General features: G+C 55.6%; 54 protein-coding genes (1 of these 54 running past the window's edge). 37 read left to right on the top strand and 17 right to left on the bottom strand.

Translation table 11 applies throughout. The annotated features are described in order from the left end of the window. Positions 1-137: 137 nt before the first annotated feature. Complete coding sequence (locus ACMWLG_RS05210; protein WP_023312270.1) at positions 138-641, bottom strand: non-heme ferritin-like protein; 504 nt, start codon at positions 639-641, stop codon at positions 138-140. A gap of 787 nt (positions 642-1,428) precedes the next feature. Between ACMWLG_RS05210 and araF the strand changes: the two genes are divergently transcribed. From araF to otsA, 5 genes are all read left to right on the top strand, one after another. Then, on the top strand, positions 1,429-2,418 hold the full coding sequence (araF, locus tag ACMWLG_RS05215; RefSeq protein ID WP_003859687.1) for an arabinose ABC transporter substrate-binding protein AraF: 990 nt from the start codon (positions 1,429-1,431) through the stop codon (positions 2,416-2,418). A gap of 71 nt (positions 2,419-2,489) precedes the next feature. Further along, a complete protein-coding gene (gene araG, locus ACMWLG_RS05220; protein WP_045619926.1) occupies positions 2,490-4,004 on the top strand; it encodes an L-arabinose ABC transporter ATP-binding protein AraG in 1,515 nt (504 codons plus the stop codon). Between the two features lie 14 nt (positions 4,005-4,018). Then, positions 4,019-5,005 carry an L-arabinose ABC transporter permease AraH gene (araH, locus tag ACMWLG_RS05225; protein ID WP_023312268.1) on the top strand — a complete coding sequence of 329 codons (987 nt, stop codon included), beginning with the start codon at positions 4,019-4,021 and terminating at the stop codon, positions 5,003-5,005. Between the two features lie 176 nt (positions 5,006-5,181). Then, on the top strand, positions 5,182-5,985 hold the full coding sequence (gene otsB / locus ACMWLG_RS05230; protein WP_023312267.1) for a trehalose-phosphatase: 804 nt from the start codon (positions 5,182-5,184) through the stop codon (positions 5,983-5,985). Continuing rightward, a complete protein-coding gene (gene otsA, locus ACMWLG_RS05235; RefSeq protein ID WP_029741334.1) occupies positions 5,960-7,384 on the top strand; it encodes an alpha,alpha-trehalose-phosphate synthase in 1,425 nt (474 codons plus the stop codon). The genes otsB and otsA overlap by 26 nt, the downstream gene beginning before the upstream one ends. Positions 7,385-7,399: 15 nt before the next feature. Here the strand turns inward: otsA and uspC are convergent, their stop codons facing one another. Then, the gene (gene uspC / locus ACMWLG_RS05240) at positions 7,400-7,828 is read right to left on the bottom strand and encodes a universal stress protein UspC (RefSeq protein ID WP_023312265.1); all 429 of its coding nucleotides are present in this window, start codon (positions 7,826-7,828) and stop codon (positions 7,400-7,402) included. Positions 7,829-8,623: 795 nt separating this feature from the next. Here uspC and flhD point away from each other — a divergent pair. From flhD to cheW, 6 genes are all read left to right on the top strand, one after another. Next, on the top strand, positions 8,624-8,974 hold the full coding sequence (flhD, locus tag ACMWLG_RS05245; protein ID WP_023312264.1) for a flagellar transcriptional regulator FlhD: 351 nt from the start codon (positions 8,624-8,626) through the stop codon (positions 8,972-8,974). 2 nt (positions 8,975-8,976) lie between these two features. Next, entirely contained in the window at positions 8,977-9,555 is a 579-nt protein-coding gene (flhC, locus tag ACMWLG_RS05250) for a flagellar transcriptional regulator FlhC (protein WP_013096051.1), read from the top strand. A 123-nt stretch (positions 9,556-9,678) separates the two neighbouring features. Next, positions 9,679-10,566: a flagellar motor stator protein MotA gene (gene motA, locus ACMWLG_RS05255; protein WP_008500417.1), complete on the top strand. Its 888-nt coding sequence runs from the start codon at positions 9,679-9,681 to the stop codon at positions 10,564-10,566. Continuing rightward, positions 10,563-11,492 (top strand): flagellar motor protein MotB, encoded by a 930-nt coding sequence (gene motB, locus ACMWLG_RS05260; RefSeq protein WP_008500418.1) that lies wholly within the window; start codon positions 10,563-10,565, stop codon positions 11,490-11,492. The genes motA and motB overlap by 4 nt, the downstream gene beginning before the upstream one ends. A gap of 4 nt (positions 11,493-11,496) precedes the next feature. Further along, positions 11,497-13,533: a chemotaxis protein CheA gene (gene cheA / locus ACMWLG_RS05265; protein ID WP_023312263.1), complete on the top strand. Its 2,037-nt coding sequence runs from the start codon at positions 11,497-11,499 to the stop codon at positions 13,531-13,533. Positions 13,534-13,552: 19 nt separating this feature from the next. Further along, positions 13,553-14,056, top strand: coding sequence for a chemotaxis protein CheW (gene cheW, locus ACMWLG_RS05270; RefSeq protein ID WP_023312262.1), 504 nt, complete (start codon positions 13,553-13,555; stop codon positions 14,054-14,056). A 104-nt stretch (positions 14,057-14,160) separates the two neighbouring features. Here cheW and ACMWLG_RS05275 read toward each other — a convergent pair whose 3' ends face one another. Then, positions 14,161-15,426: a dicarboxylate/amino acid:cation symporter gene (locus ACMWLG_RS05275; protein WP_033145875.1), complete on the bottom strand. Its 1,266-nt coding sequence runs from the start codon at positions 15,424-15,426 to the stop codon at positions 14,161-14,163. Positions 15,427-15,854: 428 nt separating this feature from the next. Here ACMWLG_RS05275 and ACMWLG_RS05280 point away from each other — a divergent pair, with 428 nt between their 5' ends. The 11 genes from ACMWLG_RS05280 (at position 15,855) to cheZ (ending at position 27,471) form a co-directional block, all read left to right on the top strand. Further along, the gene (locus ACMWLG_RS05280; RefSeq protein WP_045404424.1) at positions 15,855-16,427 is read left to right on the top strand and encodes a spore coat U domain-containing protein; all 573 of its coding nucleotides are present in this window, start codon (positions 15,855-15,857) and stop codon (positions 16,425-16,427) included. A 12-nt stretch (positions 16,428-16,439) separates the two neighbouring features. After that, positions 16,440-16,988: a spore coat U domain-containing protein gene (locus tag ACMWLG_RS05285; protein ID WP_045356795.1), complete on the top strand. Its 549-nt coding sequence runs from the start codon at positions 16,440-16,442 to the stop codon at positions 16,986-16,988. A 16-nt stretch (positions 16,989-17,004) separates the two neighbouring features. After that, a complete protein-coding gene (locus ACMWLG_RS05290) occupies positions 17,005-17,760 on the top strand; it encodes a molecular chaperone (protein WP_045404427.1) in 756 nt (251 codons plus the stop codon). Beyond that, positions 17,736-20,120 (top strand): fimbria/pilus outer membrane usher protein, encoded by a 2,385-nt coding sequence (locus ACMWLG_RS05295; RefSeq protein ID WP_045404429.1) that lies wholly within the window; start codon positions 17,736-17,738, stop codon positions 20,118-20,120. The genes ACMWLG_RS05290 and ACMWLG_RS05295 overlap by 25 nt, the downstream gene beginning before the upstream one ends. Further along, a complete protein-coding gene (locus ACMWLG_RS05300) occupies positions 20,117-21,079 on the top strand; it encodes a spore coat U domain-containing protein (protein ID WP_414762955.1) in 963 nt (320 codons plus the stop codon). The genes ACMWLG_RS05295 and ACMWLG_RS05300 overlap by 4 nt, the downstream gene beginning before the upstream one ends. A gap of 84 nt (positions 21,080-21,163) precedes the next feature. Continuing rightward, a complete protein-coding gene (gene tar, locus ACMWLG_RS05305; RefSeq protein ID WP_045404436.1) occupies positions 21,164-22,831 on the top strand; it encodes a methyl-accepting chemotaxis protein II in 1,668 nt (555 codons plus the stop codon). 44 nt (positions 22,832-22,875) lie between these two features. Continuing rightward, positions 22,876-24,477: a methyl-accepting chemotaxis protein IV gene (gene tap / locus ACMWLG_RS05310; RefSeq protein WP_045356785.1), complete on the top strand. Its 1,602-nt coding sequence runs from the start codon at positions 22,876-22,878 to the stop codon at positions 24,475-24,477. A 19-nt stretch (positions 24,478-24,496) separates the two neighbouring features. Beyond that, entirely contained in the window at positions 24,497-25,363 is an 867-nt protein-coding gene (gene cheR, locus ACMWLG_RS05315; protein WP_008500429.1) for a protein-glutamate O-methyltransferase CheR, read from the top strand. After that, a complete protein-coding gene (locus ACMWLG_RS05320) occupies positions 25,360-26,409 on the top strand; it encodes a protein-glutamate methylesterase/protein-glutamine glutaminase (protein ID WP_023312252.1) in 1,050 nt (349 codons plus the stop codon). The genes cheR and ACMWLG_RS05320 overlap by 4 nt, the downstream gene beginning before the upstream one ends. A 17-nt stretch (positions 26,410-26,426) precedes the next feature. Beyond that, positions 26,427-26,816: a chemotaxis response regulator CheY gene (gene cheY, locus ACMWLG_RS05325; RefSeq protein ID WP_008500431.1), complete on the top strand. Its 390-nt coding sequence runs from the start codon at positions 26,427-26,429 to the stop codon at positions 26,814-26,816. 10 nt (positions 26,817-26,826) lie between these two features. Beyond that, positions 26,827-27,471 carry a protein phosphatase CheZ gene (cheZ, locus tag ACMWLG_RS05330; protein ID WP_023312251.1) on the top strand — a complete coding sequence of 215 codons (645 nt, stop codon included), beginning with the start codon at positions 26,827-26,829 and terminating at the stop codon, positions 27,469-27,471. Positions 27,472-27,519: 48 nt separating this feature from the next. Here cheZ and ACMWLG_RS05335 read toward each other — a convergent pair whose 3' ends face one another. The 4 genes from ACMWLG_RS05335 to ACMWLG_RS05350 form a co-directional block, all read right to left on the bottom strand. Beyond that, entirely contained in the window at positions 27,520-28,686 is a 1,167-nt protein-coding gene (locus ACMWLG_RS05335; RefSeq protein WP_047634886.1) for a fimbrial protein, read from the bottom strand. Between the two features lie 4 nt (positions 28,687-28,690). After that, positions 28,691-31,147 carry a fimbria/pilus outer membrane usher protein gene (locus ACMWLG_RS05340; RefSeq protein ID WP_226855182.1) on the bottom strand — a complete coding sequence of 819 codons (2,457 nt, stop codon included), beginning with the start codon at positions 31,145-31,147 and terminating at the stop codon, positions 28,691-28,693. Between the two features lie 93 nt (positions 31,148-31,240). Then, positions 31,241-31,933 (bottom strand): molecular chaperone, encoded by a 693-nt coding sequence (locus ACMWLG_RS05345; RefSeq protein ID WP_045404442.1) that lies wholly within the window; start codon positions 31,931-31,933, stop codon positions 31,241-31,243. Positions 31,934-32,067: 134 nt separating this feature from the next. Continuing rightward, the gene (locus tag ACMWLG_RS05350; RefSeq protein ID WP_045404445.1) at positions 32,068-32,643 is read right to left on the bottom strand and encodes a fimbrial protein; all 576 of its coding nucleotides are present in this window, start codon (positions 32,641-32,643) and stop codon (positions 32,068-32,070) included. A gap of 499 nt (positions 32,644-33,142) precedes the next feature. Between ACMWLG_RS05350 and flhB the strand changes: the two genes are divergently transcribed. From flhB to flhE, 3 genes are read left to right on the top strand one after another with little or no spacing between them, the layout of a single operon-like run. Next, positions 33,143-34,291: a flagellar biosynthesis protein FlhB gene (gene flhB, locus ACMWLG_RS05355; RefSeq protein WP_045404447.1), complete on the top strand. Its 1,149-nt coding sequence runs from the start codon at positions 33,143-33,145 to the stop codon at positions 34,289-34,291. Next, positions 34,284-36,362 (top strand): flagellar biosynthesis protein FlhA, encoded by a 2,079-nt coding sequence (gene flhA, locus ACMWLG_RS05360; RefSeq protein ID WP_023312249.1) that lies wholly within the window; start codon positions 34,284-34,286, stop codon positions 36,360-36,362. Before flhB ends, flhA begins: the two co-directional genes overlap by 8 nt. Beyond that, on the top strand, positions 36,362-36,754 hold the full coding sequence (flhE, locus tag ACMWLG_RS05365; protein WP_045404450.1) for a flagellar protein FlhE: 393 nt from the start codon (positions 36,362-36,364) through the stop codon (positions 36,752-36,754). Before flhA ends, flhE begins: the two co-directional genes overlap by 1 nt. Positions 36,755-36,811: 57 nt before the next feature. Here flhE and argS read toward each other — a convergent pair whose 3' ends face one another. Further along, positions 36,812-38,545 (bottom strand): arginine--tRNA ligase, encoded by a 1,734-nt coding sequence (gene argS, locus ACMWLG_RS05370; protein ID WP_045404452.1) that lies wholly within the window; start codon positions 38,543-38,545, stop codon positions 36,812-36,814. A 239-nt stretch (positions 38,546-38,784) separates the two neighbouring features. Between argS and ACMWLG_RS05375 the strand changes: the two genes are divergently transcribed. Beyond that, positions 38,785-39,345, top strand: a complete 561-nt coding sequence (locus tag ACMWLG_RS05375) for a VOC family protein (RefSeq protein WP_045404453.1) — start codon at positions 38,785-38,787, stop codon at positions 39,343-39,345. 78 nt (positions 39,346-39,423) lie between these two features. Then, positions 39,424-40,167 (top strand): copper homeostasis protein CutC, encoded by a 744-nt coding sequence (cutC, locus tag ACMWLG_RS05380; RefSeq protein WP_045355966.1) that lies wholly within the window; start codon positions 39,424-39,426, stop codon positions 40,165-40,167. 261 nt (positions 40,168-40,428) lie between these two features. On the opposite strand, the gene cmoB is transcribed toward cutC, so the two are convergent. The 5 genes from cmoB to ACMWLG_RS05405 are packed head-to-tail and all read right to left on the bottom strand — an operon-like array spanning position 40,429 to position 44,009. Then, positions 40,429-41,400, bottom strand: a complete 972-nt coding sequence (gene cmoB / locus ACMWLG_RS05385) for a tRNA 5-methoxyuridine(34)/uridine 5-oxyacetic acid(34) synthase CmoB (RefSeq protein WP_045404454.1) — start codon at positions 41,398-41,400, stop codon at positions 40,429-40,431. Further along, positions 41,397-42,140: a carboxy-S-adenosyl-L-methionine synthase CmoA gene (gene cmoA, locus ACMWLG_RS05390; RefSeq protein ID WP_045355967.1), complete on the bottom strand. Its 744-nt coding sequence runs from the start codon at positions 42,138-42,140 to the stop codon at positions 41,397-41,399. Before cmoA ends, cmoB begins: the two co-directional genes overlap by 4 nt. A gap of 40 nt (positions 42,141-42,180) precedes the next feature. Continuing rightward, positions 42,181-42,576 carry an MAPEG family protein gene (locus ACMWLG_RS05395; protein WP_021240443.1) on the bottom strand — a complete coding sequence of 132 codons (396 nt, stop codon included), beginning with the start codon at positions 42,574-42,576 and terminating at the stop codon, positions 42,181-42,183. A 51-nt stretch (positions 42,577-42,627) separates the two neighbouring features. Beyond that, entirely contained in the window at positions 42,628-43,446 is an 819-nt protein-coding gene (locus tag ACMWLG_RS05400) for a DUF72 domain-containing protein (protein WP_045404455.1), read from the bottom strand. After that, complete coding sequence (locus ACMWLG_RS05405) at positions 43,443-44,009, bottom strand: hydrolase (protein ID WP_045404456.1); 567 nt, start codon at positions 44,007-44,009, stop codon at positions 43,443-43,445. The genes ACMWLG_RS05400 and ACMWLG_RS05405 overlap by 4 nt, the downstream gene beginning before the upstream one ends. Positions 44,010-44,272: 263 nt before the next feature. On the opposite strand from ACMWLG_RS05405, the gene aspS reads away from it, so the two are divergent. The 6 genes from aspS to ruvB all read left to right on the top strand — a co-directional run bounded on the left by aspS (position 44,273) and on the right by ruvB (position 49,528). Beyond that, positions 44,273-46,045 carry an aspartate--tRNA ligase gene (aspS, locus tag ACMWLG_RS05410; RefSeq protein WP_045355970.1) on the top strand — a complete coding sequence of 591 codons (1,773 nt, stop codon included), beginning with the start codon at positions 44,273-44,275 and terminating at the stop codon, positions 46,043-46,045. Between the two features lies 1 nt (position 46,046). Continuing rightward, on the top strand, positions 46,047-46,490 hold the full coding sequence (nudB, locus tag ACMWLG_RS05415) for a dihydroneopterin triphosphate diphosphatase (RefSeq protein WP_008500446.1): 444 nt from the start codon (positions 46,047-46,049) through the stop codon (positions 46,488-46,490). A gap of 27 nt (positions 46,491-46,517) precedes the next feature. After that, complete coding sequence (locus tag ACMWLG_RS05420) at positions 46,518-47,258, top strand: YebC/PmpR family DNA-binding transcriptional regulator (protein WP_008500447.1); 741 nt, start codon at positions 46,518-46,520, stop codon at positions 47,256-47,258. Between the two features lie 34 nt (positions 47,259-47,292). Further along, complete coding sequence (gene ruvC / locus ACMWLG_RS05425) at positions 47,293-47,814, top strand: crossover junction endodeoxyribonuclease RuvC (RefSeq protein ID WP_003859749.1); 522 nt, start codon at positions 47,293-47,295, stop codon at positions 47,812-47,814. An 80-nt stretch (positions 47,815-47,894) separates the two neighbouring features. After that, positions 47,895-48,509 (top strand): Holliday junction branch migration protein RuvA, encoded by a 615-nt coding sequence (gene ruvA, locus ACMWLG_RS05430; protein ID WP_045355971.1) that lies wholly within the window; start codon positions 47,895-47,897, stop codon positions 48,507-48,509. An 8-nt stretch (positions 48,510-48,517) separates the two neighbouring features. Beyond that, complete coding sequence (gene ruvB / locus ACMWLG_RS05435; RefSeq protein ID WP_023312235.1) at positions 48,518-49,528, top strand: Holliday junction branch migration DNA helicase RuvB; 1,011 nt, start codon at positions 48,518-48,520, stop codon at positions 49,526-49,528. Between the two features lie 57 nt (positions 49,529-49,585). Here the strand turns inward: ruvB and znuB are convergent, their stop codons facing one another. Both znuB and znuC read right to left on the bottom strand, forming a co-directional pair. Next, positions 49,586-50,371, bottom strand: a complete 786-nt coding sequence (znuB, locus tag ACMWLG_RS05440; protein WP_045404458.1) for a zinc ABC transporter permease subunit ZnuB — start codon at positions 50,369-50,371, stop codon at positions 49,586-49,588. Then, complete coding sequence (gene znuC, locus ACMWLG_RS05445) at positions 50,368-51,123, bottom strand: zinc ABC transporter ATP-binding protein ZnuC (protein ID WP_023312233.1); 756 nt, start codon at positions 51,121-51,123, stop codon at positions 50,368-50,370. Before znuC ends, znuB begins: the two co-directional genes overlap by 4 nt. Before the next feature lie 77 nt (positions 51,124-51,200). Here znuC and znuA point away from each other — a divergent pair, with 77 nt between their 5' ends. From znuA to lpxM, 3 genes are all read left to right on the top strand, one after another. Next, on the top strand, positions 51,201-52,145 hold the full coding sequence (gene znuA, locus ACMWLG_RS05450; protein ID WP_045404493.1) for a zinc ABC transporter substrate-binding protein ZnuA: 945 nt from the start codon (positions 51,201-51,203) through the stop codon (positions 52,143-52,145). A gap of 15 nt (positions 52,146-52,160) precedes the next feature. After that, positions 52,161-53,480 (top strand): murein DD-endopeptidase MepM, encoded by a 1,320-nt coding sequence (mepM, locus tag ACMWLG_RS05455; RefSeq protein ID WP_023312231.1) that lies wholly within the window; start codon positions 52,161-52,163, stop codon positions 53,478-53,480. Positions 53,481-53,601: 121 nt separating this feature from the next. Beyond that, the gene (gene lpxM / locus ACMWLG_RS05460; protein WP_023312230.1) at positions 53,602-54,573 is read left to right on the top strand and encodes a lauroyl-Kdo(2)-lipid IV(A) myristoyltransferase; all 972 of its coding nucleotides are present in this window, start codon (positions 53,602-53,604) and stop codon (positions 54,571-54,573) included. 45 nt (positions 54,574-54,618) lie between these two features. Here lpxM and pyk read toward each other — a convergent pair whose 3' ends face one another. Together pyk and ACMWLG_RS05470 are read right to left on the bottom strand one after the other, a co-directional pair. Continuing rightward, positions 54,619-56,061, bottom strand: coding sequence for a pyruvate kinase (pyk, locus tag ACMWLG_RS05465; protein WP_008500455.1), 1,443 nt, complete (start codon positions 56,059-56,061; stop codon positions 54,619-54,621). Positions 56,062-56,201: 140 nt separating this feature from the next. Further along, entirely contained in the window at positions 56,202-57,071 is an 870-nt protein-coding gene (locus ACMWLG_RS05470; RefSeq protein ID WP_023312229.1) for a MurR/RpiR family transcriptional regulator, read from the bottom strand. A 356-nt stretch (positions 57,072-57,427) separates the two neighbouring features. Between ACMWLG_RS05470 and zwf the strand changes: the two genes are divergently transcribed. After that, positions 57,428-57,671, top strand: the 5' portion of a protein-coding gene (zwf, locus tag ACMWLG_RS05475; RefSeq protein ID WP_023312228.1) for a glucose-6-phosphate dehydrogenase. Its footprint extends 1,232 nt past the window's final position; the window shows 244 of its 1,476 coding nt (coding positions 1-244); it begins with the start codon at positions 57,428-57,430; the stop codon falls past the right edge of the window.

The raw sequence follows: 57,671 nt of genomic DNA on the forward strand, positions 1-57,671 counted from the left end.
GTAAATCGCCGCTTCGGCGATTTACAGCCGGACCAGGACATCGCTGTAAGTTATTCACTTGCCTGATACAAAATTCATCGCTTCAGGTTAATAAATTTCTGGGAAACCCTCAGCCCGGTTGGAGCAGATTAAAAAACTCAGTGGTGCTGTACCGCCACAATGTCGAGCAGATGACGGTCGGTTTGCTCAGGACATAAACCCGCCTGCTGCGCATTATGGATCTCATCCGCCAGCGTCTTCAGCAGCATGCCATCCTGCTGCTGCTCTTTGTCCATATCACGTAAGAATTTGAGCGTCGTAATGTCCTGCTGCGCTTTGGCTTCATCGGCCAGTTTGCTGAGCGTGCTGCAACGTTGCTCGTACTCTTCAAGCGTTTTCTGAAACAGTTCTTCCAGGCAGGAGTAGTTTTCGTTGATCCCATCAAGGGCTTTAACGACAGGATTTGCCCCTGCGGCTTTCAGAAAATTGAAGACACGCATCATATGGGTGACGTTACTTTGCGCCTGCGAGCGAAAGAATGTAGCAGACCCCGTAAGACTATTCTCGGCACACCACGCACTTAAGTGAAGGTGCAGGTTCGAGGCGTAGAACTCAAGGTTCATCTGCGCGTTAAGTTTTTGCATCATCGTTTGGGTAGCCATACTCATATCCTTATTGACTGTGGGACGTGATGTCCGTTGCTTAACCTGAGCGCCAGGCAAATACGAAGAAAAGAGCAGAAATAGACATTCTGCCGTGACCGAAGTCGACCGAAATTCACTTCCTGTGTTCGATATAAATAAGCATACCCTTGTCTTGAGTCTAAGAAAACTCTTAATCAGGCTGTATTTACCATACATTACAAAGTTTAATATAGTACATAAATACAATTAGCTCGCCATGAATTGAATGTGACTTAATAAGCTAATAATTAAGGATTTTTATCATTAAGGCACACTGTTACTCTTTCGGGGATATTAAGTTGGAATATTACTCCGAGAAAAAGAGAAATACGGTTTAATCGTTTCGAATATATGATGTGCCAAAAAAATTGCGCTAAATCAATTTCTGCGAAATAACGTTTTTACAGGTGCGTTGTACATCCTTGATGAAAAACATGTTGAACCCCTTTAACGCCAGCTGCGTTTTGCCCGCTGAGGGGCATCAGGGATATCTTGGCTAATCTTATGGATAATTCTGCTTAACCCCTTTCTATTTGTCTGACAAATCCCGCATTTTTTATGTCATTTTTCGCTGAATTTATGTACGCAATTACTGTAATTCTGCGGTGTGATGGGGCTCTCTTATGGATGATTAATTTCCCGCTAAAACTATCACCAGCAATAACGCTTATGACGAGGTAAGCGCTAATGCCTTGTTTTAAGTCCGATTAAATAAGAAGCACGCACTTATTCCCTACAGAAAAGAATGCTAAAGCTGGAGTTTACCATGCACAAATTTACTAAAGCGCTGGCGGCCATCGGTCTGGCTGCCGTTATGTCACAATCCGCTATCGCTGAGAATTTAAAACTCGGTTTTTTGGTAAAACAGCCCGAAGAGCCCTGGTTCCAGACTGAATGGAAATTCGCAGATAAAGCCGGGAAAGATTTAGGTTTTGAAGTCATTAAAATCGCCGTGCCTGACGGCGAAAAAACCCTGAACGCCATCGACAGCCTTGCGGCCAGCGGTGCAAAAGGTTTCGTTATCTGTACCCCTGATCCAAAGCTGGGATCGGCGATTGCGGCGAAGGCGCGCGGTTACGACATGAAGGTCATCGCGGTTGACGATCAGTTCGTCAACGCTAAAGGCAAGCCGATGGATACCGTCCCGCTGGTCATGATGGCGGCGACAAAAATTGGCGAACGCCAGGGCCAGGAGCTCTATAAAGAGATGCAAAAGCGCGGCTGGGATGTCAAAGAGACCGCGGTAATGGCTATCACGGCTGACGAGCTGGACACCGCCCGTCGTCGTACTACCGGTTCAATGGATGCGCTGAAAGCAGCCGGCTTCCCGGAAAAACAGATCTATAAAGTCCCAACCAAATCCAACGATATCCCGGGCGCTTTCGACGCCGCGAACTCTATGCTGGTCCAGCATCCGGAGGTCAAACACTGGCTGGTGGTCGGCATGAACGACAACACCGTGCTGGGCGGGGTACGCGCGACGGAAGGCCAGGGCTTCAAGGCGCCTGACGTGATCGGGATTGGCATCAACGGCGTTGACGCCGTCAGCGAGCTGTCCAAAGCGCAGGCTACCGGCTTCTACGGTTCTCTGCTGCCGAGCCCGGACGTTCACGGCTACAAATCCAGTGAGATGCTCTACAACTGGGTAACCAAAGGGGCCGAACCGCCGAAATTTACCGAAGTGACCGACGTGGTGCTGATTACCCGCGACAACTTCAAAGAGGAGCTGGCGAAAAAAGGGCTGGGCGGTAAGTAATACGCTGTGATTGTGCCCCTCATGCTTCGTGAGGGGCCAGACGTACACACTACAGGAATCACGGAGACGTTATGCGACAGTCTGATCCGTATCTCTCTTTTCGCGGCATCGGGAAAACTTTCCCCGGTGTTAACGCGCTGACCGATATCAGCTTCGACTGCTATGCCGGCCAGGTTCACGCCCTGGTGGGGGAAAACGGCGCGGGGAAATCCACGCTGTTGAAGATCCTCAGCGGCAACTATGCACCTACGACCGGCACGCTGGCCATTCGCGGCGAAGAGGTGGCGTTTGCCGATACCACGGCGGCGCTCAATGCCGGGGTTGCGATCATCTATCAGGAGCTGCACCTCATTCCTGAGATGACCGTGGCGGAAAACATCTATTTAGGACAGCTCCCGCATAAAGGCGGAGTGGTAAATCGTTCGCTACTTAATTATGAAGCGGGGCTGCAGCTTAAACACCTGGGTCTGAACGTCGATCCCCAGACGCCGCTGAAATATCTCTCCATCGGCCAGTGGCAGATGGTTGAAATTGCCAAGGCGCTGGCGCGTAACGCCAGAATTATCGCCTTCGATGAGCCCACCAGTTCGCTCTCTGCGCGTGAAATAGAAAATCTGTTCCGCGTGATCCGCGAATTGCGTCAGGAAGGCCGTACGATTTTGTATGTCTCGCACCGCATGGAAGAGATATTTGCCCTGAGCGACGCCATCACCGTCTTTAAAGATGGGCGCTATGTGCGCACCTTTACCGACATGCAGCAGGTTAACCATGACCAGCTTGTTCAGGCGATGGTCGGACGCGAGCTGGGTGATATTTATCACTGGCAGCCGCGTCAGTATGGCCCTGAACGCCTGCGCCTGGACAGCGTCAAAGCGCCGGGCGTGCGCACGCCTATTTCGTTATCCGTTCGCAGCGGCGAAATTGTCGGCCTGTTTGGTCTGGTGGGGGCGGGGCGCAGTGAATTAATGAAAGGCCTGTTCGGTGGAACCCGTATTACCGAAGGGCAGGTTTCTATTGACGGTGAACGGGTCGATATCCAGAAACCGGCCCACGCGATCGGGGCGGGCATGATGCTCTGCCCGGAAGACCGTAAAGCAGAGGGCATTATTCCGGTGCATTCGGTACGCGACAACATCAATATTTCCGCCCGCCGCAAGTTTATTCGCGCAGGCTGCCTGATAAACGATGGCTGGGAGTCGAGCAATGCCGACCACCATATTCGCTCGCTGAATATTAAAACGCCGGGTCCGGAACAGCTGATCATGAATCTGTCAGGCGGAAACCAGCAGAAGGCGATTTTAGGCCGCTGGCTGTCCGAAGATATGAAGGTCATTTTGCTGGATGAGCCGACGCGCGGTATCGATGTGGGGGCAAAACACGAGATTTATAACGTGATCTATGAGCTGGCAAAACGCGGCGTGGCGGTGCTCTTCGCCTCCAGCGATCTGCCGGAGGTGCTTGGCGTGGCCGACCGCATTGTGGTGATGCGTGAAGGCGAAATTGCCGGTGAATTACTTCATGAACAGGCGAATGAACAACAGGCGTTGAACCTCGCCATGCCTAAAGTCAGCCAGGCTGTCGCCTGAGTAAGGAGTTAATGATGTCCTCTGTTACTACATCCGGAGCGCCTAAGTCGAAGTCGGCGCTGAGTTTTGGACGTATCTGGGATCAGTACGGCATGCTTGTGGTCTTTGCCGCGCTGTTCCTCGCCTGCGCGATCTTTGTTCCTAACTTTGCCACCTTCATTAATATGAAGGGGCTGGGGCTGGCCATTTCCATGTCCGGGATGGTGGCCTGCGGGATGCTGTTCTGTCTGGCCTCCGGCGATTTTGACCTGTCGGTAGCGTCGGTGATTGCCTGTGCGGGCGTCACGACGGCAGTGGTGATCAACATGACGGAGAGCCTGTGGATTGGCGTTCTGGCCGGTCTGCTACTCGGCGTCATCAGCGGTCTGGTGAACGGGTTTGTTATCGCACGCCTGAAGATTAACGCCCTGATCACCACGCTTGCGACAATGCAAATTGTCCGCGGGCTGGCCTATATTATCTCCGACGGTAAAGCTGTGGGGATTGAAGACGAGCGCTTCTTTACCCTGGGTTACGCCAACTGGCTGGGTCTGCCTGCGCCAATCTGGCTGACCGTGGCCTGCCTGATCCTGTTCGGCTTCCTGCTCAACCGGACCACCTTTGGCCGCAATACGCTGGCGATTGGCGGTAACGAAGAGGCCGCTCGTCTGGCCGGGGTGCCGGTAGTGCGAACCAAGATTATTATCTTTGTGCTCTCAGGGCTGGTTTCTGCCGCTGCGGGAATTATTCTTGCGTCGCGCATGACCAGCGGCCAGCCGATGACCTCTATTGGTTACGAGCTGATCGTGATTTCGGCCTGCGTTTTAGGGGGCGTTTCCCTCAAGGGCGGCATCGGAAAAATCTCATATGTGGTGGCCGGTATCCTGATTTTAGGCACGGTAGAGAACGCCATGAACCTGCTGAATATTTCGCCGTTCTCGCAGTACGTCGTGCGTGGCCTGATCCTGCTGGCAGCGGTGATTTTCGACCGTTACAAGCAAAAAGCGAAGCGTACCGTTTAGTCCTTTTCCCCACCTTTTATTGCTCAACTTATAACCATAGTTGACCCCTTAACCGCCTCGCCAGTAATACTGGCGGGGCGGTTGTCAAATGGCGAGCCACGTCACACTGTCTATACTCACATGACTATGAAAGAGGTAAAGGCGTTTACCTCTCGTAAACCGTAAGGAGGAAAAGGGTGGCTGACTTGTTAACCGCACCGCCTGTACTGCCCGGAAAATATGCTTTCTTTTTTGACCTCGACGGGACGCTCGCCGGGATCCAGCCGCATCCTGACGACGTGGTCGTCCCGGATACGGTGCTAGAGAATTTGCAGCAGCTCTCAAGACTGAACGAGGGCGCATTGGCATTGATTTCAGGGCGCTCAATGGCCGAGCTGGACGTGCTCGCCAGTCCTTACCACTTTCCGCTAGCCGGTGTACACGGAGCGGAGCGCCGCGATATCCATGATCAACTGCACGTTGTATCACTTCCTGAGACCTTAATTAAGGCGTTACACACTCAACTCTCCTCGGCGCTTGAGTCGCTTCCGGGCACTGAACTGGAAGAGAAGGGCATGGCTTTCGCTTTGCACTATCGGCAGGCACCGCATCACGAGGCGGCGGTCTTTGCGATTGCTCGCAGCGTGGCCGATGCACACCCGCAGCTCGCGCTGCAGCCGGGGAAGTGCGTCGTTGAGATAAAACCTGAGGGGATTAATAAAGGTGCTGCTATTGCGGCGTTTATGGCGGAACCGCCATTTAAGGGACGTACACCGGTATTTATTGGCGATGACCTGACCGACGAGGCCGGGTTTCGCGTGGTGAATCAGGCCGAAGGGATCGCCGTCAAGGTGGGGCCTGGTGACACCGTTGCCGAATGGCGACTGGCGGATGTCGCCAGCGTCTGGCAGTGGATATCTGACATCGCTAACCAGCAACAACAACAAATAGCGCAAAGCAAAGGGGGAAACCATTATGGGTCGCTTAGTCGTCGTCTCTAACCGAATCGCACCGCCTGACGATAAAAAAGCCAGTGCAGGTGGCCTGGCGGTAGGGGTGTTAGGTGCCTTAAAAGCCGCTGGCGGGCTGTGGTTTGGCTGGAGTGGAGAAATCAGTGAAGAAGAGAAACCGCTCAAAAAGGTGACGCGCGGAAACATTACGTGGGCTTCATTTGCATTGAAAGAGAAAGACTATGACGAGTATTACTCGCAGTTCTCAAATGCCGTCCTGTGGCCTGCGTTCCACTATCGTCTTGACCTGGTCAAATTCCAGCGTGAATCCTTCGAAGGCTACTCGCGTGTGAATGCGCTGCTGGCGGATAAACTGCTGCCATTAATCGAAGAAGACGATATTTTATGGATCCACGATTATCACCTGTTGCCCTTCGCGCGCGAGCTGCGAAAAAGAGGGGTAAATAACCGCATTGGCTTCTTCCTGCACATCCCGTTCCCTACGCCGGAAATTTTTACCGCGCTGCCGCCGCATGAAGAGCTGCTGGAGGCGCTGTGCGATTACGATTTGCTGGGCTTCCAGACCGAAAATGACCGCCTCGCTTTCCTTGACTCCGTGTCTGGCAAAGCGCGTCTGGTGACCAAAGGCGGGAAAACCCATACGGCGTGGGGGAAAACCTTCCACACCGAGGTCTATCCAATAGGGATTGAACCTGACGAAATCGCGGAGCAGGCTTCCGGCCCGCTGCCGCCGAAGCTGGCGCAGCTTAAGAATGAACTCAAGCACGTGAAAAATATCTTCTCGGTTGAGCGTCTTGATTATTCCAAAGGGCTACCGGAGCGCTTCCTGGCGTATGAAACGCTGCTGGATAAATACCCGCAGCATCACGGGAAAATCCGCTATACCCAGATCGCGCCGACGTCGCGCGGTGAGGTTCAGGCCTATCAGGATATTCGCCATCAGCTGGAGACAGAAGCAGGGCGCATTAATGGCCGCTACGGCCAGCTGGGCTGGACGCCGCTGTTTTACCTGAATCAACACTTTGACCGTAAGATCCTGATGAAGGTCTTCCGCTATGCGGACGTTGGGCTAGTCACGCCGCTGCGCGACGGGATGAACCTGGTGGCGAAAGAGTATGTGGCGGCCCAGGATCCTGCCGACCCGGGTGTTCTGGTGCTTTCCCAGTTTGCCGGGGCCGCAAATGAGCTCACGTCGGCGCTCATCGTTAACCCTTACGACAGGGATGACGTGGCTAACGCGCTGAATCGCGCCCTGACAATGCCGCTCACGGAACGTATTTCCCGCCATGCTGACATGATGGAAACAATCCGGAAGAACGATATTAACCACTGGCAGGCGCGTTTTATTCAGGATCTCCGGGATATCGCTCCGCAAAGTCATGAAGGCGATCTGCAAAAAAAGATCGCGACCTTCCCTAAACTCGCCTGATTTACTGCTGGGGGGTTAATGCCCCCCAAGCGGCACTAATAGCACATCGACCTGGCTCGACGCGACAATAGATTTCGCCGCGCAGGCTGCCCGCGATAAAAAGCTGTGGTTATGGTTCCCGCAAATCACTAAATCAATATTTTGTTTACGACACATATCGAGAATATGGGCGTTAAGTTCCCCGGTCGCAATAACGGTCTCATAAACAGGATATTGTGCCTTTTCCACTAATTCGCGCAGAAATTGCTGCGTTTCTTCCTGCAGAACCTCGCGAATATCCTCCAGCATGGGGGCGGCCAGCTGATTATACATCTCCGGCTCGGCAGCGAGCGTGATGAGGCTGATGCGGGCATTGTGGGGTCTGGCAATGGAAACTGCCCGGGCGACGAGCTGATGGCTTTCGGGGGAAACTGCAACGGAAACAAGAAGATGGGAGTAACTCATGGCGCACTCCTTGGATGTCTGAAAGACAGCGTTTAACCACCTTTACCGCGAAATCTCCGGTTCTGCAAGAGCAGATTACGACATTAGTGTGAAGCTTATCATAATTATTCATTAATTATTCTTATAAGAAGAATAACTGAAAAATGCGCCTAAATGAAAAAAATTAACAACTTAACGTAAATCACACAAATCCACGCTTTGACTGTTAAATCGTTTTGATGCGTTACAAACTCATTTCGAATGATCACGTCCTGAAACAACTTTTTTGTACTAGCTGCATAACTATATGTTTTTTCACGGTAAGAAAAATGTTTCCAGGAGAGGGGCCTGATGTAAATGTTTCCGCGCGGCGCTTACGGCAGGAAAAGCACGTTGCATGCCAGTTCGGATCACCCTTCTGCATGAGTATTCGTCAATTAAGAATACAAAACAGTACTGATTGTCTAAATATTGAACAAATTACAAGTCATACTGATGGATTTATGGGTCATATTCACTTAAATTGTGTGACGTGGATCACATTTTTTTTTAAATTTGAGGGTGGCTGGATTGTATGTGTCAAAACTGACGAGTAGAGTTTGCGTCGAATTAGGAAAAATCTTAGTTATTTGTAAGAAATGATAAATCATGTAAGAGACGCATTCGCGGTTTCTCTCTTACGGTTTCAGTGAATACAAACCTAAATTCAACTATGCATTTAGCCTTTTCTTTTTTATACCGGGTGATTTCCCGGCGACATCACGGGGTGCGGTCTTTCCGCATAAAAATAATAGTTGGTTATTCGGGATGGGAACAATGCATACATCCGAGTTGCTAAAACATATCTATGACATCAATTTGTCGTATTTACTGCTCGCGCAGCGTTTGATTAGTCAGGACAAGGCGTCCGCGATGTTTCGTCTGGGTATTAACGAAGAAATGGCAACCATGCTGGGCGGCTTAACCCTCCCGCAGATGGTTAAACTGGCTGAAACGAATCAACTGGTTTGCCAGTTCCGTTTCGATGATTCGCAGACAATAACGCGTCTGACGCAGGAATCCCGTGTGGACGATCTCCAACAGATCCATACCGGTATTCTTCTTTCCACTCGCTTGCTTAACGAAATCAGCCAGCCTGATGACGCAGCCCGTAAGAAAAGGGCCTAGCAATGAGCGAGAAAAGCATTGTTCAGGAAGCGCGTGACATACAGTTGGCCATGGAGCTGATTACGCTGGGTGCTCGTTTACAAATGCTGGAAAGCGAGACTCAGCTGAGCCGTGGTCGTCTCATCAAGCTGTACAAAGAGTTACGTGGTAGTCCCCCGCCGAAAGGCATGCTGCCGTTTTCTACCGACTGGTTTATGACGTGGGAGCAGAATATTCATGCTTCCATGTTCTGTAATGCCTGGCAGTATCTTCTCAAAACCGGTTTGTGCAGCGGCGTTGACGCCGTAATCAAAGCGTACAAACTTTACCTTGAACAATGCCCACAGCAGGAAGAAGGCCCTCTGCTGGCGCTGACCCGCGCATGGACGCTGGTGCGTTTTGTTGAGAGCGGAATGCTTGAACTGTCGCGCTGCAACTGCTGCGACGGCAATTTTATTACCCATGCTCATCAGCCTGCAGGCAGCTTCGCCTGTAGTTTATGTCAGCCTCCATCCCGCGCAGTAAAAAGACGTAAACTTTCCCGGGATGCTGCCGATATTATTCCACAACTGCTGGATGAACAGATCGAACAAGCTGTTTAACCCGAACGTGTGGGAAAGATTCCAGCAGCGGTAAGCAATTACCGCTGCTTTTTTTTACCCCGCAAACGGTAAACGCTGCGAGCTGGACGTCCTTGCCATAGTCACTAGCGGAAGGATGATGTCGTGCTTATCTTATTAGGTTACCTGGTAGTTCTCGGTACAGTTTTCGGCGGTTACATGATGACCGGCGGGCACCTTGGAGCACTCTATCAACCGGCTGAACTTATTATCATCGGCGGCGCAGGGGTAGGGGCTTTTATCGTTGGTAACAACGGTAAATCGATCAAGGGCACGCTGAAAGCGATTCCGTTGCTGTTCCGTCGCTCGAAATACACCAAAAGTATGTATATGGATCTGCTGGCATTGCTCTATCGCCTGATGGCGAAGTCGCGTCAGCAGGGCATGTTCTCGCTTGAACGGGATATTGAAAACCCGAAAGAAAGCGAAATTTTTGCCAGCTATCCGCGAATTCTTGCTGACGCCATGATGCTGGATTTCATCGTCGACTATCTGCGACTCATCATCAGCGGCAACATGAATACCTTCGAAATCGAAGCGCTGATGGACGAAGAGATTGAAACCCACGAAAGCGAATCTGAAGTGCCGGCCAACAGCCTGGCGCTGGTCGGCGACTCGCTTCCGGCATTCGGTATCGTTGCCGCGGTAATGGGCGTGGTTCACGCCCTGGCCTCGGCAGACCGTCCGGCAGCCGAGCTGGGCGCGCTGATTGCCCACGCGATGGTGGGGACTTTCCTCGGTATTTTGCTGGCGTACGGCTTCATTTCGCCGCTGGCGAGCGTTCTGCGCCAGAAGAGCGCGGAAACCACCAAAATGATGCAGTGCGTGAAGATCACGCTGCTCTCTAACCTCAACGGTTACGCGCCACCGATCGCGGTTGAGTTTGGCCGTAAAACGCTTTACTCCAGCGAGCGTCCGTCGTTTATCGAGCTTGAAGAACACGTGCGTGCGGTGAAAAACCCAAACCAACAGACGACAACTGAGGACGCATGAAAAACCAGTCCCATCCGATCGTCATCGTAAAAAAACGCAAGCACAAGGGCGGCGGGCATGGCGCGCACGGCTCGTGGAAAATTGCGTACGCCGACTTTATGACCGCAATGATGGCGTTCTTTCTGGTGATGTGGCTGATCTCCATTTCCAGCCCAAAAGAACTGATCCAGATTGCCGAATATTTCCGTACGCCGCTGGCAACGGCGGTGGCCGGTGGGCCGCGTATCTCTAACAGCGAAAGCCCGATCCCGGGCGGCGGCGATGATTACACACAGCAGAAGGGTGAGGTGAAAAAAGAGCCGAACATCGACGAGCTGAAAAGAAAGATGGAGCAGGCGCGTCTGAAGAAACTGCGTGGCGATCTCGATCAGCTGATTGAGGCGGATCCGAAGCTGCGCGCGCTGCGCCCGCATCTGAAGATCGACCTGGTGCAGGAAGGGCTGCGTATTCAGATTATCGACAGCCAGAACCGCCCAATGTTTAAAACCGGGAGTGCGGAAGTCGAACCCTACATGCGCGACATTCTGCGTGCCATTGCACCGGTGCTGAACGGCATTCCTAACCGAATCAGCCTGTCAGGACACACGGATGATTTCCCGTACGCCAGTGGGGAGAAAGGATACAGCAACTGGGAGCTTTCTGCCGATCGTGCCAACGCCTCGCGTCGCGAGCTGGTGGCAGGTGGGCTTGATGATGGCAAGGTACTGCGCGTAGTCGGCATGGCCGCAACCATGCGCGTTTCCGACCGCGGGCCGGATGATGCCATCAACCGTCGTATCAGTCTTTTAGTGCTGAACCAGCAGGCGGAGCAGGCCATCCTGCATGAAAACGCCGAAAGTCAGAATGAGTCACTGGACGATTTAAAACAGCCTGGGGCCGTTCCTTCGGCTGCCGTTCCAACATCGCCACCAGCCAATCCGAGGTGATAGCGTGAGCATGGATATTAGCGATTTTTACCAGACATTCTTTGATGAAGCCGACGAATTGTTGGCCGATATGGAGCAACACTTGCTCGATTTGGTGCCCGAAGCACCGGACTCCGAGCAGCTCAATGCCATCTTCCGCGCGGCGCACTCTATTAAAGGCGGAGCCGGAACCTTTGGATTTACCATCCTGCAGGAAACGACCCATTTAATGGAAAACCTGCTTGATGAAGCACGACGCGGTGAGATGCAGCTCAATACCGACATTATCAACCTGTTTTTGGAAACCAAAGATATTATGCAGGAACAGCTCGACGCCTATAAAAGTTCGGCAGAGCCTGATGCCGCCAGCTTTGAATACATCTGTAACGCGCTGCGCCAGCTCGCCCTGGAAGCAAAAGGTGAGGTCGCAGCAGCCGTTGTCCCTGCGGCGAAACTGAGCGTTGTCGATGCGGTTGCTGCCGACGAGGCCGCGCCAGCCGCTGCACAAGCGGGCAAACTGCGCGTTGTGCTGTCACGTCTCAAAGAGAATGAAGTTAACCTGCTGGAAGAAGAGCTGGGTAACCTGGCGAAATTAAGCAACGTGGTAAAAGGCAAAGACAGCCTTGCCGCGACGCTTGATGACGGTATTGGCCAGGACGATATCGTGGCGGTACTGTGCTTTGTGATCGAAGCTGACCAGATCGCTTTCGAAACCGAAACGGCTGCGGTTGACGTCCCTGCCGCTGCGGAAGAGGTGGCCTCTGTCGCTCAGGCCGCCGCACCGGCTGTGGCTCCTGCGGCTCCGGCGCTGAAGGCCGTGCCAAAAGAGGCCGCGGCACCTGGCCGTGGTGAAAAGCCTGCCGCGCGCTCCAGCGAGTCAACCAGTATCCGCGTTGCCGTTGAGAAGGTCGACCAGCTGATTAACCTGGTGGGTGAACTGGTGATCACCCAGTCGATGCTGGCCCAGCGTTCTAACGAACTGGACCCGGTCACGCATGGCGATCTGATCACCAGCATGGGCCAGCTGCAGCGTAACGCCCGCGACCTGCAGGAATCGGTCATGTCCATCCGTATGATGCCGATGGAATATGTCTTCAGCCGCTTCCCGCGTCTGGTTCGCGACCTTGCCAGCAAGCTGAATAAACAGATTGAACTGACCCTGATGGGCAGCTCAACCGAACTGGATAAGAGCCTGATCGAGCGCATTATCGACCCGTTAACGCACCTGGTGCGTAACAGTCTCGACCACGGTATCGAACTGCCGGAAAACCGCATTGCCGCCGGTAAATCCCCGGTCGGCAACCTGATCCTCTCCGCGGAACACCAGGGCGGAAACATCTGCATCGAAGTGACCGACGACGGCGCGGGTCTTAACCGCGAGCGCATCCTGGCAAAAGCGATTTCGCAGGGAATGGCGGTCAATGAAAACATGACCGACGAAGAAGTGGGCATGCTCATCTTCGCGCCGGGCTTCTCTACCGCAGAGCAGGTGACCGACGTCTCCGGGCGCGGCGTGGGCATGGACGTGGTGAAACGTAATATCCAGGAGATGGGCGGCCACGTTGAGATCCAGTCTAAACAGGGTTCCGGCACCACCATTCGCATTCTGCTGCCGCTGACGCTGGCGATCCTCGACGGCATGTCTGTCAAAGTGGCGGACGAAGTCTTTATCCTGCCGCTGAACGCCGTGATGGAATCCCTGCAGCCGCGTGAAGAAGATCTGCATCCGCTGGCGGGCGGCGAGCGCGTGCTCGAAGTGCGCGGTGAATACCTGCCGCTGGTGGAACTGTGGAAAGTGTTCGAAGTGGACGGGGCGAAGACAGAGGCCACGCAGGGCATCGTTGTGATCCTGCAAAGCGCGGGCCGTCGCTACGCGCTGCTGGTCGATCAGCTGATTGGCCAGCACCAGGTGGTAGTGAAGAACCTCGAAAGCAACTACCGCAAAGTGCCGGGTATTTCTGCCGCCACCATTCTGGGTGATGGTAGCGTGGCGCTGATCGTCGATGTGTCGGCGCTTCAGGGTTTAAATCGTGAACAACGTGTGGCGTACACAGCCGCCTGATTAAGTAGAAGGTAATAACATGACCGGTATGAGTAATGTAACGAAACTGGCGGGCGAGCCATCAGGGCAGGAATTCCTGGTATTCACTTTAGGCGATGAGGAGTACGGCATCGATATCCTGAAAGTGCAGGAAATCCGTGGTTACGACCAGGTTACCCGCATCGCTAACACGCCTGCTTTTATTAAAGGTGTCACCAACCTGCGTGGTGTCATTGTGCCAATCGTGGACCTGCGCGTGAAGTTCAGCCAGGGCGACGTTGACTACGACGACAACACCGTGGTGATCGTTCTGAATCTGGGGCAGCGCGTGGTAGGTATCGTGGTGGACGGCGTATCTGATGTGCTTTCCCTGACCTCTGACCAAATTCGTCCTGCGCCGGAGTTTGCGGTCACGCTGTCGACCGAATACCTGACCGGCCTGGGCGCGCTCGGCGAGCGTATGCTGATCCTGGTGAACATTGAGAAGTTGCTGAACAGCGATGAGATGGCGCTGCTGGATATCGCCGCGAGTCACGTAGCGTAAGTAAATGCAAAACGGCAACCCAGGTTGCCGTTTTTTGTGTTTGCTCCCTCTCCCTGTGGGAGAGGGCAGGGGTGAGGGCATCAGGCCTCACCCTTTTTTTCACCTTACGCTTCCTGCTTTACCAGCTCAGCTTCTGCTTCCGCTTCCCGCGCGCCTTCATTCTGCGACAGCATTGCGGTTGCGATCCCATTCCCCAGCACGTTAATTGCGGAACGGCCCATATCCAGGAAGTGGTCGATCCCCATCAGCAGCAGAATACCCGCCACCGGAATGTTAAAGCTTGGAATGGTTGCTGCCAGCACTACCAGGGATGAACGAGGCACGCCCGCAATCCCTTTCGACGCCAGCATCAGAGTCAGCATCAGCACCGTCACTTCAGAGAAGCTCAGGTGAATGTTGTACGCCTGAGCGATAAACATCGAGGCGAAAGAGCAGTACACCATCGAACCCACCAGGTTGAAGGAGTAGCCAATCGGCAGAACGAAAGAGGCGATGTTGCGCGAGCAGCCAAAGCGCTCCAGCTGCTCCAGCGTTTTCGGGTAGGCGGCTTCAGAGCTGCTGGTGGTAAACGCCACCAGGACCGGGTCTTTCAGCATGCTGACCAGGCGAAACACCTCTTTTTTCAGCACCATGTAGCCCACGGCCAGCAGCACCATGCAGGTGAGAAGAATGGCAACATAGTAGCCGCCAATAAAGGAGGCGTAGTTCAGCAGAATGCCCAGACCCTGCGTGGCAATGACGGATGAAATCGCCGCGAAAATGGCCAGCGGAGCAACGTACATTACGTAACCCGTTACCTTCAGCATGATATGGGAAACCACATCCAGCGCGGCCACCAGCGGCGCGTTGAATTTTTGCCCCAGCGACGCGCCGCCGATGCCGAAGAACATCGAGAACACCACAATCTGCAGGATCTCATTGTTCGACATCGCCCCCGCGATACTGGTCGGAATGGTGTGCGACAGGAACGCTTTCAGCGTCATGCCGCCAACGGCCAGGCCGGTATCTACCGCTTCTGTCGGAACCGTCAGGTTCAGACCGCTTCCCGGATGCTCCAGCGTGACGATGAACAGGCCAACCAGAATAGAGAGCACGGATGAGCTGATAAACCACACCATCGCTTTGCCGCCAACGCGGCCAATGGTGGAGGTTTCGCCCAGCTTCATAATGCCGACGGTGAGCGTGCTGAAGACCAACGGTGCAATGACCATTTTGATCAGACGGAGGAAAATATCGGTCAGAAGGGTAATATTATCCGACCAGGCTTTGATGGCATCCGCAGATGCATACTCATGAATTGCTGCCCCTGAAAGAATACCCGCCAGCATGAATATCACGATGAAGAGTGTGAGTTTGTTTGCACTTGCCACGAAAAAAGACCCTCTATGCGCTTCAGATGTAGCCCGCATCAATACATATAAATTTTTTATTACGATGCGGGAAGTTATTCGGCACATAAATTGACGCAAAGTGTAGGGGGATACAACTCCTTTTTAAGTTTTATTAATTTTGTTGTTAATACGCTGACGATATATTGTGATCGTCGTCACACTTTAATGGATATATTCTCCCCTGATATAAAAAAAACGCTGCCTGAATTTATTTAACTTACTGTTATTTATAATAAAATTTAGTCAATAAGACATATGCCTTATGCGTTAAGGGGCAGGTGGTCGAAGCGATATCCGTAAACTAAATTCTCAGTAACCCCTCAGAGGAACGTTAAGCGGGGCTAACATCTTGAACGACAAAAATAAAATGTGGCAAGGGAACGGAGACGTCTTCTGGAGGGTGGTAAATGAAAAGAAAACTCCTTTTGATCGGCGCAGGCACCTTACTGACTGCGACAATGGCCCATCAGGCGCTGGCCGTCACCAGCAGCGGCACCATCGGTGCAACGCTGACGCTGACAAACGGGTGTCTGATAAACGGCTCGCCCGCACAAAGTGGCATTAACTTCGGTACGCTCGATTTCGGTACCCATCCGGCAACCTTTTCCACGCTTACGACGCAGCTGAGCGGCGCCAGCGGCGGAAACACCTTCACCATTCAATGTACGACCGCCAGCTATACGGTCGCGATCACCGGTAATACCCACTCCACCGCGCCCGGCTCGGTTGTCGGTTCGCCGGGCACGCCTGAACGCTATCTGGTGAATACGGCCAACGCGGCACAGGGCGTGGCTTACAGCTTGTACAGCGACAGCGGGTTTAACACCGTGATTGCCAATAACGCCGCGCTGCCGATCGCCTCTACGGCCGGAGGGGTGGACAGTTACACCCTCTACGGACGGATTACCGGCGGCGGTAACAGCGTGACGGTCGTTCCGGGAACCTACACCGACACGATTAACGTCAGCGTCACCTACTAGTCCCGAACCGCCATGAAGGCATCTCTCACAGGTCTGCGCAAATGCGCAGAGGGACGCGTGCAGCCTTTTTTCGCGATGATCGTCGGATTGCTCATGATGCCCACGGCGGATGCGGTGACATCCCAGTCCTTTAAGGTCAGCGCGACGATTGTCCCGGGATGCGCGGTGGCCACCGGTAGCGGAGGGCTTCTCGGTACGCTGGATTTTGGCAGCCATAACGGCGTCGAGAGCGCGCCGGTCAGCACCAGCTTTGTGCCAAACGGGGCGTTGTCTATTGCCTGTACGCCAGGCGTGGCGCTGAGCATGAGCATTAATGGCGGTCAAAATTATTCATCCGTTCGTCGCATGAAGCGCGCGAACGGCGTCGATATGGTGCCATACCGGCTCTACAGCAGCAGCTCGCTGGCCGCGAACAGCGAAATTGGCGTCAACCAGGCGATAGCGGTGACCTATACCAACAGCAATAACATCGCGCTGCCGCTTTTTGGCGTGGCGCTACTGACCGGGTTTAGCCCGGCGGGAACCTATTCCGATCAGCTCACCGTGACCTTGTCATGGTAATAAAGGGAGAGTGTTGATGAAGCCATTTTTCAGACCGGTTTGTCTGGCGGGCGCGTTGGGAATGGCGGTTGCTGGCCAGGCGCAGGCGGCCGCCACCATCCTGCTCTGGCCCATCGATCCCTGGCTTGCAGCGGACGCCAACGCCACGGAACTGTGGATCCAGAACCAGGGAAACAGCGCCACGACGATGCAGGTCCGCATCGTGCGCTGGAAGCAGGAGGACGGACACGAGCGCTATACCGCGCAGCAGGACGTGGTCGCCAGCCCGCCCATCGTCACGATTGGCACAGGCAGCAAGCAGCTCATTCGCCTTATCAAACAGGCTACGGTTCCTGCAGGGGTCGAACAGGCCTATCGCATTATCGTCGATGAAATCCCCCAGCCAGATGCCAAAGCTGAACCCGCCATCGGCCTGAAATTGCAGATGCGTTACTCCATCCCTCTGTTCGTATATGGACAGGGGATCCCGACCATCAAAGAGGGGGCGCATCACGCGCTGGTGGAGACCCAAAACCTGAGCTGGCGGGTGACGCAGGCTGAGGGTAAGCCTGCGCTGGAGGTCAAAAATCGGGGGGATGTCCACGTCAGGATGAGCCAGGTGGCGCTGGAGCAGGGAGGTCAGAAACGCACGGTGGCGGAGGGATTGCTGGGTTACGTCCTGCCGGGCAGCACCCGCAGCTGGCCTATACCCGCTGGCGTTCGTCAGCCAGAGCGGATGAGCGCGCAGATTAATGCCAGGGACGAACAATGGCAGTCGACGCCCGTCAACTGAAGCCGGCGATGATGATACTGCTATGCGTCAGTTCCGCGACACTGGCCAGGCCCGGCGACGACAGTTTGCCGCCGCCTCCCCAGGCACAGGCGATAAATGATGAAGCGGTTTTCCAGCTGGCCATCGTGGTCAATCACTACGACACCGGCCTGGTCGTGCCCGTGACGCAGCGTAAAGGCGCTTTCTTTATCTCCAGCGCCGATTTGCTGCGCGCGGGGCTGCCCCCGGCGCACGTTCCCACTGGCGAGGTAAATCTCTCCTCGCTTGCTCAGGTTCGGGTGGAGTACGACAGCGCCGCGCAGCGCCTGCTGCTGACCGTTCCCCGCGACTGGGTGACGGCCCGCGTGACGCCTTTCAGCCCGCAAGCGGCGCAGGCCAAACCGCACTTCGGGCGCGGCGCGCTGCTGAATTACGATCTCTACACCAACCACACGGAACATATCGGCGGTCAGGCGTCGATCTGGCATGAGTTCCGCTACTTCAACGAGAACGGCTCGTTTTCCTCGACCGGTTACGCGCGGGAAAATTTCACCGGTAACCACGGCCAGCAGGAAGGGTATGTCCGCTATGACACGACCCTGCTGTTCACCAACGAAGATGACGCGATGAGCTGGAGCGCCGGGGACGTGATCAGCGATGCCCTGAGCTGGAGCTCCAGCGTGCGAATAGGGGGGATAAGCGTCGGGCGGGATTTCTCCCTGCGTCCTGACCTGGTGACATGGCCGCTGCCCGAGTTCGCGGGGGAAGCCGCGGTACCCACTTCGGTCGATCTCTTTATCAACGGCTATCGCTCCGGTTCAACCCAGCTTCAGCCGGGGCCTTTCACCCTGACCAATCTGCCCTATATCAACGGGGCCGGGGATGCGGTGCTGGTCACGACGGATGCGCTGGGGCGCCAGGTAAGCACCACGCTACCGTTTTACGTCACCAGCGACCTGCTTAAGCAAGGGCTGAGCGACGGCGCCGTGACGCTCGGCAGCCTGCGGCGTAATTACGGTATCAAGAATTTTGACTACGGTCCGGCAGCCGGCAGCGGCTCGTATCGCTACGGAATGACGGACTGGCTAACCCTCGAGGGCCACGCGGAAGGGGCGCAGGAGCTGGCGCTGGGCGGCGCGGGGACGGTGATAAAACTCGGTCAGTTTGGCGTGGTGAATACCTCTTACTCGCAAAGCCGCATGCGCGGTGATGCGGGCGGGCAAATCAACTGGGGTTACCAGTACAGTACCAGCGAGTTTAGCGTCGCCACCCAGCACACGCGTCGCGACCGCGGCTTTGGCAATCTCGCCCTTTACGACCAGCCGACGGTGTATGACGAAAACGATAAGCCCATCGCCAGCTTTAGCCGTAATACGGACCAGTATTCGCTGACCTTCAATCTGGGACGGTACGGCAACATCGGTGCAGCCTGGATCGGCGTGGAGAGTTTTGATAGCCAAAAAACCGAGCTGCTTAATCTCTCCTGGAGCCGCAACCTGTGGGGGGCGAGCAGCATTTATCTGGCCGGCAGCCGGGATCGGCAGCGGGGAGACTGGACGGTCGCGCTGTCGCTGCAGGTGCCGCTGGGCGCACGCGACAGCGCTGCCGTCACCGTCGAAAACACTCCGGATGCAGGCAGTACCCAGCGCATTAACTACAACCACTCCATGCCTTCTGACGGTGGGTTCAGCTGGAACATGGCCTGGGCCAACCAGTCGAGATCCAGTGATTATCAACAGGGTACGCTGGGCTGGCGCAATAACAATATCGAGCTGCAGGGCGGCGGCTATGGCGAAAGGGATACCATGACCTGGTGGGGCGAGGCGATGGGCGCCGTTGTGCTTATGGACGGCGAGCTGTTCGCGGCGAATAAGATCAACGATGCGTTTGTGGTCATCAGTACCGACGGCCACCCTGACGTGCCCGTCAGCTATGAGAACCAGCCCGTAGGTAAAACCAATAACAACGGCTACCTGCTGGTGAGCGGGGTATCGGCGTATTACCCCGCAAGCTACCGGATTGATACTCTGAATCTGCCGGCGGATACCCGTCTGAAAGAGACCGAACGCCGGATCGCGATTCGGCGTCACAGCGGCTATCTGGTCGATTTCCCGATGGAGCAGGAGCGGGTGGCAAGCGTTATTCTGCATGACGCGCGCGGGAAGGCGTTGCCGGTGGGAAGCCAGGTTCGACGCGCCTCGCGCAGCAATGCGGTGGTGGGGTATGACGGCATCGCCTGGCTGGAAAATCTCAGCGATGTGAACCCGCTGGAGGTGATCGCACCTGACGGGAGGCGCTGCAAGACAACTCTGACCGTGGAGGCCAATCCGGAGCATAAGCTGAAAACCTACGGGCCGCTGATTTGCCGGGAGGCGCCATGACGCGCCTGCTGCTGTTGATCCTGCTGCTGTTCTCCGGCGGCGGCTGGGCGGCGTGTACTGTCAGCACGGTTAATGCGTCGTTTGGCAGCGTCACCTCGTTCGCGCTCGGCGGAACCGGCGAAGTTCAAACCTCCGGCACGCTGGTGGTGGCCTGCGATGCCGTGCTGAATCTGCTGACCAGCGACTCGGTAACGCTGACCTACACCGCGGCATCGGTTTCGGGCAGCAGTCGGGCAACGATGAAACGCACGGATAATGCGGCCATCACCGACGTCATCCCCACCCGGCTGTGCGGGTTATCAGGATGCGCGAGCAGCAGCGAGGTACAGATTAGTAAATCGTATACCTGGAGCGGGAATACCCTGCTGGGGTTGCTGGGGTCAAAGCAGTACAACATTCCGCTCTATTTCCGCACCGTCGCCGGGCAAAACGTGACTGCCGGGCCATATCAGGTGCAGTTAACCTTCAGCATTAACTACAGCGTCTGCTCCGTGGGCGCGCTTGGCGTTTGCACAATCAATCAGACGGGAACCGCGACAACCACCATCCTGCTCGATATGACCGTCACCAACGACTGCAGCGCCATGACAACGCCAGATGTGAACTTCAACAGCGCGCCGCTGGTGCAAAGTTTCCCCACCGTCTCGCAGGCGATTGCCGTCACCTGTACCAAAGGAAGTTCGTATACCATCGGCATTAATAACGGCGCCAACGCGCTGAACAACGTGCGGCGGATGGTGAGCGGCAGCAACGCCATGAGCTACGACATCTATAAGGAAGCCACCGGTAACCGCTGGGGCGGCAGCGGCAGCGAGCGCTGGACCAGCGCGGTATCGTCCCAGGTCAGTACCGACGGTTTACTGCGCACCTACAACTACACCGCTAAAGTCCTGACCAATCAGGCCACGCCGCCCGCCGGAACCTACACCGACACGCTGATTGTCGACGTGGCGTTTTAACCCCGCGCTTTTCCCTTTCGCAAATGTAAAGTTCCTGTGGGCTGTGCCGATAACACCGTTAATAAATCTATGAGAAGGTGTTGTATGTTGAACCGTATCCGCGTTGTCACAATGCTCATGATGGTGCTGGTCATTTTCGCACTTCTTCAGCTCATCTCCGGCGGGCTTTTTTTCTCGTCATTAAAACAGAACCAGGACAGCTTCGCGGCCTCGAACGATCTCCGCCTGCAGCAGAGTGAACTCACGTCGACGTGGGATCTGATGCTGCAAACGCGCATCAACCTGAGCCGCTCGTCCGCGCGCATGATGATGGACCCGAACAATCAGCAGAGCAGCGCGAAAACCGATCTGTTGAAAAATGCCCGTGCCACCCTCGCTGATGCCGCTAAACATTACGACGCCTTTAAAAAGATTACCCCACAGCCTGCAATGGAGCAGGTGAGCCAGAACATTGACGAAAAATACAACGCCTATCATGCCGGTCTGGCAGAGCTGATTCAGTTCCTGGAGAGCGGCAATATGGACGCCTATTTCGCGCAGCCGACGCAGGGGATGCAAAACGCACTCGGCGCGGCGCTGGGGGAATACGCGAAGGCCAGCGGCGATCTCTATCACTCGGCCTTTACGGAAAGCCAGAATGACTACCGCTTTGCGAAATGGCAGATGGCCGTGATGGCGCTGGCGCTGGTTATTGTGCTGGTTGCGGTCTGGTACGGCATTCGCCATATCCTGCTAAACCCTCTCGGCCGCGTCATTGCCCATATTCGTGAAATCGCCGGCGGTGACCTGACCAAAACGCTGACCGTCTCCGGGCGCAATGAGATCACCGAGTTGGCAAACAGCGTTGACCATATGCAGCGTTCGTTAATCGAAACCGTCGCCAACGTGCGCAACGGGTCGGAGGCTATCTATACCGGCACCAGCGAAATTGCGATGGGGAATAACGATCTCTCATCCCGAACCGAGCAGCAGGCTTCCGCCCTGGAAGAGACGGCCGCCAGCATGGAGCAGCTCACCGCGACCGTGAAGCAGAACGCCGATAACGCCCGCCAGGCGTCTCAGCTGGCAGAAAGCGCCTCCGAGACGGCGCAGCGCGGCGGACGCGTGGTGGATGGTGTGGTGAAAACCATGCACGAAATCGCAGACAGCTCGAAGAAAATCGCCGACATCATCAGCGTCATCGACGGCATTGCCTTCCAGACCAACATTCTGGCGCTGAACGCCGCCGTGGAAGCGGCGCGCGCGGGCGAACAGGGGCGCGGGTTTGCCGTGGTGGCCGGGGAAGTACGCAACCTGGCCAGCCGCAGCGCCAACGCAGCAAAAGAGATCAAGTCCCTGATTGAAGATTCCGTCTCCCGCGTGGATACCGGCTCCGTGCTGGTGGAAAGCGCCGGGGAGACCATGAATGACATCGTGAATGCCGTTACCCGCGTGACGGACATCATGGGTGAAATCGCCTCTGCGTCCGATGAGCAGAGTCGTGGTATCGACCAGGTTGCCCTGGCGGTATCGGAAATGGATCGCGTGACACAGCAAAACGCCGCGCTGGTGCAGGAGTCCGCTGCGGCGGCCGCTGCTCTGGAAGACCAGGCGAGCCGTCTGAAGATGGCCGTCTCGGCGTTTCGTCTCGCTTCACTCGCTGGAAACTCGGTCACCCCGCTGGCGACGTATCGCGCGCCAGCCGCTGAATCGGCTGCAAACCGTACGCGCACCGCGACGACCGGACAAGATGAAAACTGGGAAACATTTTGACTGACAATTAAACCGCGGCTGCTTGCCGCTTGATGGGAGCGTGGATGTTAAATCGTATTCGTATCTCGACCACACTGTTTTTGATTCTGATCCTTTGCGGTGTGTTGCAGGTTGGCAGTAACGGGTTGTCTTTTTGGGCGTTTCGCGATGGCTATCAGAATTTGCAGGAAGTTGAGGCGAGTAATCAGCAGCGCTCCGCACTGGCACAAACGCGTGCCGTGCTGTTGCAGGCAAGCACTGCGCTGAACAAGGCGGGAACCTTAACCGCGCTGAGTTATCCGCCGGATGACATTAAAGCGCTGATGGCGACCGCGCGCGACAGCCTGAAGCAGGCTGACGCACAGTTTAAAGCCTTTACGGCGCAGGCCGCCGACAGCGAGAAAGAGAAAGCGCTGAAGGCCGCCATGAAGACGAACTTTGAACAGTGGTATAGCGATCTGGACCACCAGGCGACGTGGCTTGAGAACAACCAGCTTTCGGACTTTATGACCGCACCGGTTCAGGCGTCTCAGGCGGCGTTTGACGGCAGCTTTAACGCGTGGCAGCAGGATATTAACCAGTCTGTTCAGCGTGCCGGTGACCAGAGCCGTCAAAGCTATCACATGTCGGGCATCATCTTTGCCGTAGTGGTGATTCTGGCAGGGTTGCTGACCGGCGGGGCGCTGCTCTGGTCGCGCAGAATGATTGTGCAGCCGCTGGCGATTATCAGCAGCCACTTCGACAGCATTGCGAAAGGCGACCTGGCGCGTCCTGTGGCGGTGTTCGGTAAAAACGAAATTTCGGCGATCTTTGCCAGCCTGAAGGCGATGCAGGGATCGCTGCGGGAAACGGTGAGCGACGTGCGGCAGGGCAGCTATGCCATGCACACCGGGATCTCTGAGATTGCGGCGGGGAACAACGATCTCTCGTCCCGCACCGAGCAGCAGGCGGCCTCGCTGGCGCAGACGGCGGCCAGCATGGAGCAGTTGACCGCGACGGTAGGCCAGAACGCCGATAACGCGCGTCAGGCGTCTGACCTGTCAAAACAGGCGGCGATGACGGCAAAGAAAGGCGGGGACCAGGCGTCCCATGTCGCCAGCACCATGCAGGAGATTGCCACCAGCTCGCAGAAAATTGGCGACATCATCAGCGTGATTGACGGTATCGCGTTCCAGACCAACATTCTGGCGCTGAATGCCGCCGTGGAAGCGGCGCGCGCCGGTGAGCAAGGGCGTGGATTTGCGGTGGTGGCGGGGGAAGTGCGTAACCTGGCGAGCCGCAGCGCCAACGCGGCGAAAGAAATTAAGGTCCTGATCGAAGAGTCGGTCTCGCGCGTTCAGCAGGGCTCAACGCTGGTGGATACGGCGGCGAAAACCATGCACGAGATCGTCACCTCCGTGACGCGGGTGAACGACATCATGGGCGAAATTGCCTCGGCGTCGGACGAACAGCGCCGCGGCATTGAGCAGGTTGCCCAGGCCGTCAGCCAGATGGATCAGGTGACGCAACAGAACGCCTCGTTAGTTGAGGAAGCGGCAGCGGCAACCGACCAACTGGCAAGCCAGGCGGATCGTCTGACCGGACTGGTCGCGGTATTTAATGTGAAAGAGCACGTTGAAGCAGTAACAGAAGTCGGGCGGTCGCAGGCCGTGCCAGTTGTATCCTGAATGTAATTAAGAAGGCGCTATGACATCACCAATGCCCCCTGGGCAAACGTCATTATTGTTGCAGATGACACAGCGCCTCGCGCTGTCCGACGCGCATTTTCGTCGGATATGTCAGTTAATCTACCAGCGTGCGGGGATCGTGCTTGCGGATCATAAGCGGGACATGGTCTACAACCGTCTGGTGCGGCGCTTGCGTACGCTGGGTCTGGATGATTTTGGCCGCTATCTGAGCATGCTCGAGGCGAACCAGAACAGCGCCGAGTGGCAGGCTTTTATTAACTCGTTAACCACCAACCTGACGGCGTTTTTCCGTGAAGCTCACCACTTCCCGGTTCTGGCCGAGCATGCGCGCCGTCGCACCGGGGAGTATCGCGTCTGGAGTGCGGCCGCCTCGACGGGTGAAGAGCCGTACTCGCTGGCGATCACCCTTGCCGATACGCTGGGAATGGCGCCGGGACGCTGGAAGGTCTACGCCAGCGATATCGATACTGAAGTGCTGGAGAAGGCGCGTAACGGCGTTTATCGCCAGGATGAACTGAAAACGCTGTCGCCGCAGCAGCTGCAGCGTTATTTCATGCGCGGGACGGGCCCGCATGAAGGCCTGGTGCGCGTACGCCAGGAGCTGGCGAACTGCGTCGAATTCGCGCCCGTTAACCTGCTGGATAAGCAGTACAACGTGCCGGGGCCGTTCGACGCCATTTTTTGCCGTAACGTCATGATCTATTTTGATAAAACGACGCAACAGGACATTCTGCGTCGGTTTGTTCCGTTGCTCAAGCCTGACGGTTTACTGTTTGCCGGGCACTCGGAAAACTTCAGCAACCTCGTGCGTGAGTTTAGCCTGCGTGGGCAAACGGTATATGCGCTGAGTAAGGAAAAAGCATGAGTAAAATCAGGGTGTTGTCTGTCGATGATTCAGCGCTGATGCGTCAGATCATGACTGAAATTATCAATAGCCACAGCGACATGGAGATGGTGGCAACCGCGCCCGATCCGCTAGTAGCGCGGGATTTAATTAAAAAATATAACCCCGATGTGCTAACGCTGGATGTCGAGATGCCGCGCATGGATGGCATCGATTTCCTCGAAAAATTAATGCGGCTGCGGCCTATGCCGGTGGTGATGGTCTCCTCCCTGACCGGGAAAGGATCGGAGATCACCCTGCGCGCGCTGGAGCTGGGGGCGGTGGATTTTGTCACCAAACCGCAGCTCGGCATACGCGAAGGGATGCTGGCCTACAGCGAAATGATCGCCGAGAAGATCCGCACCGCGTCGCGTGCGAAGCTTGCTGCCCATACGCCATTGGCCGCGCCTGCGACCCTGAAGGCCGGTCCCTTACTCAGCTCGGAAAAACTGCTGGTCATTGGGGCGTCAACCGGAGGAACAGAGGCAATTCGTCATGTACTCCAGCCATTGCCGCTTTCAAGTCCGGGTATTCTGATCACTCAGCATATGCCGCCAGGCTTTACCCGTTCGTTCGCCGAACGCCTGAACAAGCTGTGCCAGATCAGCGTGAAGGAGGCGGAAGACGGCGAGCGCGTGCTCCCGGGACATGCCTATATCGCCCCGGGCGACAAGCATATGGAGCTGGCGCGCAGCGGCGCTAACTATCAAATCAAAATTCATGACGGACCGCCGGTCAACCGGCACCGTCCGTCGGTGGATGTGCTGTTTCATTCGGTGGCGAAACATGCGGGGCGCAACGCCGTTGGGGTGATCCTGACGGGGATGGGCAACGATGGTGCCGCCGGAATGCTTGCAATGCACCAGGCTGGCGCCTGGACGATTGCGCAGAATGAAGCAAGTTGTGTGGTGTTCGGCATGCCGCGCGAGGCCATCAATATGGGTGGCGTGAGCGAAGTGGTCGATCTTAGCCAGGTAAGCCAGCAGATGCTGGCGAAAATCAGTGCCGGACAGGCAATACGTATTTGACTCAGGAGTATTATTTTATGGCGGATAAAGAGCTTAAGTTTTTGGTTGTGGATGACTTTTCCACCATGCGTCGCATCGTGCGCAACCTGCTGAAAGAGCTGGGCTTCAACAACGTTGAAGAAGCAGAAGACGGCGTTGATGCGCTGAACAAACTGCAGGCTGGCGGATTTGGTTTTGTTATCTCCGACTGGAACATGCCTAACATGGACGGTCTGGAACTGCTGAAAACCATTCGTGCCGATGCGGGAATGGCGTCTATGCCGGTTCTGATGGTTACTGCAGAAGCGAAAAAAGAGAACATCATTGCCGCTGCACAGGCGGGCGCAAGCGGCTATGTGGTGAAGCCATTCACCGCGGCAACCCTGGAAGAGAAGCTCGGTAAGATCTTCGAGAAACTCGGCATGTGAGGTGATGGAAATGTTGCAACCTGCTATGAAACCCGTTGAAGAACACTCGCCGAGCGATATCATCGTCCGCATCGGCAGCCTGACGCGCATGCTGCGTGACAGCCTGCGCGAGCTGGGTCTGGATCAGGCGATTGCCGAAGCGGCGGAAGCCATTCCTGATGCCCGCGATCGTCTGGACTATGTTGTGCAGATGACCGCTCAGGCCGCGGAACGTGCGCTGAACAGCGTTGAAGCGTCACAGCCGCACCAGGATGCGATGGAAAAGGGGGCGAAAGCGCTGAGCAAACGCTGGGACGAGTGGTTTGAGAATCCTATCGAGCTGGCGGATGCCCGCGAGCTGGTGACGGATACCCGTCAGTACCTGGGTGATGTGCCGGGCCACACCAGTTTCACCAACGCCCAGCTGCTGGACATCATGATGGCGCAAGATTTCCAGGACCTCACCGGTCAGGTGATCAAGCGCATGATGGATGTTATCCAGGAGATTGAGCGTCAGCTGCTGATGGTTCTGCTGGAGAACATTCCGGAACCGGCAGCCCGTCCAAAACGCGAGAACGAAAGCCTGCTCAATGGTCCACAGCTCGACGCCAGCAAAGCGGGCGTTGTGGCAAGCCAGGATCAGGTAGACGACCTGCTGGACAGCCTCGGTTTCTAATTGATCTGATTACCCTCAGGCTGCGGCGTCAACCTGAGGGTATTTCGGTTAGCGGAGATTCATCTTCACTGTCACGTTACCTTCAAAGCGGCCCGGGACAGGGGGGATATCAGTCGTGCCGACCGGTGCAGCCTGAATTTTGACCCTACCGTTTCCCTGTCCGTCCATCATTACAGGAAATTCATAAGTACCATCCAGCGCGACGTTCTGACTGTTTTCATCATATATACGCACCCCGAGATCGTCCCTGTCCAGAAGTTTTGCAATGTACGGCATACTGCTATCTACAACGCCCTGATCTGCAGTGAGCGTAAGCTTTATCCGGTCCGAGTTTCCCACTGCGTTATCATCACAGTGATAGGTAATATCAACGTTTTTGAGGGCATAGCGTTTTGGCGGTTGCCCCTTGATGACGAATTGCTTGCTGACAATGCTGCCGAACTCAACCTCAATGGTGCTGCCTTCATTGATGGTGCAGCTTAGCGGCGCAGATAGCGTGCCGCTAAACCAGATATCAGAGACCTGTTCTGCCTGCCCAGGATCGCAGCTTGCCCCCGTACCGAAATAGAGACAGGCATAGTTTTGCGCGACGATCGTCGAAGGGATCACCTCTTGACCCAGGATGGGTTTTTTAACGTGAAGCATGATCGCAACGACGTTCCAGCGGAAGTTGCGCTTTATTGCAGCGGCATTGCTCGGCTGGGTGCCATTACTGCAGACGTTAGCATCTCCCTCCGTTTTGGCGAGCGCATTCTCGGTAGTGCTACGCATATTTCCCCTGGACGTCGGGTATTCATTGACAGGTAGCGGGGTCAAAGAAGTGCCGTCCGGAGAATTAATGGCATCAGCGTAGGCGGTGATATCGGCATCGATTTTTTCAGTCAGGTAGCCGTATCCGTTTGTTCCAGAATTCAACGGACTCCCGGCAAACGTTTTTTCATAGACCATGCTCGAAGAAAACATATTTCCGGGGCAGGTGCAGTTGGCAACTATAGCCGGGCCATCTCCCACCAGATGATTTGGCACATCATAGTCATGATTGGCAATATTTTCGCTGGCCGAAAACTCATGGTCGAACGAAGTGGTGTAGGCTTGCGGCGCACCGAAGCAGTTATGCAGTAAAGTCACGGCTCCCCCGCACGGGCTGGTTGTGGCCAGACTCAAGGCCGCGGTCAATGACGCCCAGACAGCCAGTTTCTTGAATATAGTTCTCATGTGCTTATTCCTGCTGACAAAGCTCACTAACCGAGCGAATACCGTTAGGGCTTTCGGTTTGGTTGGCTGACTGTTGCGTAATGCTGGCGTGGCATTGCTGGCCCGTACCATTGCCCCATTTCACGGTGAGCTGTGCGGTCTCTCCAATCCCTGCCAGATAGACGGTGCCGGTTTCGTCGACAATGCCGCTCATCACCGGGGCGCTAGAGGTCGCGATGGCACCGAACGGAACGGAGAGACCGTTTGGACGTTTCAGGGTGACCAGCATCCGATAGCCTGTGTGGGCGTCAAATCTGGCCAGCACCGCCGCGTTGCGCGATGGAATGACGGTGATAGCGGTATCGCTGCTGTCTACATTTTCCGGCAGGCTCGCGGTATCAATACGAATATTGTTCTCCTGGTACGGAGTGAGCGATGGAATGACTGCGTTACCCTGCCAGTCGGTCTGAATACCCCGCTGGTTCAGGAAACGGACGCCGGACGCATCGTTGGCGTTGACGATAGCAAACTGGCTGCCTAAAGGTTGAGCCAGCGTGACGCCCTGAGGATGGGCAACAATACCGCCGCTAATGCCGTAGTTAAGCTGCTGAGAGTTATTAGTGGAGGCGTAATAGCCTGCGGTCAGGTTGGCGTATTGCGAGCGGTAGCTGCCGTAGACGCTGCTGATATCTTCCCCGTCGTGGTTGGAATGGCTCTGCTGTAACGAGTAGCTCAGACGCTCGTCGTCCAGCAGCGTGCCGCTGAGGCCCACGTTTTGCCGCGTATAGCCATTTTTAGTATTGCTGATGTTATAGCTACTCCAGGCGCGCGGCAGCCATCTGGTGAGCGGAATGCTAAACCCTAAAGAGACCATCCTGTCAGACTCTTCGTCATTGGTTTTGCTGTACGTATAGGCCACGTGATAACTCGTGCCGGCAACAACGGTATTTAATCCAACCGACAGGCTGCGCTCTTTTTTAGAGGTGCCCCAGTAATCCTGCTGATAACCATTTAGATACAGACTCACCCCAGCAACGGTTTGGCTCACGCTGGCCTGAATGCGGTTGCGTTTATTGTAACGAAACAGCAGATCGTCTTCGTGACCGTCACGCTTTTGATTGGCGTCGGTAAAGCTGTAATACCCGCGGCTGGTGTATCGGTAGCTGCCGAGGCTGAAGTTGGTATTGGTCGAATCCAGTTTACCGGTATAAAGCAGACGCCATGACTGGCCGGTATGCTGGCTGTTATCGTCTAGCCGGGTGTCGGCCAGGGTAACGTCAGCCGACAGCGAGCCCAGCGGCCCGAGCGCCAGACCGGCTCCGGTATTGGCGGCGTTATAGTCTTTCGAGAGGGTCAGCCCTCCAAACCAGGTGAGAAGGTTATTTAAACCGTAAATCATGCTTCCCTGGAAAAAGTCGGGTTCCTTTTGGTCGCTCCCGCTTTCAGCACGATAACGGCCTGCGGTCATTTCATACTTCATACGCCCTGGCCGCAGCATAACCGCGATACTGGAGTAGGGCTGCGTAAAGCGATGCTCGGTGCCGTCAGCCTCTTTCACCGTAACGTCCAGATCGCCGCTGTTGGTCGTGGAGTAGAGATCGTTGATTTCGAACGCGCCCGGCGCGACATTTTGCTGATAGATGAGATAGCCGTTCTGGCGCACCGAGACTTCTGCATTTGAACTGGCGATGCCGCGTATGACAGGGGCATAGCCGCGTTGGCTATAGGGAAGCATCTCTTCATCCGACGCAAGGTTAACGCCCCGGTACTGTAAGCTATCAAATACCTCGCCACGCGTGCTGCTTTCTCCGGCCGTGAACTGCGCCTTGAGGGCGTCAACATCATGCTGCAGAAAGGTATTGATATTTTCCCACAGGTTTTCACTCTCTGAATTGCTCCACGTAGAATAGTTGCGCACTCGCCAGCCACCCAGGTTGGCGCCGGTGCGCAAATTCAGATACTGACTGGTGGCGCTGCTGTCGCCGCTGTCCTTATTTTTTGATCCTGAAAAAGCGTAGTCACTGAACAACACGGGTACACCGTCGTCCCAGCGCGAGGGATCGATGTAATCGTGACCAGTCCCACTTAACGCAGCCTGAGGAATACTCAACGCTAACGTCATGGTTGAAAAATCAAGCCGCGCGGAGGCCAGAGGGATATAGTTGCTGATATCTTCAGGCAAAGCCTTATTGGCGGGTAACGCAAGCAAGGCGGGATACCGATCGATCGCAACCCCCCATGCCCGCAGCATATCCGGTGTGAGCTGCGGTATCAGTGACCCTTCCGGAGAGCTGACGTAAGCGATATTGGTGGTGCTTAAGCGGCGTTCGTTCACCTGCACTCGTGAAGAATAGGTGCCGGGTAGCTGAGCATTCGACTTCGAAAAGAGTGAAAGGTCGATATCCTGCTGTGCCAGCATGTCCCCTTCCAGCGATGAGGGAGAGAAACGATACTCACGAGCCAGCGTCGAGAAGCTCGCCATGAGCAAGACACCGCTAAGGCAGCGAAGAAGCGGATTCAGTCTAAAGAGCCGCCCGTATGACAAATCATTACGTCCTGTCATCATCGCGGTCTTTTAATCCTGCGCAAGTGTGGAAGTGTATTTTTCTGAAGCGTTGCCGTAATCGGTGATGCAGCGCCAGGTGACGCTCGTCCCCTGAGCATTGTCAGGGAGAGGAATGTCAACGCGGGATTTAGGGGCAGCCATATCTGCTTTCTCCACTTTGTGCGAGCCCAGCGCAAGTGAGTCAAAGACGCTGTAGAACGCCCCCGCGTTGATGACAGTGAGCTGCTGACCATGACGAGCGAAGCGCAGGTTTTTACAGGTTTCAGAGGGTGTTCCGCTCAGACCTACAGGGCGCCAGAACAGTTTCAGACGCGTTTTATAGATTAACCGCAGGACGTTTTTGTCACCCTCATCCGTAGCCGTGGCAGGAACGGTTCGCACGTTCATATAGAACAGCGACTCTTTATCCCCTGCTAAGGCTGTCCCGTTCCAGGTAATGCGCAGGCTTTGCTCTTTTTGCGGATCGAGTCGAAAAAGAGGGGGGGTCACGATAAACGGTCCGTGCGTTTTACCATCACCCGTATCCGTCCATGACTGTATCAACCAGGGAAGTTCTTTATCATTATTTTGTAAGGGCAGGGCAACTTCCTTTTTCGCGGCATCGTAGATTATGCGTGTGCGACCGATCTGAACACCTGCTGCGTGACAAAAGGTGCTCGCAATAACAGGAATCCATAATAAGACCTGGAGTAAAATGCGCATGGTGAAACCTTCAATAAAGGAGGTTGAGGGGAAATGATAATAGTCCGAATTCGGGTTCGGACTATTATCAGAGCATGACTCCTTAAACGTCATGATGCCATATATATATATTCTGAATGTCAATAGTGAATTTATTAACGGTAAAGAATATTTATAGTCATATCAGCATCTGCCGGACCGGCGGTCACTGTGGATGCAAACGATTTATAGCGGGCATTAAAGTCAGCCTTAATCGTATCTGAGGGTTTTGTCGCAAGCTCGATATAGACTTGCTCTTCAGCGCCGTCCATGGTGATGAGTTGATCATTTTTACCCGCCTGGCTGACGGCAACGCCGACACCAGTGGCCGCGGTTTCACCCGTGGTGGTAATTTTACTGACGTCCAGTAGCGTATTGGTTCCGGTCAGGGTTGTTGGGCCGTTAAAGGTCAACTGTACAGCCGGAAGCCCATCGCTTTTTAACGGGCAGTTCGCCAGCGTAATAGAGAACGGCATAAGTGCGGTTTCCGTACCAACATCCGTAAACAATGATATTGGATAGGTACCCAGTGGAATTGTACTGTCCGTGCCATCGTCACCCTGAATGGTGCAACTTGATTCGATAATTTCGCCTGTGAAGTGGATCGTGCCGGCATTCATTTCTGCGGCGAAACCATTCATCGAGACTGTTGCAAAGACTACGCTCGAAATAATATTCTTTTTGAACTTCATCTTAATTGTCCCTTTAAGTAAAAAGAAATATCTGGCATACATTTTGCTTTTTTATGAAAAGTAAATTATGTCGCGTGAAATTATAACGTTTAATTTTCTTCCGTTAAGTGTGTTACAGGACTAATGTTATATAGATGAATCCATTTTTGGATTAAGCATGTTAGTGGTTTACATAATACCTGTTACTCTGAATTCTTCAATTTACATAGTTATATCAATTCTGCAATGCCAGATGATTAAATTCGACGGCTATGTTGGTTTTCTTCAGTAATGTTCTTAGCATAAATCTTCTTTGAAACTGCGCTTAATTCATTTTTTATACGAAAACATCATAAAAGCTCGACTATATTTGTTCGATCATTGCTCACTCTCCTTTCGTCACCCAACGTGCGGAGGGGGGTAAACTCGAAAAGAAGACCCGGTTATAGGGTTTTTTCAACCCATTGATGAAAGACTGCGCTGGCATGATACCCGTGACGTAATGGGCTGAGCATGCACTGTGGCAGAAGAGAACGACGACAAAACGGAAGCCCCCACACCCCACCGGCTAGAAAAAGCGCGTGAGGAAGGGCAGATCCCCCGATCCCGAGAATTAACTTCCCTGCTGATCCTTATCGTAGGGGTGTGCATTATCTGGTGGGGCGGGGAGTCGCTCGCCCGAAAGCTGGCGGGAATGTTGTCCACCGGCTTACGTTTTGACCACAGCATGGTCAACGATCCGAATCTGATCCTCAGCCAGATTATTCAGCTTATTAAGGGGGCCATGATCGCGCTGTTGCCCCTGATTACCGGGGTTGTGCTGGTCGCGCTGGTCTCTCCGGTGATGCTCGGCGGTCTGGTTTTCAGTGCCAAATCGCTGCAACCGAAATTTTCCAAACTGAACCCGCTGCCGGGTATTGCGAAAATGTTCTCTGCGCAGACCGGGGCTGAGCTGCTCAAAGCCGTCCTCAAATCGGTGCTGATGGGCAGTTCCGCAGGCTTTTACCTCTGGTACCACTGGCCAGAAATGATGCGTCTTATCAGCGAATCGCCTCTCACCGCGATGAGCAACGCGCTGAATCTGGTCGGGCTCTGCGCGCTGCTTGTGGTGCTCAGCATTATCCCGATGGTGGGTTTTGACGTGATCTTCCAGCTTTATACCCACTTCAAAAAGCTGCGCATGTCGCGTCAGGATATCCGTGACGAATATAAGCAGATGGAAGGTGACCCGCACGTAAAAGGGCGTATCCGCCAGATGCAGCGTGCCGCCGCCCGTCGCCGCATGATGGACGATGTGCCGAAGGCCGACGTCATTGTTACCAACCCAACGCACTATTCCGTTGCGCTGCGCTATGACGAAAACAAAATGAGCGCGCCGAAAGTCGTTGCGAAAGGGGCGGGGCTGATCGCACTCCGTATCAGGGAAATTGGTACTGAAAACCGCGTGCCGATCCTGGAAGCCCCTCCGCTGGCGCGTGCCCTTTACCGCCATGCGGATATCGGACAACAGATCCCGGGACAACTCTACGCCGCCGTGGCGGAAGTGCTGGCCTGGGTGTGGCAGTTGAAGCGCTGGCGTCTGGCTGGCGGTCAGCGGCCTGTAAAACCTGAAAACCTTCCGGTGCCTGCCGCGCTGGATTTTATGAACGAGAAGGACTCTGATGGCTAATCTGGTGGCAATGTTGCGCCTGCCCGGCAACCTGAAATCGACCCAATGGCAAATCCTTGCCGGGCCGATTCTGATCCTGCTAATTCTGTCGATGATGGTACTGCCGCTCCCGGCGTTCATCCTCGATCTGCTTTTCACTTTCAATATTGCGCTGTCCATTATGGTGCTGCTGGTGGCGATGTTCACCCAGCGTACCCTGGAGTTTGCCGCGTTCCCGACCATTCTGCTGTTTACCACCCTGCTGCGACTGGCGCTGAACGTCGCGTCCACGCGTATCATCCTGATGGAAGGTCACACTGGTGCGGCAGCGGCAGGTAAAGTGGTTGAAGCGTTCGGCCACTTCCTGGTGGGCGGCAATTTCGCTATCGGTATCGTGGTGTTCGTTATCCTCGTTATTATCAACTTTATGGTTATCACCAAAGGTGCAGGGCGTATTGCGGAAGTGGGCGCGCGTTTTGTGCTGGACGGGATGCCGGGCAAACAGATGGCGATCGATGCCGACCTGAATGCCGGTCTTATCGCCGAAGATGAAGCCAAAAAACGCCGTTCGGAAGTGACGCAGGAAGCGGACTTCTACGGCTCCATGGACGGTGCGAGCAAGTTTGTGCGCGGTGACGCCATCGCGGGCATTCTGATCATGGTGATTAACGTGGTCGGCGGCCTGCTGGTGGGTGTATTGCAGCACGGGATGGACATGGGCCACGCGGCGGAAAGCTATACGCTGCTGACCATTGGTGACGGTCTGGTTGCGCAGATCCCGGCGCTGGTTATCTCCACGGCGGCGGGTGTGATTGTGACCCGCGTGAGTACCGATCAGGACGTTGGCGAGCAGATGGTGGGCCAGCTGTTCAGCAACCCGCGCGTGATGCTGCTGGCCGCTGCCGTTCTGGGTTTGCTCGGCCTGGTGCCGGGGATGCCAAATCTCGTTTTCCTGCTGTTTACTGCGGGTCTGCTGGGGCTTGCCTGGTGGATGCGCGGCCGTGAAACCAAACCGGCAGCGGAGCCTGTTCAGGTAAAAATGCCGGAGAATACCCAGGCCGTCGAAGCGACCTGGAACGACGTTCAGCTGGAAGATTCCCTGGGAATGGAAGTGGGCTATCGCCTGATTCCGATGGTCGATTTCCAGCAGGATGGCGAGCTGCTTGGCCGTATCCGCAGTATCCGTAAAAAATTCGCCCAGGATATGGGCTTCCTGCCGCCGGTTGTACACATCCGCGACAATATGGACCTGCCGCCCGCGCGCTATCGCATTCTGATGAAAGGTGTCGAAATTGGCAGCGGTGATGCCTATCCGGGCCGCTGGCTGGCGATTAACCCGGGCACCGCCGCAGGCACGCTGCCGGGCGAGCAAACTATCGACCCGGCCTTTGGCCTGGCCGCTATCTGGATTGAAAGTGCCCTGAAAGAGCAGGCGCAAATCCAGGGGTATACGGTTGTTGAAGCAAGTACCGTGGTGGCGACCCATCTTAATCACCTGATTGGGCAATTCTCGGCAGAGCTGTTTGGCCGTCAGGAGGCGCAGCAGCTGCTGGACCGCGTCACGCAGGAGATGCCGAAGCTGACGGAAGATCTGGTCCCGGGCGTGGTGACCTTAACCACGCTGCACAAGGTGCTCCAAAACCTGCTTGAAGAGAAAGTGCCGATCCGCGATATGCGCACTATTCTGGAAACCCTTGCCGAGCATGCGCCGATACAAAACGATCCGCACGAGCTGACGGCGGTGGTACGCGTGGCGCTGGGTCGTGCGATCACCCAGCAGTGGTTCCCGGGAACCGGAGAAGTGCAGGTTATTGGCCTCGATACGCCGCTTGAACGTCTGCTGCTGCAGGCCCTGCAGGGCGGGGGCGGCCTGGAGCCGGGGCTGGCGGACCGTCTGCTGGCGCAAACGCAGGAGGCGCTGGCGCGCCAGGAGATGCTGGGCGCACCGCCGGTGCTGCTGGTTAATCATGCGCTGCGTCCGCTGCTGTCGCGTTTCCTGCGTCGTAGCCTGAATCAGCTGGTCGTGCTGTCGAATATGGAGCTATCGGATAACCGTCATATCCGCATGACCGCGACGATTGGAGGAAAATAATGCGTAAATGGCTCTGGATTTTGCTCTTCCCGCTGGCGGCGCACGCTGCTGGGGAGGGCACATGGCAGGCAAGCAGCATGGGGGTGACCCTCAGCAACCGGGGCGTCGCCATGTCATCTAACCCGCTGGCGCCTGCTGAAGGCGTTTCCGGTCAGATGGGTCTTGTGGTCTGGAATTACCGGCTGATTGGCCCAACGCCCGCAGGGCTGCGGGTGCGCCTTTGTTCTCAGACTCGCTGCACGGAAATCGACGGCGAAAATGGCACGACGCAGGCATTCAACGGCGTACCGGCTATTGAACCTTTGCGTTTCATCTGGGAAGTGCCGGGCGGGGGACGTTTAATCCCGGCGCTGAAAGTGCAGAGTAATTCTGTCATCGTGAACTACCGCTGAAGCTTGAATGAGCAGGAAGGCAAAAAATAAAACCCGGCGCTTGCCGGGTTTTTTGTATTACATGCGTTCTACGGTTTCGATACCCAGGGTATCCAGACCCAGCTTCAGGGTCTTCGCCGTGAGCTGCGCCAGCTTCAGGCGGCTGTTGCGGACCGATTCGTTTTCCGCAGACAGAATAGGGCAGTGTTCGTAGAAGCCGGAGAACAGACCCGCCAGATCGTACAGGTAAGCACACATTACGTGCGGCGTGCCGTCACGCGCGACAACCGTCAGCGTCTCTTCAAACTGCAGCAGGCGCGCCGCCAGCTGTGCTTCACGATCTTCCGTTATGGTCACCGTTGCATTCGCCAGTACGTTTTCATCAATGTTCGCCTTACGGAACACCGAGAGCACGCGGGTGTAGGCATACTGCATGTAAGGCGCCGTGTTGCCTTCAAACGCCAGCATGTTATCCCAGTCGAAGATATAGTCGGTGGTACGGTTCTTGGAGAGATCCGCGTATTTCACCGCACCGATACCCACGGCGTTGGCCAGTTTTTCCAGCTCGTCGGCAGGCATGTCCGGGTTCTTCTCGGCCACCAGACGGCGGGCGCGTTCCAGCGCTTCGTCCAGCAGGTCGGACAGCTTCACGGTTCCGCCCGCACGGGTTTTGAACGGCTTGCCGTCTTTGCCCAGCATCATGCCGAACATGTGGTGTTCCAGCGGCACGCAATCCGGCACGTAACCGGCTTTACGCACGATGGTCCACGCCTGCATCAGGTGCTGGTGCTGACGGGAGTCGATGTAGTACAGCACGCGGTCAGCATGCAGCGTCTCGTAACGGTATTTCGCACAGGCGATATCGGTAGTGGTGTAGAGGTAGCCGCCATCCTTTTTCTGGATGATCACGCCCATCGGTTCGCCTTCCTTGTTTTTATACTCGTCAAGGAACACCACCGTTGCGCCTTCGCTCTCTACCGCCAGGTTTTTCGCTTTCAGGTCAGCCACAATGCCGGGCAGCATTGGGTTGTAGAGACTTTCGCCCATCACGTCGTCACGGGTCAGGGTGACGTTCAGACGGTTATAGGTCAGCTGGTTCTGAGACATGGTGATGTCGACCAGCTTGCGCCACATCTCGAGGAAGTATTGGTCGCCGCCCTGCAGTTTTACCACGTAGCTGCGCGCGCGCTCGGCAAAAGCTTCGTCTTCGTCGTAGTGCTTTTTGGCTTCGCGGTAGAACCCTTCCAGATCCGCCAGCGCCATTTCACCGGCGTTTTCCTGCTGCTGTTTTTCCAGGTAAGCAATCAGCATGCCGAACTGGGTACCCCAGTCGCCCACGTGGTTCGCGCGGATCACCTTGTGACCGAGGAACTCGAGCGTGCGCACTGCGGCATCACCGATGATGGTGGAGCGCAGGTGGCCAACGTGCATCTCTTTCGCCACGTTCGGGGCAGAGTAGTCGATCACGACGGTCTGCGCCTCCGGCTGGGAAACGCCCAGACGGTCAGATTTCAGCGCCGCGTCAACGTGGCTTGCCAGGAATGCAGGCTCAAGGAAGATGTTGATAAAGCCCGGACCGGCGATTTCGGTTTTGCTGGCAATGCCGGAAAGATCCAGATGCGTCAGTACCTGCTCAGCGAGCTGTCGCGGCGGCATGCCCAGTTTTTTAGCCACTGCCATCACGCCATTAGCCTGATAGTCGCCAAACTGTACTTTTGCTGACTGACGAACCTGCGGTTCGCAATCCGCAGGCGCGCCTGCGGCAATCAGTGCCTGACTGACTTTTTCGGAGAGAAGAGCCTGAATATTCACCTGGATACCTTACGTTTTTGATGCGGGCTTACAACCGCCCGCGCCAGTTAAAGAATTTATGGCGGGAGTATACTGCAAATGCCCTCTGGCGTCAGCATTGCGGGGCCTGAAGATTGCTCAGAATCCAGGCGGTGAAGGTGTGCATAATCATGCAGTCGCAAAAAGCCAGATTCTGCGGTTGGTCAAAACAGGGCAACAGAGTAAATTAGCGGCTTTGTGACATGAAAAGAGAGTGACTTATGGCGAACTGGCAATCCATTGACGAACTGCATGATATTTCCGCAGATTTACCGCGCTTCACCCAGGCGTTCACAGATCTTGCCACCCGTCTCGGTCTGGATATCGCGCCGCTTGAGGCCGATCACATCTCTTTGCGCTGTCATCAGAATGCCACGGCGGAGCGCTGGCGTCGCGGGTTCGAACGGTGCGGCGAGTTGCTCTCCGAGAACATCATCAATGGCCGTCCCATTTGCCTGTTCAAACTGCATGAACCGGTGAACGTGGCGCACTGGCAATTCACCGTGGTTGAACTGCCGTGGCCGGGCGAGAAACGCTATCCGCACGAAGGCTGGGAGCATATCGAAATTGTCCTGCCGGGTGAGCCGGAAACGTTGAACGCGCGCGCGCTGGCCCTCCTTTCCGACGAAGGCTTAAGCAAACCGGGAATTTTTGTGAAGACGAGTTCACCCAAAGGCGAGCGCGAGCGGTTACCTAACCCGACGCTGGCCGTCACTGACGGACAGGTCACGGTGAAGTTTCATCCGTGGACCATTGAGCAGATCGTTGCCAGCGAAGCGTAAGAGATGTGAGTTCACGCCGGGACTGAAAACGGACGGCGTGTCATGATATTTCGTTTAGTGGAATTTCAGGAGGATTAAATGGCGCTGCTGGAGATTTGTTGTTACAGCGTGGAGTGTGCCGTGACCGCGCAAAAGCACGGGGCTGACCGCATTGAACTGTGCGCGGCACCCAAAGAGGGCGGGCTGACGCCGTCTTACGGCGTGTTGAAGTCTGCCCGTCAGGCCGTCACCATTCCCGTTCACCCGATTATTCGTCCGCGCGGCGGTGATTTTTGTTACACGGCGGGCGAGTTCAGTGCCATGCTTGATGATATCGCGCTCGTTCGGGACCTCGGGTTTCCAGGGCTGGTGACCGGCCTGCTGGATGAAGACGGCAATATCGATATACCGCGCATGCGTCAGATTATGAGCGCCGCGCAGGGGCTGGCCGTCACTTTTCATCGCGCATTTGATATGTGTAAAGATCCGCTTCAGGCCTTTGAAACGCTTGGAGAACTTGGCGTGGCGCGCATCCTCACATCGGGTCAGCAGGCGTCAGCTGAAAAAGGACTGCAATTAATTACGGAACTAAAAGCACATTCCGGTGTTCCAATAATAATGGCGGGTGCGGGAGTCCGCGCCAGCAATCTGGAACGGTTTTTAAACGCAGGGGTAGAAGAGCTGCACAGCTCCGCGGGTAAATGGATACCTTCGCCCATGCGTTATCGCAATACAGGATTGTCAATGTCGACGGATGCTGAAGCGGATGAGTATTCACGCTATGGCGTAGAGGGAGAGTCGGTTGCGGAAATGAAGTCGCTGATTGAGCGCCATCACGTGTAGCAACGTACCGATTTTTACCGCGCATCATGTCGCCCAATATGATGCTTGCTTGTACCAGGCCCCTGCAATTTCAACAGGGGCCTTTTTTTGTCTTTCATGCTTCAAGCCGCAGCTGCGTTGGCCGCCTCGCTCACCCCGGTCACTTACTGATGTAAGCTCCCGGGGATTCGCTGCGTAGCCGCCTTGCTGCAACCTGAACTATTTCGAAGAAAACGTGCTACGAGTAGGCCGTTAAGGCGTAGCCGCCACCCGGCTAAAAGGCTACGGCTTGGTCGCAATCAACACCGCACGCATCGGAGCCGGATAGCCTTCGATGGTTTTGCTGTGGTCGGCCGGGTCGAGGAACTGCTCCAGCGATTCGGTGATCATCCAGTCGGTGCGGCGCTGTTCCTCGAGCGAGGTCACGCTGACGTCGGCAATCCGCACATCCACAAACCCGCACTTCTCCAGCCAGTTCTTCAGCGCCAGCGCGGAAGGGATGAAGTAAACGTTGCGCATCTGTGCGTAGCGATCGCCCGGCACAAGAACGTCATGTTCATCGCCTTCAATTACCAGCGTTTCCAGCACCAGCTCGCCGCCGCTGACCAGCTGATCCTTCAATTGCCACAGGTGTTCAAGCGGGGAACGACGGTGGTACAGTACGCCCATGGAGAAGACGGTATCAAAGGCTTTCAGGGCAGGGAGTTGTTCAATGCCCAGCGGCAGCAGGTGCGCGCGCTGGTCGTTACCCAGCAGCTTGCGCACCGCTTCAAACTGGCACAGGAACAGCTGCATCGGGTCAATACCGACCGCCAGATGCGCGCCCGCGCCAATCATGCGCCACATGTGGTAACCGCTGCCGCAGCCCACGTCCAGTATGGTACGTCCGGTCAGGTCGGAAAGGTGAGGCAGAACGCGATCCCATTTCCAGTCCGAGCGCCATTCGGTATTGATGTTCACGCCGTAAAGTGAAAACGGCCCTTTGCGCCACGGCATCAGGTTACGCATCAGCGTTTCGATGCGGTTGATCTGTCCGGCCGGAAGCGGCTCTTCGCTCTCGGCGGTTACGCTGTGCAGAAGATCCAGACGATGCGGGGTCAGTTCGGGCAGAAACTCCACCGCATTTGACCACTGCTTTAACAGGCCGTGCTGCTGATCGCGCTGCCAGGCGGCAATCTGCGCGGGCAAGGTTTCCAGCCAGTGGGAGAGCTGGTTTTTGGCAATCAGCTGATAGAAGTTGCTGAATTCGATCATGCGGATTCTCCCGCTTTCAACGCCACCAGAGAGCCGAAGTTAAAGCACTGGAACCACAGTTCGCTGTGCTCAAATCCGGCTTTGCGCAGGCGCGCTTTGTGGGTTTCTACGGAATCCGTCAGCATCACGTTTTCGAGCATGCTGCGCTTCTGGCTGATCTCCAGCTCGCTGTAGCCGTTCGCCCGTTTGAAATCGTGGTGCATATTGAACAGCAGTTCGCCAACCTCGGCATCTTCGAAGCTGAATTTCTCCGAGAGCACCAGAGCGCCGCCGGGATTCAGCCCCTGATAAATTTTGTCCAGCAGCAGCTGACGGTCTTCAGGCACCAGGAACTGCAGGGTGAAATTCAGCACCACCATCGACGCGTTATCGATCTCAATATCGCGGATATCGCCTTCCACCACGTCTACGGGAACAGGGGCTTTATACGCGTCAATGTGGCGACGGCAGCGCTCAACCATCGCCGGGGAGTTATCGACGGCAATGATTCGGCAGCCTTCGTGGTGAACGTTACGACGAACCGACAGCGTTGCCGCGCCGAGCGAGCAGCCCAGGTCATAGACCTGCGTGCCGGGTTGAACGAAGCGCTCAGCCAGCATGCCGATCATTGAGATAATATTGGAATAACCGGGAACAGAGCGCTGGATCATATCCGGGAAGACTTCGGCTACCCGTTCATCGAAGGTCCAGTCGCCCAGGCTGGCGATAGGCGCGGAAAAAAGCGTGTCGCGATCTGACATAACGTAAAAATCCGGGAAAAATAAAGTGGCGTATTGTGCGCTAATGGAGGGAGAAAACCAACTCCCACGGCATATACCACAGGTTAGCCAGCACCATCAGCAAAAGCGAACACCAGGTCGCACTCATGCCGGAACGACGCCAGCGGATTAAGCGGTGGTGAAAACCGTAATAGTGCATCAGGCGGCCAGCAATAAGAAGCAGGCCACAGATGTGCACCATCCAGGTTTCTGCGCCATTCATCTCCATAAACAGCAGCAGGATTAAGGCTGCGGGGATGTATTCGACCGCGTTGCCATGAATGCGGATAGCACTTTGTAGCTCGGAAAATCCGCCGTCACCGTAAGAGACGCGGTACAGCGTTCTGAGGCGCACAACATCAAATGAAAACTTAATCAGCAGTAATGCACCTAACACCGCATACAGCGCGCTGACCATACAAACTCCCTGTTTTTGGCAGATGGCACTTCACTATGATAGGGGGTGATATCAGAAAAGAGAAGATTGTTGTGGGATGGAAGGGGCGCTGCCCACGGACGGCACCGCAGCCTGCAAGGCCTGCCAAAGAGCATCGACCAGTTCGGGGGCCTGGGCAATATCCGGCGTGTGCAAAAAGAGATACGGTGTGGTGGCGTGTTCCCACGAGGCCAGTTTTTCCAGCCAGACGGCGAACATCGCCTGGTTTTGCTGCATGTTGTCGCTGCCGATAAATCTGACCATTGGGTTATGCGCGGTCACGATGGCGTGGACCGGCACTTTCGGTTTTTTACGCTGAGCTTCAACGATGGCTTCGCTATGGGGGACAGCGCTGTGCACCGGTCGGCTATCGAGGATCACCCGGTTAACGGAACGCTCAAGCAGGCCGCGATTGAGCGCTTTTTCTGCTTCGCCCTTCGCAAAAAATTCAGGATGCCTGACTTCAACGCCGTAGGTGAATTCGCGGGGCAGGGCATCCAGGAACTGCCAGAGCGCAGGCAAATCGCGCGGGCCAAACGTGGCGGGTAGCTGGATCCAGTACTGACCGATGCGGTTCGCGAGCGGCGACATGCGCGTAAAAAACTCTTCGGTCAAATCACCGCAGTTGCGCAGCGCGGCCTGGTGGGAAATGGTGGACGGAAACTTAAAGCAGAAGCGGAAGTCGTCGGTGGTTTGTTCCCGCCAGCGCGCAACAATCTCGGCTTTGGGGAGCGCATACAGGGTGGTGTTACCCTCGACACAGTTGAAGTGCCGGGCATACTCCTCAAGGCTGGTGATGCCAAGGCGCACCCATTTCGGGTGCGACCACTGGGGCAGGCCCACGTACATCATAGCGCGCTGACAATCTCATCCGTGCTGCGCACGCGGCCGATGCGCGGGAAGATATGGGTCATGCTGCCCTGGTGCTGTTCCTCGGAGGCCGCGCTGCAGGCATCTTCGGCGATCACCAGATTAAAGCCCAGCTCCCACGCGTTGCGGGCGGTAGACTCCACGCCGATGTTGGTGGAAATGCCGCACAGGATGATGGTGTCGATGCCGCGACGGCGGAGCTGCAGCTCGAGATCGGTACCGTAAAAAGCGCCCCACTGGCGTTTGGTCACTTCAATATCGCTGTCGCGTTTGCCGAGTGCGGCCGGGTACGTCCACCAGTTTTCCGGCAGGGCGCGTGCAGGAACCTGGGCATCAACGGGCTGTTTTAACGCTTCGGCGTAATCAGCGGACCAGCCGACTCGCACCATGACAACAGGCGCACCGCTGGCACGACATGTTTCCGCCAGGCGAGCAGCGCGGTTGACCACATCATCCGCAGTATGCGGGCCACCGGCGAAGGGCAGAATGCCTTCCTGTAAATCAATCACAACAAGTGCGGTTTTACTGGCATCAAGTGTTAACATCGTTACTCCCGTTAAATGAATCACTTCCAGACACCATACGACGTCATGGCCTGTTCCTGGTCGGATAATTTTGTTAATTTTTGTGAGAATGCGCAATAAGAGTGCAGCAAACGACCGCCTGGCCGTGGTTCGCTCTTATCGTCCGGCGGAATTTCCAGTATAATAGCCGCCTTTTTTCATCCAGTTGTGACATACAGAAAGCTGCGACATAGTAGCCTGCATACCAGGCGACATTTAGCCTGCGGCTAATTAAGGGATATCTCATGCGTACAGAATATTGCGGGCAGCTGCGTCAGTCCCACGTTGGACAGCAGGTAACCCTGTGTGGTTGGGTCAATCGTCGTCGTGATCTTGGTAGCCTTATCTTCATCGATATGCGCGACCGCGAAGGTATCGTTCAGGTGTTCTTCGATCCGGATCGCGCAGATGCGTTGAAGCTGGCCTCTGAGCTGCGTAATGAGTTCTGCATTCAGGTTACCGGCACAGTGCGCGCGCGTGACGAGAAAAATGTCAACGCCGACATGGCGACGGGTGCCATCGAAGTGCTGGCGTCCGATCTGGTGATCATCAACCGTGCAGAAGCGCTGCCGCTGGACTCCAACCACGTCAACACTGAAGAAGCGCGTCTGAAATACCGCTACCTGGATCTGCGTCGTCCGGAAATGGCTCAGCGTCTGAAAACCCGTGCGAAAATCACCAGCCTGGTGCGCCGCTTTATGGATGACCACGGTTTCCTCGACATCGAAACCCCGATGCTGACTAAAGCCACGCCGGAAGGCGCACGCGATTACCTGGTTCCATCCCGCGTTCATAAAGGCAAATTCTACGCGCTGCCGCAGTCTCCACAGCTGTTCAAACAGCTGCTGATGATGTCCGGCTTCGATCGCTACTATCAGATTGTTAAATGCTTCCGCGACGAAGACCTGCGCGCTGACCGCCAACCAGAATTTACCCAGATCGATGTGGAAACCTCCTTCATGACCGCCGAGCAGGTGCGTGAAGTGATGGAAGCTCTGGTGCGTAGCCTGTGGAACGACGTGAAAGGCGTTGAGCTGGGCGATTTCCCTATCATGACCTTCGCTGAAGCCGAGCGTCGTTACGGCTCTGACAAACCAGACCTGCGTAACCCGATGGAGCTGGTGGACGTAGCAGACCTGGTGAAAGGCGTTGAGTTTGCCGTATTCGCTGGCCCGGCTAACGATCCTAAAGGCCGCGTAGCAGCGCTGCGTGTACCGGGTGGTGCTGCCCTGAGCCGCAAGCAGATCGACGACTACGGCAACTTCATCAAGATCTACGGCGCGAAAGGTCTGGCCTATATTAAAGTGACCGAGCGTGCGAAAGGTCTGGAAGGCATCACCAGCCCGGTAGCGAAATTCCTGAACGCGGACATCGTGGAAGCGATCCTTGAGCGCACCGGCGCGCAGGACGGCGACATGATCTTCTTCGGCGCAGACAACAAGAAAGTCGTGGCGGATGCGATGGGCGCGCTGCGTCTGAAGCTCGGCAAAGACCTGAGCCTGACCGACGAAAACAAATGGGCGCCGCTGTGGGTTATCGACTTCCCAATGTTTGAAGACGACGGTGAAGGCGGCCTGACCGCAATGCACCATCCGTTCACCTCGCCAAAAGAGATGACGGCGGCAGAGCTGAAAGCGGCACCGGAAGAGGCGGTCGCGAACGCTTATGACATGGTTATCAACGGCTATGAAGTGGGCGGCGGTTCCGTGCGTATTCACAGCGGTGAAATGCAGCAGACCGTGTTCGGCATTCTGGGCATCAACGAGCAGGAGCAGCGCGAGAAGTTTGGCTTCCTGCTGGACGCACTGAAATACGGTACGCCGCCGCACGCGGGTCTGGCCTTCGGTCTTGACCGTCTGACCATGCTGCTGACCGGCACCGATAACATCCGTGATGTTATCGCCTTCCCGAAAACCACTGCCGCAGCGTGTCTGATGACCGAAGCGCCAAGCTTTGCCAACCCGGCCGCACTGGCCGAACTGGGCATTGATGTGGTGAAGAAGGAAGAGAAAAACTGATATGACATATAAGCTCCCCGTTTCGGTCCTGGTGGTCATTTATGCAGAAGACACGAAGCGGGTGCTGATGTTGCAGCGGCGCGATGACCCTGAATTCTGGCAGTCGGTTACCGGCAGTCTGGAAGAGGGGGAGACCGCGCCGCAGGCCGCCGCGCGTGAAGTAAAGGAAGAGGTCGCCATTGACGTTGCCCGCGAGCAATTGACCCTGAAGGACTGTCAGCGCACGGTGGAGTTCGAAATTTTTAGCCATTTACGTCATCGCTACGCGCCGGGTACCGAGCGCAATACGGAGTCGTGGTTCTGTCTCGCGCTCCCCCATGAACGGGAGATCGTGTTTACCGAACACCTGACCTACCGCTGGGTGAATGCGGCAGATGCCGCCGCACTGACCAAGTCGTGGAGCAACCGGCAGGCGATTGAAGAATTTGTAATTAACGCAGCCTGAGAAGGCGCGATTTTTGGAGAACTTTTTATGGCAGGTCATAGTAAGTGGGCCAACACCAAACACCGCAAAGCGGCACAGGATGCCAAGCGCGGTAAGATCTTTACCAAAATCATTCGCGAGCTGGTGACAGCAGCGCGTCTGGGCGGCGGCGACCCGGCTTCTAACCCGCGTCTGCGCGCGGCGGTGGATAAAGCGCTGTCTAACAACATGACGCGTGACACCCTGAACCGTGCTATCGCACGTGGCGTGGGCGGTGATGAAGACGCGAACATGGAAACCATCATTTATGAAGGTTACGGTCCTGGCGGTACGGCGGTGATGGTTGAGTGCCTGTCCGACAACCGTAACCGTACCGTTGCGGAAGTGCGCCACGCGTTCACCAAAACCGGTGGCAACCTGGGCACCGACGGTTCCGTGGCTTACCTGTTCAGCAAAAAAGGCGTCATCTCCTTCGAGAAAGGCGACGAAGATGCGATCATGGAAGCGGCGCTGGAAGCCGGTGCGGAAGACGTAGTGACCTTCGATGACGGCGCTATCGACGTTTATACCGCGTGGGAAGAGATGGGTGCCGTGCGCGACGCGCTGGAAGCGGCTGGCCTGAAAGCGGACAACGCTGAAGTCTCCATGATCCCGTCCACCAAAGCGGACATGGATGCGGAAACGGCACCAAAACTGCTGCGTCTGATCGACATGCTCGAAGACTGCGACGACGTGCAGGAAGTGTACCACAACGGTGAAATCTCTGATGAGGTTGCAGCGACTCTCTGATGAGAGCCTGTAAACCGTTTACGGGAGACGCGTGATGTCGATTATTCTCGGGATTGACCCAGGCTCACGCGTCACCGGTTATGGCGTTATCCGTCAGGTGGGACGCCAGTTAACCTACCTGGGCAGCGGCTGTATTCGCACCAAAGTGGACGATCTTCCTTCGCGCCTGAAGCTCATTTATGCGGGCGTGTCGGAGATCATCACCCAGTTTCAGCCGGACTATTTCGCCATCGAGCAGGTCTTTATGGCGAAAAACGCCGATTCAGCGCTAAAGCTCGGTCAGGCGCGCGGTGTCGCCATCGTCGCTGCCGTGAACCAGGATTTGCCGGTATTCGAATACGCGGCACGTCAGGTCAAGCAGACGGTAGTGGGCATTGGTAGCGCGGAGAAAAGCCAGGTACAGCATATGGTGCGTACCCTGCTGAAGCTTCCCGCGAACCCGCAGGCCGACGCCGCCGATGCGCTGGCTATTGCGATTACCCACTGTCACGTCAGCCAGAATGCGATGCAAATGAGCGAGTCGCGGCTCAATCTGGCGCGAGGCAGGTTACGATAATCAGAAATCAGGCTGGATAAACATCCAGCCTTTTTTTATTATGTCGACAGTTAAATTCTCCCAGAACGCAGGAGCGTCACGTGATAGGCAGACTCAGAGGCATCATCATTGAAAAACAACCCCCGTTAGTGCTGCTGGAAGTGGGTGGCGTGGGCTATGAAGTCCATATGCCGATGACCTGCTTCTACGAGCTGCCGGACGCGGGCAAAGAGGCGATTGTCTTTACCCAGTTTGTGGTGCGTGAAGATGCCCAGCTGCTGTACGGCTTCAATAACAAGCAGGAACGGATCCTGTTCCGCGAGCTGATTAAAACCAACGGCGTTGGGCCGAAGCTGGCGCTGGCGATTTTGTCCGGCATGTCGGCACCACAGTTTGTGAATGCCGTTGAGCGCGAAGATCCTGCGGCGCTGATTAAGCTCCCGGGCATTGGTAAGAAAACCGCCGAGCGCCTGATTGTCGAAATGAAAGACCGCTTTAAAGGTCTGCATGGCGATCTGTTCACTCCGGCTGCCGATTTGGTACTGACCTCTCCTGGCGGCCCTGCGACGGATGATGACGCCGAGCAAGAAGCGGTTGCCGCGCTGGTGGCGCTGGGCTATAAACCTCAGGAGGCCAGCCGTATGGTGAGCAAAATTGCCAAACCGGACGCCAGCAGTGAAACCCTGATTCGTGAAGCGCTGCGCGCTGCATTGTGAGGTAAAGGATGATTGAAGCAGACCGCCTGGTGTCGGCAGGCACTATTCAGGCAGATGACGTGGTGGATCGCGCGATTCGCCCTAAGCTGCTTGATGAGTATATCGGCCAGCCGCAGGTTCGTTCCCAGATGGAGATTTTCATCCAGGCGGCAAAGCTGCGCGGCGATGCGCTCGATCACCTGCTCATTTTTGGCCCTCCCGGTTTAGGCAAAACCACGCTGGCGAATATCGTTGCCAATGAAATGGGCGTCAACCTGCGCACCACCTCCGGCCCCGTGCTGGAGAAGGCGGGCGATCTCGCCGCGATGCTGACCAACCTCGAACCGCATGACGTGCTGTTTATCGATGAGATCCACCGCCTGTCGCCGGTGGTGGAGGAAGTGCTCTATCCGGCGATGGAAGATTACCAGCTGGATATCATGATCGGTGAAGGCCCGGCCGCGCGCTCCATCAAAATCGATCTGCCGCCGTTTACCCTGATTGGCGCCACCACCCGCGCCGGGTCGTTGACCTCTCCGCTGCGCGACCGTTTCGGCATCGTGCAGCGTCTTGAGTTTTACCAGGTGGCGGATCTCCAGCACATCGTTGGCCGTAGCGCCCGCTATATGGGGCTCGAAATGAGCGAAGAGGGCGCGTTTGAAGTGGCGAAGCGTTCCCGCGGTACGCCGCGTATCGCCAACCGTCTGCTGCGCCGCGTGCGTGACTTTGCCGAGGTGAAGCACGATGGCTCGATTTCCGCGGAGATCGCCGCTCAGGCGCTCGATATGCTGAACGTCGATGCCGAAGGCTTTGACTATATGGACCGTAAACTGCTGCTGGCGGTGCTGGATAAGTTCTTTGGCGGCCCGGTTGGGCTGGATAACCTGGCTGCGGCTATTGGGGAAGAGCGTGAGACGATTGAAGATGTGCTGGAGCCGTATCTGATCCAGCAGGGCTTCCTGCAGCGTACCCCGCGTGGACGTATGGCAACGGTGCGGGCGTGGAATCATTTCGGCATTACGCCACCGGCAATGCCGTAATGTTGTGTTCCCTCTCCCCGTGGGAGAGGGCCGGTGAGGGCTTCTGCGCCCTCCATGTTAATTCGCGGTCTTTTTCATCATACTTAAGATAAACAGCACCGCCGCACTCAGCACCACTGACGGCCCCGCAGGCGTGTCATAGAACGCCGAGAAGGTTAACCCACCCGTTACCGCAATCATTCCGATAATCACGGCTACGCCGGCCATCTGCTCCGGCGTACGGGCAAAGCGACGCGCCGTGGCGGCAGGGATGATCAACAGCGACGTAATAATCAGCGCGCCGACAAACTTCATTGCGACACCAATCGTTAATGCCGTCACCAGCATCAGCAGCAGTTTTACGCGCTGCAGCTTCACGCCGTCGACAAATGCCAGATCAGGACTGACGGTCATGGCCAGTAAATTCCGCCACTGCCAGAGCAGAATAGCGAGCACCACCACCACGCCAACGGCGATAGCGATGAGATCTTCCGGCGTCACGGCCAGCAGGTCGCCGAAGAGGTAGGCCATCAGATCCACGCGGATGTTCGACATCAGGCTGACCACCACAAGGCCCAGAGACAGGGCACTGTGCGCCATAATGCCAAGCAGCGTATCAATGGCGAGGTGAGGGCGCTTTTCCAGCCAGACCAGACCGGCGGCCAGCAGCAGCGTGACCACAATCACCGCGTAGAAGGGGTTGACATCCAGCAGCAGACCAAAGGCAACGCCCAGCAGAGACGCGTGCGCCAGGGTATCGCCAAAATAGGACATTCTGCGCCAGACAACAAACGAGCCGAGTGGACCCGCGGCGCAGGCAAGCATAATCCCGGCCAGCCAGCCGGGCAGTAACAGTTCAATCATGAGTGTCCATTTCCCCGACGCAGTACGATTCGTCCCTGCAAATCATGGCGATGATTATGATGATGACGGTAAATACCCAGCTGTTCAGCGCCGCGGGGGCCGAACATGGAGATAAACTCCGGATGCATTGACACCACTTCAGGCGTACCGGAGCAGCAGATATGGTGGTTGAGGCACAGCACTTCGTCGGTTTTTGCCATCACCAGATGGAGATCGTGAGACACCATCAGCACGGCGCAATCAAGCTCCCGACGTAGCTGGTCGATCAAATCATAAAGCGCAACCTGCCCATTCACATCCACACCCTGAGTTGGCTCATCCAGTACCAGCAGCTGCGGGCTGCTCAGCAGCGCGCGGGCAAGTAAAACACGCTGAGTTTCACCGCCGGACAGTTTTTGCAGCGGCGCATCGACAAGATGGCCCGCCTGCACGCGTTTCAGCGCCGGGAGAATATCGGCTTTACGGGTGCCGGGGCGCAGACGCAGGAAACGGCTGACCGTCAGCGGCAGCGTGGCGTCGAGGTGAAGTTTTTGCGGCACATAGCCAATACGCAATTTTTCCTCGCGCTTAATCACGCCTTCATCGGGTGCGACCAGACCCAGCACCACGCGCACCAGGGTGGATTTGCCTGCGCCATTGGGACCGAGCAGCGTCAGAATTTTGCCGGGCTTCAGATCGAGCGACACGTCAGAGAGGACGCGGCGCTGGCCGAATGAGACCGAGATATTTTCAAGAGAAACCAATGTCGTCATGTCATTTTAAGCTTGAAGAAGTCAACGAATGTTATAATATCACATTCCACGCATTCACTACGATGATTAGTCGCATTATGTTACATAAAAATACGCTTCTTTTCGCAGCATTATCCGCTGCCCTTTGGGGTACAACCGCACAAGATGTTAACGCTGCGGTTGTCGCTTCGCTTAAACCACTCGGTTTCATCGCGTCCGCCATTGCAGACGGGGTAACTGAAACCCAGGTTCTGCTCCCTGATGGTGCATCCGAGCATGACTATTCCCTGCGCCCGTCGGATGTAAAACGCTTACAAAACGCGGACTTAGTTGTCTGGATTGGTCCTGAAATGGAAGCGTTTATGCAAAAGTCAGCAAAACAGGTTGCTGGCGAAAAACAGGTCGCGATTGCCGAACTCTCCGGCGTGAAACCGTTGCTCATGAAAGGGGCGGATGACGACGGCGACGAACATGACCATCATGCCGCAGACGGCGAAAAAGGTGATGGAGATCACCATCACGGCGAGTACAACATGCATCTTTGGTTATCCCCAGAGATAGCGCGGCTTTCAGCGGTTGCAATCCATGACAAATTAGTGGAACTTATGCCGCAAAGTCGAGCCAAACTAGACGCCAACCTGAAGGATTTTGAGGCACAATTAGCCGCAACCGATAAGCAGGTTGGTAATGAGCTCGCACCGTTGAAAGGTAAAGGGTATTTCGTTTTTCATGACGCCTACGGCTATTACGAAAAACACTACGGTTTGACCCCACTGGGCCACTTCACCGTCAACCCTGAAATTCAGCCTGGTGCGCAGCGTTTACATGAAATCAGAACACAGTTGGTTGAGCAAAAAGCGACATGCGTTTTTGCTGAGCCACAGTTCAGGCCAGCGGTCGTAGAAGCCGTGGCCAGGGGAACATCCGTGCGCATGGGAACCCTTGACCCGCTAGGTACGAATATCCAGTTGAGCAAAGCGAGCTATTCGCAGTTCCTCAGCCAACTGGCGAACCAGTATGCGAGCTGCCTGAAAGGAGATTAACGAGGAAGTGAATACGTGCAACAGATAGCCCGCTCTGTCGCCCTGGCATTTAACAATCTGCCACGACCCCACCGCGTTATGCTGGGGTCGCTTACAGTTCTCACCTTAGCGGTCGCCGTCTGGCGGCCCTATGTTTACCACCCGAGTTCTGCCCCTATCATTAAAACCATTGAGCTTGAAAAGAGCGAAATCCGTTCTTTGCTGCCTGAAGCCAGTGAGCCTATCGACCAGGCGGCTCAGGAAGATGAAGCTATCCCGCAGGATGAGCTGGACGATAAAACCGAGAACGAGGCGGGTATCCACGAATATGTTGTCTCTACCGGGGATACGCTGAGCAGCGTGCTGAACCAGTACGGCATCGACATGGGCAATATCAGCCAGCTGGCGGCTGCGGATAAAGATCTTCGCAACCTGAAAATCGGACAGCAGCTCTCCTGGACTTTAACGGCGGATGGCGATCTCCAGCGTCTGACCTGGGAAATGTCCCGCCGCGAAACCCGCACCTACGATCGCACTGCAAACGGTTTCAAGATGACCAGCGAAATGCAGAAGGGTGACTGGGTTAACAGCGTTCTGAAAGGCACCGTGGGCGCGAGCTTTGTCTCCAGCGCGCGCGATGCAGGCCTGACCAGCGCTGAAATCAGCTCGGTGATCAAAGCCATGCAGTGGCAGATGGATTTCCGCAAGCTGAAGAAGGGCGATGAGTTCTCCGTCCTGATGTCCCGCGAAATGCTGGACGGCAAGCGCGAGCAAAGCCAGCTGCTGGGCGTACGTCTGCGCTCCGAGGGCAAAGATTACTACGCGATTCGTGCCGAAGACGGCAAGTTCTATGACCGTACCGGTACGGGCCTTGCAAAAGGCTTCCTGCGCTTCCCGACGGCAAAACAGTTCCGCGTCTCCTCTAACTTTAACCCGCGTCGTCTGAACCCGGTAACCGGGCGCGTCGCGCCGCACCGTGGCGTTGACTTTGCCATGCCGCAGGGCACGCCGGTACTGGCGGTTGGAGATGGTGAAGTGGTGGTGGCCAAGCGTAGCGGTGCCGCCGGATATTATGTCGCGGTACGTCATGGCCGCACTTATACGACCCGCTACATGCACCTGCGTAAGCTGCTGGTCAAACCGGGCCAGAAGGTGAAGCGTGGTGACCGTATCGCGATCTCCGGCAATACCGGACGCTCTACCGGCCCGCACCTGCACTATGAAGTGTGGATCAACCAACAGGCCGTGAACCCGCTGACGGCGAAACTGCCGCGTACCGAAGGCCTGACCGGTAAAGATCGTACTGATTATCTGGCGCAGGTGAAAGAGGTGATGCCGCAGCTGAGCTTAAACTAAGCCCTCTGTTTTTGTTAAAAAAGCCGGCGCACACTGACGCCGGCTTTTTCTTTTGTGCGTGGACGACTGCCTCGCTACACTATCTGAATAAAATTTTGCGTCATCAGACCCTGGATCCAGCATGGAAACCAAAAAAAACAATATTGAATACATTCCTGAGTTTGAAAAATCCTTCCGCCATCCGCGCAACTGGGGCGCCTGGCTTGGTGTTTACGCCTTTGCGGGGATGGCGATGCTGCCTGCCTCTGTTCGCGATCCCGTTCTCGGTAAAATTGGCCGTCTGGCCGGGCGTTTAGGCAAGAGCGCCCGCCGCCGCGCGCAGATCAACCTTTACTACTGTTTTCCTGAGAAAAGCGACGCCGAGCGCGAGGCAATCATTGATGAGATGTATACCACCGCCCCGCAGGCAATGGCGATGATGGCTGAACTGGCGCTGAAAGGGCCGGATAAAATCGTCGATCGCGTTGACTGGAAAGGGCTGGACATCATCGAGGAGATGCGCCGCAACGACGAGAAAGTCATTTTCCTTGTCCCCCACGGCTGGGGTGTTGATATTCCGGCTATGCTGATGGCGTCTCAGGGCCAGAAAATGGCGGCGATGTTCCATAACCAGGGAAATAAAATCTACGATTTTGTCTGGAATACGGTGCGCCGTCGTTTTGGCGGACGTTTGCATGCGCGTAACGATGGCATTAAGCCCTTCATTCAGTCGGTACGTCAGGGCTACTGGGGCTATTATCTGCCGGATCAGGACCACGGCCCCGAGCACAGCGAGTTTGTCGATTTCTTTGCGACCTATAAAGCGACGCTCCCCGCGATTGGCCGCCTGATGAAAGTCTGCCGTGCCCGCGTGATCCCGCTGTTCCCGGTCTATGACGGGAAAACGCATCGCTTGAGTATTGAAGTTCGTCCGCCGATGGATGATTTGCTGACCGCAGACGACCACACGATCGCGCGTCGAATGAACGAAGAGGTGGAGATACTGGTGGGGCCGCATGCCGAACAGTATACGTGGATACTGAAGCTGCTTAAAACGCGGAAACCGGGTGAAACAGAGCCCTATAAACGTAAAGAGCTTTATCCGAGGAAATAAAAAAAGCCCTCTCCATCTGGAGAGGGCTTTTTAACACAGACGTTATTACTCGACGGTCATAACGCGCGTGGTGTTGGTTGAGCCGATGGTGCTCATCACGTCGCCCTGGGTCACAATGACGATATCACCGGATACCAGATAGCCTTTGTCGCGCAGCAGGTTTACGGCATCGTGCGCCGCAGCTACGCCGTCGTTGGTGCTGTCGAAGTGAACCGGCGTCACGCCGCGGTACAGCGCGGTCAGGTTCAGCGTACGTTCGTGACGGGACATGGCGAAGATCGGCAGACCAGAGCTGATACGAGAGGTCATCAGCGCGGTGCGGCCAGATTCGGTCATGGTGATGATCGCGGTAACGCCCTTCAGATGGTTTGCCGCGTACATCGCAGACATCGCTATCGCTTCTTCCACGTTGTCGAACTGCACGTCCAGACGGTGTTTAGAAACGTTAATGCTTGGGATCTTTTCAGCGCCCAGGCAGACGCGCGCCATGGCGGCCACGGTTTCTGCCGGATACTGGCCTGCAGCGGTTTCCGCAGAGAGCATCACCGCATCGGTACCGTCCAGCACGGCGTTAGCCACGTCCATAACTTCTGCACGGGTTGGCATTGGGTTGGTGATCATCGATTCCATCATCTGAGTGGCGGTGATCACCGCGCGGTTCAGCTGACGTGCGCGACGAATCAGCGCTTTCTGGATCCCTACCAGCTCAGGGTCGCCAATTTCCACGCCCAGGTCTCCACGCGCAACCATCACCACGTCGGATGCGAGGATCACATCGTCCATGGCATCCTGATCGCAAACGGCTTCCGCGCGTTCAACTTTCGCGACGATTTTAGCATCGCAGCCTGCATCACGAGCCAGGCGACGCGCATAGTTCAGATCTTCGCCGCAGCGCGGGAAGGAGACCGCCAGGTAGTCAACGCCGATCAGCGCAGCCGTCACGATGTCCGCTTTGTCTTTATCGGTAAGCGCTTCTGCAGAGAGGCCGCCGCCCAGTTTGTTGATGCCTTTATTGTTGGAAAGCGGGCCGCCGACGGTGACTTCGGTGAACACTTTCATGCCCTGAACTTCCAGCACCTTCAGCTGTACGCGACCGTCGTCGAGCAGCAGGATATCGCCTGGCACAACGTCAGCCGGCAGGCCTTTATAGTCGATACCGACTTTCTCTTTATCGCCTTCGCCTTTGCCCAGGTTGGCATCCAGCAGGAATTTGTCGCCGATATTGAGGAAAACTTTACCCTCTTTAAAGGTCGATACGCGGATTTTTGGACCCTGCAAATCGCCGAGGATAGCAACGTGGCGGCCCAGTTTGGCTGCGATTTCACGCACTTTATCGGCACGTAACTTATGGTCTTCTGGCGTACCGTGAGAGAAGTTCATACGCACCACGTTGGCGCCGGCAGCGATAATTTTCTCAAGATTATTATCGCGATCGGTGGCCGGGCCTAAGGTGGTTACGATCTTGGTTCTGCGAAGCCTTCTGGACATGTAATACTCCGTTGACTGAAACAACTTTGGTGTTGCGTGAACATTGAATCGGCCTTCATCTGCTGCAAGGCAGCGGAGAGTGGACCGAATGCCGTAAATCGTTACATCGTAATTATTGGTTACGTCTTCGTTATCAACTATCAGGGAACATCGCTCTTTATAAGCAATTCTTTATCAAAACGCGATTCCTTCAGCGCTTCCTTGACCCGCTTCAAGTTATCCCGGAATTTTGCGCCCCGACGTAAGGTAAAACCGGTTGCCAGCACGTCAATCACGGTAAGCTGCGCCAGTCGGGAAACCATCGGCATATAAATGTCGGTGTCTTCCGGCACGTCGAGGGTGATCGCCAGCGTCGCCTCACGCGCCAGCGGCGTGCCTGCCGTGGTGAGGGCAATCACCATGGCATCGTTTTCACGGGCCAGCTGTGCCAGCTCTACCTGACTCTTGGTGCGGCCGGTGTGCGAAATCAGTACCACGACGTCATCTTCACTGCAATTCATACAGCTCATGCGTTGCAGCACAATGTCATCGGAATAAATAACCGGGACGTTAAAGCGGAAAAATTTGTTCATGGCGTCATGCGCCACGGCTGCCGACGACCCGAGACCAAAGAACGCAATCCGCTTGGCCTGGGTGAGCAAATCCACCGCGCGATTCACGGAACTCATGTCCAGAGACTGGCGCACGTGGTCAAGCGAAGCCATGGCCGATTCAAAAATTTTCGCGGTATAGGCATCAACGCTGTCGTCTTCATCCACATTACGATTAACATATGGGGTGCCGTTAGCCAGACTTTGTGCCAGATGCAGTTTAAAATCAGGAAAGCCGCGCGTTTCCAGGCTACGGCAAAAGCGATTGACCGTGGGTTCGCTAACACCCGCTTCCTGTGCCAGAGCGGCGATGCTTGAATGAATCGCCTGAGCGGGAGAGGCGAGAATGACCTCAGCCACTTTTCGCTCGGATTTGCTAAGGTGTTCCAGTTGAAACTGGATTTTTTCCAGCATGTTCATGTTAACAGGATGCTCATGGGTGTAAACGATTTCATAAATTGATGAAATCGTGATTCGATTTAGCCGATATTACCCCTGTGGCTTCCATTAAGGGTAACAATCGACAAGATAATGTTGTTGTTTTTTTTCATTACTTGATCGGTGTCGGGTTTTGCTGTGACCCTGTTGCGCAAAGAAACGACGGTTGTTGCGTCATTACGCCGTCGTAATCACCCAGATGGTGAAAAATCGCGGTATCGCACGCGACGATAAGCGCTAATGGTTTCGGGAATGACGTAAAAGCAGTACAGTGCATTGTAATAAAATTACAACGATACCTGGCAGAAGTACCAGGTGATCCAACTGAGGAGAATGACATGGCGGTAACGCAAACAGCCCAGGCATGTGACCTGGTCATTTTCGGCGCGAAAGGCGACCTTGCACGCCGAAAATTGCTGCCTTCCCTGTATCAACTGGAGAAAGCGGGCCAAATTCATCCGGATACCCGTATCCTGGGTGTCGGGCGCGCTGACTGGGACAAGGACGCTTATACCAAAGTCGTCCGCGAGGCGCTCGAAACTTTCATGAAAGAAAAAATTGATGAAAGTTTGTGGGATACCC

Origin of the sequence: Enterobacter sp. 01-M-02-SI-ECC (assembly GCF_047530595.1) — a bacterium.
GTDB lineage: Bacteria > Pseudomonadota > Gammaproteobacteria > Enterobacterales > Enterobacteriaceae > Enterobacter > Enterobacter cloacae_M.

Coding starts and splice junctions, on each gene's coding strand:
- ACMWLG_RS05210 (WP_023312270.1), bottom strand. CDS start 641: ATGGCTACCCAAACGATGATGCAAAAACTTAACGCGCAGATGAACCTT.
- araF (WP_003859687.1), top strand. CDS start 1,429: ATGCACAAATTTACTAAAGCGCTGGCGGCCATCGGTCTGGCTGCCGTT.
- araG (WP_045619926.1), top strand. CDS start 2,490: ATGCGACAGTCTGATCCGTATCTCTCTTTTCGCGGCATCGGGAAAACT.
- araH (WP_023312268.1), top strand. CDS start 4,019: ATGTCCTCTGTTACTACATCCGGAGCGCCTAAGTCGAAGTCGGCGCTG.
- otsA (WP_029741334.1), top strand. CDS start 5,960: ATGGGTCGCTTAGTCGTCGTCTCTAACCGAATCGCACCGCCTGACGAT.
- uspC (WP_023312265.1), bottom strand. CDS start 7,828: ATGAGTTACTCCCATCTTCTTGTTTCCGTTGCAGTTTCCCCCGAAAGC.
- flhD (WP_023312264.1), top strand. CDS start 8,624: ATGCATACATCCGAGTTGCTAAAACATATCTATGACATCAATTTGTCG.
- flhC (WP_013096051.1), top strand. CDS start 8,977: ATGAGCGAGAAAAGCATTGTTCAGGAAGCGCGTGACATACAGTTGGCC.
- motB (WP_008500418.1), top strand. CDS start 10,563: ATGAAAAACCAGTCCCATCCGATCGTCATCGTAAAAAAACGCAAGCAC.
- cheW (WP_023312262.1), top strand. CDS start 13,553: ATGACCGGTATGAGTAATGTAACGAAACTGGCGGGCGAGCCATCAGGG.
- ACMWLG_RS05280 (WP_045404424.1), top strand. CDS start 15,855: ATGAAAAGAAAACTCCTTTTGATCGGCGCAGGCACCTTACTGACTGCG.
- ACMWLG_RS05285 (WP_045356795.1), top strand. CDS start 16,440: ATGAAGGCATCTCTCACAGGTCTGCGCAAATGCGCAGAGGGACGCGTG.
- ACMWLG_RS05290 (WP_045404427.1), top strand. CDS start 17,005: ATGAAGCCATTTTTCAGACCGGTTTGTCTGGCGGGCGCGTTGGGAATG.
- ACMWLG_RS05295 (WP_045404429.1), top strand. CDS start 17,736: ATGGCAGTCGACGCCCGTCAACTGAAGCCGGCGATGATGATACTGCTA.
- ACMWLG_RS05300 (WP_414762955.1), top strand. CDS start 20,117: ATGACGCGCCTGCTGCTGTTGATCCTGCTGCTGTTCTCCGGCGGCGGC.
- tar (WP_045404436.1), top strand. CDS start 21,164: ATGTTGAACCGTATCCGCGTTGTCACAATGCTCATGATGGTGCTGGTC.
- tap (WP_045356785.1), top strand. CDS start 22,876: ATGTTAAATCGTATTCGTATCTCGACCACACTGTTTTTGATTCTGATC.
- cheR (WP_008500429.1), top strand. CDS start 24,497: ATGACATCACCAATGCCCCCTGGGCAAACGTCATTATTGTTGCAGATG.
- ACMWLG_RS05320 (WP_023312252.1), top strand. CDS start 25,360: ATGAGTAAAATCAGGGTGTTGTCTGTCGATGATTCAGCGCTGATGCGT.
- cheY (WP_008500431.1), top strand. CDS start 26,427: ATGGCGGATAAAGAGCTTAAGTTTTTGGTTGTGGATGACTTTTCCACC.
- cheZ (WP_023312251.1), top strand. CDS start 26,827: ATGTTGCAACCTGCTATGAAACCCGTTGAAGAACACTCGCCGAGCGAT.
- ACMWLG_RS05335 (WP_047634886.1), bottom strand. CDS start 28,686: ATGAGAACTATATTCAAGAAACTGGCTGTCTGGGCGTCATTGACCGCG.
- ACMWLG_RS05340 (WP_226855182.1), bottom strand. CDS start 31,147: ATGGCGAGCTTCTCGACGCTGGCTCGTGAGTATCGTTTCTCTCCCTCA.
- ACMWLG_RS05345 (WP_045404442.1), bottom strand. CDS start 31,933: ATGCGCATTTTACTCCAGGTCTTATTATGGATTCCTGTTATTGCGAGC.
- ACMWLG_RS05350 (WP_045404445.1), bottom strand. CDS start 32,643: ATGAAGTTCAAAAAGAATATTATTTCGAGCGTAGTCTTTGCAACAGTC.
- flhA (WP_023312249.1), top strand. CDS start 34,284: ATGGCTAATCTGGTGGCAATGTTGCGCCTGCCCGGCAACCTGAAATCG.
- flhE (WP_045404450.1), top strand. CDS start 36,362: ATGCGTAAATGGCTCTGGATTTTGCTCTTCCCGCTGGCGGCGCACGCT.
- ACMWLG_RS05375 (WP_045404453.1), top strand. CDS start 38,785: ATGGCGAACTGGCAATCCATTGACGAACTGCATGATATTTCCGCAGAT.
- cutC (WP_045355966.1), top strand. CDS start 39,424: ATGGCGCTGCTGGAGATTTGTTGTTACAGCGTGGAGTGTGCCGTGACC.
- cmoB (WP_045404454.1), bottom strand. CDS start 41,400: ATGATCGAATTCAGCAACTTCTATCAGCTGATTGCCAAAAACCAGCTC.
- cmoA (WP_045355967.1), bottom strand. CDS start 42,140: ATGTCAGATCGCGACACGCTTTTTTCCGCGCCTATCGCCAGCCTGGGC.
- ACMWLG_RS05395 (WP_021240443.1), bottom strand. CDS start 42,576: ATGGTCAGCGCGCTGTATGCGGTGTTAGGTGCATTACTGCTGATTAAG.
- ACMWLG_RS05400 (WP_045404455.1), bottom strand. CDS start 43,446: ATGATGTACGTGGGCCTGCCCCAGTGGTCGCACCCGAAATGGGTGCGC.
- ACMWLG_RS05405 (WP_045404456.1), bottom strand. CDS start 44,009: ATGTTAACACTTGATGCCAGTAAAACCGCACTTGTTGTGATTGATTTA.
- aspS (WP_045355970.1), top strand. CDS start 44,273: ATGCGTACAGAATATTGCGGGCAGCTGCGTCAGTCCCACGTTGGACAG.
- nudB (WP_008500446.1), top strand. CDS start 46,047: ATGACATATAAGCTCCCCGTTTCGGTCCTGGTGGTCATTTATGCAGAA.
- ACMWLG_RS05420 (WP_008500447.1), top strand. CDS start 46,518: ATGGCAGGTCATAGTAAGTGGGCCAACACCAAACACCGCAAAGCGGCA.
- ruvC (WP_003859749.1), top strand. CDS start 47,293: ATGTCGATTATTCTCGGGATTGACCCAGGCTCACGCGTCACCGGTTAT.
- ruvB (WP_023312235.1), top strand. CDS start 48,518: ATGATTGAAGCAGACCGCCTGGTGTCGGCAGGCACTATTCAGGCAGAT.
- znuB (WP_045404458.1), bottom strand. CDS start 50,371: ATGATTGAACTGTTACTGCCCGGCTGGCTGGCCGGGATTATGCTTGCC.
- znuC (WP_023312233.1), bottom strand. CDS start 51,123: ATGACGACATTGGTTTCTCTTGAAAATATCTCGGTCTCATTCGGCCAG.
- znuA (WP_045404493.1), top strand. CDS start 51,201: ATGTTACATAAAAATACGCTTCTTTTCGCAGCATTATCCGCTGCCCTT.
- lpxM (WP_023312230.1), top strand. CDS start 53,602: ATGGAAACCAAAAAAAACAATATTGAATACATTCCTGAGTTTGAAAAA.
- pyk (WP_008500455.1), bottom strand. CDS start 56,061: ATGTCCAGAAGGCTTCGCAGAACCAAGATCGTAACCACCTTAGGCCCG.
- ACMWLG_RS05470 (WP_023312229.1), bottom strand. CDS start 57,071: ATGAACATGCTGGAAAAAATCCAGTTTCAACTGGAACACCTTAGCAAA.